The following is a 56,094-nucleotide window of genomic DNA, read 5'->3' as shown; positions in this document are numbered from 1 at the left end:
GCCCACACCGACTCCGACGATTCCTAATCCGAGGAGGATGATGACCGACGCCATCTGTGAGATGACGACGAGCGAGAGTACCACCCCGAGGATCGGTACTGCCGGATACAATACATCGGGAATCTTGAACGACGGATCGTAGTCTTCGGGATCGGCCCGACGGAAGACGACAAGGGCGACGTGGACCATCGAATACGAGACGAGGAAGCTGAAACTCGCAACCTCGGCCAAGAGCGCGACGATCGTCTCGATATTGAGCCCGGCAGCAATCAGTAACGCCGTGACGGCACCGGTTGCGATGATCGCCCGGTGTGGGGTACCGAATCTGTCGTGGGTGACGTTCAGCCAGTTGCTCATCAACTCATCGCGCCCCATCGCGAAGTTCACTCGGGCCGCTGCGAGAATCGAAGAGTTCGAACTGGAAATCGCTGCGATGGCTGCAGCGGCGACGATTGCCACAACTCCGATTGAGCCCATAAACACGACTGCGACATCCGAAACCGGAACGAGTGAGTCACCAAGTGCTTCGTATCGGATGACCCCGGTACTGACAAGCATCACTAATGCGTAGAGGATCGTGACGAGGACGACCGAGAGAATCATCGTCAGCGGGATGTTCCGGCTGGGATCTTTGACTTCCCCTGCGACAGTCGCGATGATCTCGAAGCCGAGAAATGAGACGAAAACGACGCCAGTCGTGGCGATAATCCCACTCGGTCCCGTGGGAGCAAACGGCTCGAGATTGGACGGGTCGATAAAGAACAGACCGAGAGCCACGTACGCCAGGACGACTACGGTTTCCGTCCCAATCATCACGTTTTGTAGCTGGCTCGACTCCTCTGTCCCGTAGTAATTCACCCCGACAATCAGGGCCAGTCCCGCGAGTCCCAGAAGGACAATGAACAGTCGGCCATCGAGAAATGGAATCGGCTCGACGAGGTATTGGCCGAATCCGATCATATAGAACGCGCTGGCGAACATGAGGCCACTCCACATTCCCCATCCGACGATGCTTCCGAACAGTCCACCGAGAGCACGATTCACGTAATGGTAGCTTCCGCCGGCAATGGGCATTCCTGTCGCCAGCTCGGAGAGCGACAGGGCCGCGAGCAACGCGACGAAGCCAGCGAGTATGAAGGAGATCGAACTCGCGGGGCCGGCACCTTCGGCTGCGATTCCTGGTAGGATGAAAATTCCCGCTCCAATCATCGTACCACCGCCTAGTGTCATCGCCTCGAGGAACCCGATATTCCGCTCTAGTTCCCCGCCGCTGTCGTCGGTCATGCTGGTCGCTCAGAAATAGTTGTCATGAAGAGTCTAATTGATGTCTCGAACGACGATCGCAGGTTTCTCGGTTCCATCGAGGATCGGAGTGAGAACAGTTCCCAGAATCCGGCCTCGAAGTGATGGTTCTGTTTCCCCAAGAATGATCAGATCGTGCTCCGCAGCGATGTCGATAATCGCTGACTTCGGATCCTCGGCTCCGGAAAGTTCCCAGTCGAGCCGGTCGCGATCGATTCCCTCCTCCGATAGCCGGTCAGCTGCACCCCGGAGAACAAACTCTCCTTGACTCGGATCGGTCCCCTCCTCAACAGAATGAAACAAGGTGACAGTCGCATCACTCGCTCGGACGAGATCGCCGACGAGTGAGATGATTCGCTCTAGGTTCACGTCTCCTCGAAGGGGAACGAGTATCCGTTCGACGGGTCCGGCTTCACCGGGGACAAAGACCGCGTCGCAGTCGTGTTGATCTGCGACCCGGTCGATGGAATCCTGACGGTCCTTCGTGAAGACGAGGACGCCCTCGACGTCGTGTTCAGTACTGTCAAACTGTCTAACGAGGTCGTCCAATCGCTCTGAGGCGTCGGATTCGTGGTCTTCCTTGAGATGAGCTGGGGCGGTCTGTTTTGGGACCGGATAGTAACCGAGTACCACGAGGTTAACCGGTCGAAGTAGTTCTAAAACCTCCTGATCAGGTGGTTCTGCGACGGAGACGTCGACCGGAACGAGAATCGTCGAGTCACCGGTGAGGGGCATGGGTATACTACCTTTTCCAGACGTGTCGTTTTATACCTCGTGTCGAGGGGCTCCGATCTAACCGTCTTTGAGACAGCATTCAAGCGCACATGTAGAGCGGTCACCCCTCGAGATTTCTGGATTTAACCGTTGGGCTGATACCGAAATCGCCAGTTTGCCACCAAATGTATCCTATGATCGCAAGTGCCGCCGGGAACTGGAGTACCAACGGTATAAATCCCGTCTGCCCGGTGAGCCAGGAGGGCCCGTGGACGGTCAACGAGAGCACGGCTACTGATGGATCAGCAGCTGTCGGAAAGACGTACGCAGAGACGAAATTGAAGCCAGCGTGGATGCCGATTGGGAGGGCGAGCTGTCCCGAACAGAGGTATGCGAGGCCCAGCAAAAGACCGGCACACAGGAAATGGAGACCATTGACGAGTTCAGGTGCTGGATGCGTGAGTGCGAATAGAAGGGCGGACAACCCCAATGCAGTACCGACCCTTACGGGCTGGGACAGCCATCGAAAGTTAAGCCCCTCGATGGCGTTCGAGAGTACGTACCCTCGAAAAACGAGTTCTTCAACAATCGCGATACCCACTGTAATAACGATAGCAAAGCCGAGATCTCGGAGATAGGTGGCTGTTGGAGTGTACTCCACTCCACTAACTGTCATCCAGCCACCAACCAATCCGAGTACAGTTGCTACTGTTGGGATTGCGCCTCCAATTATGAGGCCGACGAGTGCGTCAACCCCCCACCGCCCGTCAATCTCGAGTCCAAACGAGCGAATGGGGCGTTTGTCGATGTAGGTTGCTGCCCCAAACAGGAGCCCAATCACACAGACTGTGAGTATCGTGCGAAGCAAAGCAGACCGGAAGAGGCTGTCACCAGATGGCGCTACGAGGACCGGAATCGAGATGAAGATAATGGTGTAGGCTATCAAGAAGATATATATCCGAAGAAACGCCCGAGGTCGCTGCTCTCGCTTGTTCCATACGACTAAGCGAAGACGCCGGAGATATTCGCGGAGGTACGAGTGCACTCTGGATCCTTGTCCGGTGGTTGGGCTGTAGAGTATTAATCCATGGTATGGTTGCAGACGTTCTTTGAAACAACGAATGTGTATCAAACAGCGTCAACGCCTACGATTCCCATTACTACGCCACCGATAGTCACAGGAACCCAGTAAACTGCTCCCCGAAAAATAGCGACAGCGGCGAAGGCGGTACCCCCTCCAATCGCCAGTTCAGGAAGGGTAGTAAGCACGCCGACGAGTACTACCTCTATGCCACCAGCGCCACCTGGAAGCGGCGTGATCGCAGCGAGAGCCCCAACTGGGATCACGAATAACAGGACGGAGAACGGGATCGGAGAACCGATCGCCAGAAAGGCTAACCAGAGCGCGACCATCTGGAGGACCCAGCCAGCCGTCGAGGCAGCGAGTGCAACAATAATTCCCCGACGATCCCCCGCCACGCGTTCTATAGCGGCGACAAAATGCCTGACCCGAGAGCGGATAGCCTGTCGTGTGGGGGATTGCATCCGCGGGAGAATCCCACCTAGCCGTTTGAGACCTGGAGTGAGAATTCGAACGATCCACGACTGTACCCGAGTTCGCCTTCGCCACGAAAGATATCCGACGGCGGGGGCAACTATAGCAAGGATGATGATACCAGCGACGAGGAATTGCAGGCGCCGCCCGAACGACATTTTGGTGGCGTAATATCCGGCACCGATCAGAGCGAACGTCACCGATGGAATGAAGTTGAGGGTATCTACGCTTGCGATAGCTGCTAGCCCTTGCTCGTATTCCGAGTCAGTTACTTTTGAGATAAGCAGTGCGGTCACCGGTTCACCACCTGCTTGCCCAAATGGGGTGATGTTGTTCGAGAACATTGCTCCGTTGAGAATGAAAAACGATCGTATGAACGAGATCTCGATGTCCATCACCGCCAGGACTGTCCGAAGACCAATTCCCCACGCAGCGAGCCATCCGAGTGTAACTAGGAGGATAAGTGCAACGATACGACGATTAGCGTCAGCAAGTTCCTGAATGAATCCTTCTGCGCCGACAAGATATGCCAATATACCAAAGACGACAAACACGCCAAGAAATCCGAGTGCAGTCGCGCGTACTTGATTCCGGTTCATGAGCCCACCCCTGTAATCCAAATACAACTTTGACTGAGCTCATTTCCAGAACGGAACTGGTATTTCGCTTCCCTGCAAAAACATAGAATTAAACATCTCATCAATATATAACAGATGTTCGGAGTTAGAGCAACTGTCGGCCACAGGATGGACACTCTTCGTATTGTGACTTAACCGTAGTTTCGCAGTTCGGACATTCAAAGTCTGGACTGGAGAGTAATGAGATGTCACTCAATCTCCGAACCATCACTCGGAGTTTTTCCATACCGACACCTTCTTCAAAAAGGCTATGAACTTTTTGCTTCGTCGCTTCCATTCTTAGGTCCCACTAGTGTAATCTGAAACTGTGCTCACTTCGACCGTTTGAATGAATAGCCGGCTTCTTCCAGAGCCCTTTCGACGTGAGGCTCATGGAGGATGTCAAGTTCGCCTTTTGCTTGAACCATCCACTTCTCTCTTCAAACGTAAACTGATAGGTGGCAATAGCGAACTCACCACGATTATCGATGCCCATGACCTCGACGATTATCTCAGTCGTGTACTCGTAGAGTTTTTGTCGGTCACTTCCTCCATAAGCGCTCTAGAAGACTATTTCTCGGCTGGACATAAAGCCGCCAGGAGCGACGTTGAGTAGCAACTCGCCGGAAATTGCTTCAACGCACGTCATTTATCATACTCGGCCTCCCGCGATAACGTATGACGATCTATGAAACCGAAGTTCCAGGGGTCGGTCATAAATTCGAACTCGAACTGGATGGTGAGGAACGACTAATTGTACTCATTCACCACGATGGGAAGCGTGAGGTCTATCGCCGTCCTGGAGAAAACCAAGACAGCCAGAAGTTGTTCAGTCTTACTGGTAAGCGAGCGCGCCAGCTTGGCTCTATCCTTGAGGGAGCACACTTTCAGCCCATCGAAATGGACGAAATCCAAGTGCCCTTGGGCGAAGCGATCATCGAGTGGGTCGATATCGATTCATCATCACCATTAGTGGGACAGACCCTCCGGGCGGCCAATATTCGGGAGCAGACCGGCGTATCAATTATTGCAATTCAGCGGGCCGAAAAGACGATAGCGAATCCGATGCCCGATACGACTATCGAGGCTGATGATATCCTCGTCACGCTCGGGAGCCGGGACGAGCAACAGGCGTTCTCCGAACTTGTCGAAACCGGATCTACCGATACTTCGCAGGCCTAAGAATGGCGGAACTGTTGCTTGTCGAGATCGGCATCGCACTGACTGGTATCGCGCTCGCAGGTGCTTTGGCCAACCGCATCGGCCTGTCCGTAATCCCAGCATACATCATCATCGGGATCCTCATCGGACCGAATGAGCCGTCCTCAATTGGCGGAATCTCACTCACCCTCGTCGAACATCGGGAGTTTATCGATGTACTCGCTGAACTCGGTATCATATTCCTGTTGTTCTTCCTTGGTCTCGAGTTCAGCGTCTCTCAGCTGCTGGCCGATCGGAAACGCATCGCGAAAATCGGGAGTATCGACTTCCTCATCAACTTCGGTCTCGGCCTGACTCTTGGTGTCGTCTTCGGCTACACGCTCTTGGAGACGTTCTTCATCGCGGGGATCGTCTACATTTCCTCGAGTGCCGTGATCACGAAGTCACTCATCGATAACGGCTGGGTTGCGAACCCGGAGAGTAGCCCGATCTTGGGCACACTCGTCTTTGAAGATATTCTCATCGCCATCTACTTAGCACTACTATCGGCGGTCGCACTGGGTGAGGGGACAGCTCTGGATGCTGCGATGTCTGTGGGGTCGGCGTTTGCGTTTCTCGGTGTCCTCACCGTCGTTGCGTGGTACGGCTCGGAGTACGTGGAGCGAGCGTTCGACGCGGATTCAGATGAACTATTCCTGCTTCGGGTTCTGGGGATCACGACACTCATAGCCGGTGCAGCTCTCACCGCTGGACTCAGTGAAGCTGTCGCTGCGTTCTTCGTCGGGACAGCGTTCAGCGGAACCGACCATACCGAACGGATCGAGGACGTCGTCGCACCTGCCCGTGACTTCTTTGCTGCTGTGTTCTTCTTCTCGATCGGGCTCACGACAGACATTACATTACTCGCCAACGTCGTCTGGTTGCTCCTTGCAGCCATTCTCGTCACGACTGCTGGAAAGCTGGTGAGTGGCACACTGTCCGGTCAAGTCTACGGATTGGATCGAATACGTTCGGCCCGTGTCGGTTTTGGGATGGTGCCACGAGGTGAGTTTTCTCTCGTGATCGCTACACTTGCTGCCAGTGTTGGCACTGGGGCACTCGGATCCGTAATTCCCGCATTTACGGTTGGTTACGTCTTGCTGATGAGCATCTTGGGGACTGTTCTGATCCAGAACTCGGATCCGATTCTGGACCGTGTTCCACTGAGACTGCGAAAGTCAACACCCGAGTGAAGCCGGGATATCTTGAAGGGCATTCCGACCCTATTTAAGCTCGAAAGCCGTATGCGACGCGTAGGTACCCGTACTATCCCTCATCATGCCTGACCCGAATCCCGATAGCGAGTCGTCGAATGGGGATGAGCTCTCCCCTGAGGATGTCTATGAGACTATGGACCCGCTCGAACCATACACTACGGATGAGTTAGCACGCCGCCTCGAGACATCGAAAGGTCTCATTTGGTCGTTTCTGAACAAGCTCGTCGGCGAAGACAAAGTCCGGAAAAAAGAGCCCGAACCAAACCGGACGATCTGGATTCGAGAACCACCCGTCTACGAGTGTGAGAACTGTGGCTTCGAGTTTCAAGTCAAGTTTCTCCATCCAATCCTCTCTTCAGTCCGTCTGTGCCCTCGATGTGGAAAGCAGCTGGACTAGTACCGCTTCTCCACGCTTTTCACGATTGCCAGTAGGACGGCGTCAATAGCACCAGCACCGGAATGATTTCGATCCGTCCAACCCACATGAGGAACGTCATAACGAGCTTCGTCGACCGCGGGAACGGCTCGTAGCTTTCGAGTGGGCCTGCGATACCGAAGGCCGGTCCGATATTGAAGAACGTTGCTGCTGCAGCACTCATCGCCTCAAACTCAGAAACCGTTAATTGTACCCGAGAAGCGTCGAGCACGACGAAAATCGTCGCCAGGATGAAAAACACGAGACTCACGAGGGTGTACGCATAGATATCCCGAATCGTCTCTTCGTCGATGACGGATCCGCTCAGTCGGACTGGGCGAATCGCACTTGGACTAGCTGCCGTAAACAGGTCGCGCCGAAACGCCTTCACGACGACCAACCAGCGCAGCGTCTTGATCGAACAGGTCGTACTGCCAGCCATTCCACCAATGAACATACAGACGAACAGGAGGTGTTTGGGTCCCGCCGACCAGAGGTTGAAGTCCGTGCTCGCGTAGCCAGTGGTTGTGACGATTGAGACAACCTGGAAGATAGCGTGTCGAGCGATCTCTTCGAGACTCGTGTATGGCCCGCCGTTCGCGAACAGCATCCCGCCAACACCGAGGGAAAAGAACCCGAGGATCGCGACGTAGAACCGAAACTCGTCGCTGTTCCGGAGCCGGTCGAAGTTCCCTTGGAAGACGAAGTAGAGTAACACGAAACTGGTTGCACCGATTGCCATGAACGGAATAATCACCCACTGCACAGCAGGAGAGAAGGCAGCAATGCTGTCCCCCCGGGGTGAAAAGCCACTCGTCGCGATCGTCGTGAATGCGTGCGCAATCGCATTGTACAACGTCATCTCCGGTGCATATCCAACCAAGTGAAGCCCGTAGAGAACCGCCACCTGGAGCCCGGTCAGGCCGATATAGAGCTTCCAGAGAAGGGCGGCTGTTTCCGAAATCCGGGGGGTGAGTTTGTTGACGTCCTGTGTCTGGGTTTCGGTCTCCATGAGCTGTGCGCCACCGACGGACAGCTGGGAGAGGACTGCCGTCGCCAGCACGAGAATGCCGAGCCCACCGAGCCACTGAAGGACCGCTCGCCACATGAGGATGGCCCGTGAGTGGAGTTCGAAATTCACGATGACCGTCGCGCCGGTCGTCGTGATGCCGCTCATACTCTCGAAAAGCGCGTTCACAGGTTCTGCGAGAGTGCCTTCCCCAGCCAGCAGAAATGGGACGGCACCGACGAGCGCGATGCTCAACCACGTCAGCGAGACCATTAGAAACGCCTCGCGGGCACGGAGGTCACGCTCGTCGGTCAGCTGTTCGAGACCGAGTCCGAGGAGTGCTGTGCCAAGTATCGGGAGGACGAACGGGAGCAGTGCCGTTCCGTCGTAGAGAGCGATACCGAGTGGGAAGAGTAATGGCACCCACAGCCACTTGAGAATCGTTCCAACCAGTCGGCAGCTAACCCGCCAATCGACGCGAATCCTCATACGAGATCCATAACGGGAGAAAGGACATCTGTAGCCACAAAGAGAACGACGTGATCGCCGGGTTCGATGACGGTTTCGCCGCGGGGAACGATGAACTCCTGATCGCGAGTGACCGCTCCAATGACGACGTCGGATGGGAGTTCGGTAACGCTCTCGCGGATCGGTCGACCGGTGAGGACGCTTTCCTCGTCGACCTCGATCTCCAGCACCTCAGCTTGACGATCTTCGATGAGTGAGAGGTTTTCGACCTGGCCCTTCTGTGTAAAGCGGATGATCTCCTCTGCAGTCGCTTCACGTGGATTGATTGCGACGTCGATCCCGATCGCCTCAAATAAGCCGGCGTATTGCCCTTCCTCGACAACGGCGACTGTTCGTTGAACTCCAATATTCTGGGCGAGCAGCGAGACGAGGAGGTTCTTTTCGTCGCTGTCGGTCGCTGCGATGACTGCGTCCGCTCGATCGATCTGTTCCCCGACGAGGAAATCTGTATCTGTCGCATCGTGTTCCAACACGATTGTTCCGGGGAGGTCTTCGGCGAGTTCCCGACCACGGTCCGCATCTTGTTCGATTAGACGAGGTTCGATACCACGCTCTTCGAGTAGCTTAGCCGTGTGATATCCGATGTCGCTCCCACCAACGACGACAATATCGCGGGCCTCATCTGAAGATTCAGGTGAGGCAACCGTTCTCGAAAAGGATTGGACACTCTCTGGACTGCCGATGACGATCACCCTGTTCCCAGCTTCGATACGCGTCTGCCCACGAGCGATTACGACGTCGCCATCCTGAACAAGTGCAGCGAACGTGAGCGCCTCGAATTTATCCGCCTCTTCGACGGTCTGTCCCGCGATTTCACTTTCTGCTGTCACCTCGAACTCGGCCATCTGGACGAGTCCGCCAGCGAACGGGTCGACGTCGATTGCTGCTGGGAGCCCGACGACGCGGACGATATCATTCGCCGTGAGGAGATTCGTCGAGACCATGAAGTCGACGCCGAATGCATCCTCCGACTTTGTCCAAGTCTTGAAGAAGTTCGTATTTCGAGTCCTGGCAATAGTAAAGACGCCACCAACTGTTTTCGCGGTTCCACAGGTGACGAGGTTCGTCTCATCGTCGTCTGTACTGGCGATGAGCATGTCTGCTTCGGCGATGCCAGCGTTTTCGAGTGTCTCCAGCGAGGTCCCGTCACCCTCTATCGCTAAGATGTCGTTCGAATAGGTGAGTTCATCAACTTTCTCGGGGTCAACATCGATAACGATGACGTCGTGGCTCTCGGCGAGACTGACTGCGATATTGGAACCGACTTCACCAGCCCCAACTACGATTACACGCATTGGTTCTCCCTCAATGTACTCATTAGACGTGACTAAAGGGCGAACCCTACAAAAAAGTCGTTCTCGACATTCCGGGTCGAATCTTCTAAGGAAGGATGTTCTTGAAGAGTCTGAATCAACCCGAAGGACGCCACTCACCACCTAACTCATCGCGCTGATAATCGTTGTAATCCCCGTCCTCAAAGAGTGTCATACGACCGTCTTCCTCACTGAGCGTCACAGCCGCGACCACTTCTTCACGGACAGACACCTCGATTGCGCTCAAGTGCTTCGTTCCCATCCAGTCACCGTAGTCGATCGAGGTGTCTGCCGCCTCCGCTTCGTCGGAATTCGGACTTTTGATCCGGACCATCTGCTCTTGGACCGTTCCGTCCGTACTGACGACAACCGCGCCGTCGCGTGAATGGCCGACCGTTCGCGCTGCCTGGACGAATCCGTCGAGATTCTCCGTGACGACCCGACAGGTCTCGGTCGGCCAGACGTTCTCGCCCAGTGGGTCCGCATACGCGCCAGAATGCACCCCTGCCACGACCACGAAGTACAACCCCGGTCCCCGAACGTGCTCTTCGCCCCACCTCTCGAATTCGAGACTAATATCCTCGATCGCATATATGATGAAGTCAATGAGTTCACCAACTGTCGTGTACTCTACGCGCAACGGATCCGCATCCGGCTCGGACATTTATTCCTCCCCACCTTGCTCCATCGTGTTTGACTGCCCAGTCAGACGCTCGCGTAATATGTCGATCGACTGTTGAAGTCGCGACCGCACGTCTAGGTTCCGCTTGGCCATGATGACCGTGTTAGACGCTCGCATGGCGACCGTTTCCGGAATCGTGCCGAACAGGAACCGCTGGAACGCGCCTTCCCGCGTCGCGCCGATGATGGTGAGGTCGTGATCTGCACTCGCCTCAACCAAGGTCGCCACCACGTCTTCTCCTTCTAGGAGGGTTGTCTCGAATGCTCCACCGGTTTCGAACGCCTCGGTCGCCGAAGCGAGCAACGAGCGTGCCCGCTCGTATTCCGCGTCGGACGCGTCGGGGTCGATGACGTAGGCGGACGTCACTGTCGCGCCAGTTCCGCGGGCGAGCGCGGCGGCCGTTTCGGCTGCCAGTTCGGCGTGTGGGCCACCCGCCGTCGGTAACAGGATCGAATCGAGATCGCCGTCGGCTTCTATCCCGATCCGCTCGACGAAGACGTCACAGTCGGCTTCGGCGACAACACGATCGACGACAGAGCCGAGTACGACGTCACTATCGCTCGACCGGTCGCCACCCCATCCGACGAGGACGGCGTCGCTGCCGTGCTGGGCGACCGTGTTGATGATGGCGTCGGCGGCGTGGTGGCCAATCCTGATCGTCCCGCTGACGGGAACTCCCTCCTCCTCGGCGATATCCATCGCTTGGTCGAGGACGGCACGCTTCTCGCCGGTCCGTTCACGTCCACGCGAGAGCGGCGTCTGGTTGGGAACAGTGACCGCACTCATGACGAGCACTTCGCCGTCGTTTTCATTGGCGAGTGTCGTCGCAGTTCGCATTAACTGGGGTGCATTCCGTGGATTCGCAATCGGGACGACAATCTGATAGCCGTTACCAGGAGCCGTATATTCGGCGACAGCCGTCGGTGTCTCCTCCTCGAGTTGTTCGACTGACGGTGTCCGACTCTTCCAGGCGAACCAGATTCCCACGCCGATAACCTCCGCTAGAACCCCGAGTGCGACGGCGTACTGTCCGACCGTATCGGTGACGATGGTTCCGATGAGCACGAGGTTAGCGAGGACGGCAATCGCCGGGATGATCGGGACCAGCGGGACCCGGAAGCCACGGTTGATGTCAGGATACTTGCGACGGTTGACGACTAACGCGACGTTGACGACCGTGAGACCAGTGATCAACAGGAAATTAGCGAACTGTGCGAGCCCCTCGATCCCGAGGTGTATACCGAACAGCGGGCGGGAGCCACCGGTCTCGCCGAACAACACCGCGAACACGAAGATATACAGGAAGATGAGTCCCCCAGTCATGAGCACCGTCTTGTACGGCGTCCCCCAGTTCGGATGAATCGCCTCGAGGCTTCGTGGCAGGTGGTTCCGGCGACTCATTGCCAGTTTCACGCGCGACCCGGCCATGATCGTCGCATTTGCAGCCGACAGCATCGAGAACAGTGCCCCGACGATAATCACGTAGAACCCGGCGTTGTAGGGCAATCCGAGGAAGAACCGAGCCGCGTACCCCATCGATACCTCTCCATGGGTAGCGATGTATTCGGCGGCGTCCACGCCACCGAGATCAACATTCGCTGCGAGGAATTGAACGAAGGCATCACTGTTGACGGCGATGACGATCACCAGCACGACCAGCGTGTAGATGACCGTCACAATCCCCATGCTGAGATAGATCGCTTTCGGGATAGTGTCACCAGGGTCTTTGATTTCCTCGGCGTTGGTGGCGATCGCGGAGAAGCCGAAGAACGTGATGAACACGAGGGCACTGGTCAGGCCGATGTTGGCGAACTCGCTAATGTTCTCTGTGACTGACTGTTGGATGACCGCCGGATCCAGCGCCTGTAATCCACCGTAGAGAAACAACAGCAACAGCGCGACCTTCAGGCCGGTGACGATGATCTGGAACTGGTTGGATTCCTCTGTGCCGCGCATATTGACGAGCACAAGCAAAGAGAGAATGACGATTCCCGGGACCCAGAACGGAATTGCCTCGGGGATGCTCAGAGCGGGATAGATGAACCGGTAGAACCAGTCAGAGAACGCAGCGAGGTAGAAGGCGGCGCTCGCGGGATAGCCGAGAATCATCGTCCATCCCATGATGTAGGTGAGATTGTTGTCGAAGGTGTTAGCGGTGTACATGTATCCGCCCCCACTCTCCTGGTAGATGGAGGAGAATTCGGCGTAGGCGGCGGCGGTGAACGCGGCGACTATCGCAGCGATAAGAAACGAGAGGATAGCGACGGCACCGACCTTTTCGACGGCGAGGCCGGACAGAACGAAAATGCCAGCGGCAATCATCGTCCCCACGCCGATCGCCAGCGCGCCGAGGAGCCCGATTTCCGGATTGAGTTCTTCGGTTACGCTTTGCCCACCCCCTGCCTGAGTAGAAGACGAAATTGAATCATCGGCCATACTAGCGTGGCTGTATGCCAGTTATAAATAAGTAAATACTGCATCCTACGGCGACCAGAACGAGAGTCCACGCGACAATACCCCGACAACGCGACTGGCGATACTGTGATCAAGTCGGATGGCCCTATGAGAATCTCCGTAAGTCCCAGACGCATGAAGTGTCAGAGAGTGACAGAGTTCAACAACTCCTACGGCTCAGAACGAGATAGGATCACTGGCCTGGTATGCAAAGGAACTGGAGAATTGGGTTCCCACCTCGGTTGACCCGCGAAGAGAGCACTCATCGTTGCCGAGCAGCATACGGAATCGTTCTTGAGTCCCAACATAGTGCTCAAGCCAGGAGTCCAATACAGTTTGGCTGTCCAATTAGATGACTGGTAGGTCCTCCGACTTCTCCGAGAAAAGACGTTGTGGTCTGATACCAGTCAGGTCCTCACCGTCAATTGGTGAGGATACGAATTAATTCCGGATTATACTATGCTTGAGACCATTCGAAGCGCAGGAGGGAGGGTCACTCGAAGCAGTGCGCCACCGAATCCAAGACTGATGAATCCCATCAGGACTGCGAACTCTGACTTCTCGTCCTCGACCCCAACGAGGAAATGATACAGCAAGAACGAACCAGCACTCTGAACGACGAATAACCCCACAATTGCGCCTCCGATGACGAAGAATGGGTCAGATTCCAGTGATAATGGAGGATACGGTGGGTCGAACCACCCAGACATTTTTACAAATAGTCCAATAATGGTATACAGAATAAACCAGCTCCCAAAAAATATCATTCCTCGAACGCCGATATAGACGGAGAGCGCGAGATATCTCTCGAGGAGGGTTGCGATCTCAACGACTCTTGACCGGGGCGGTTCCATATCTGGTTGAGACTCCGCTTATCGAGACCGAATTCACATCCCGTGTTTAAAACAGCTTGTAACATCGAACAAGAGTATCGATGAGCGGTCCGTATGTATCTTGGACAGGATTGTGCTATTCGTCGAGAAACTCTGTCGTTAACTCGTCCATCTCGTCCATACTCTGCCGATTCAACGCCGATCGGACGAGGATTTCGCCCGCAATACTCTGCGGACTGATGACGGTGTCTGCCCCTGCCCGTTTTAGCTTCCCGATATTCTCACGGTTCGTCGCTGCAGCAACAATGTAACCCTCGGTGTTCAAATCTCGCGCGGTAAGGACGGAGAGCGCGTCTTCAGCATCGTTGTTCGTCGCGACGAGTATCGCTCGAGCTTCCTCGATATGCGCTTTCCGAAGGGTTTCCTCATCGCTGGGGTCGCCAGTCAGCACGTTGAAATCCCGCTCAGCGAGGTGTTGTGCGTTATCGCTGTCTGGCGTTATCACGAGAATCTCGGTTCCGTCTCGAATATCCTGCGAGAACTCCTCGAGGATTGCCTCGGTGAGGTCGCCATATCCGAGAATGAGGATGTGATTGCTGAGGAGTTCGAGCTGTGAGTCCGTCATTCGTCCGAGTGCACGGGATAGACGGGCTTCAATTGCAGGGCCTAGGACCGTCCCGAGTGCGAGTGCGAAGCTCGTGGTCCCGATCACGATAACCGACATCCCGAAGAGGCGGGCACTCTGGGTCGTCGGTGCAGCATCCCCGTACCCGACGGTGCTGGCAGTCACCAGCGTGTAGTAGAACGCATCAACCAGCGTGGTGATATTTGCAAATTCGTCTCGGAGTGCATAGGTCCCGACCGTCCCGTAGATCTGTGCACCGACAATCGCGGCCAAAGCCGTCAGTTGTGATATCGAAAACGAGAGTTCGCGGTCGAAGTGACGTCGGTTCGCCAGAACATTTGGAAGAGCGAGGAGTGAGAGGACAATTAGCGGGAACGACAGGGGACTGGACTGCATCAATCCCTGGAGCGCGGTGATCGGAAGCAGTACGACAGTCGAGTACCAAGCAACACGGAGCCCTCGACGCAGCCCGAACGCACTGATGAGAATGAGAAAACCAGTGAGCGCGCCCGTAAACCCCGCAGTGCGTTGAATCGCTGGTGGGATGAACTCTGCAAGTGGCCCAACGACACTCTGTGCTCCGATATTTGCGATACCTGTGAGGACTGAGAGGAGCGCTACCGCGAGTGTGAGTATAACTGTAAGCCGAGCTCCGTACTGACTCCACCGCGAGTACAGGGACATGAAGTACTGACTGATATGCAGAGACGTAATTTAAAGACTAAACTCGATGGCGTTACTCAGGGTACCACGACGAGTTCGATATCCAAATTCGCTCGGAGATAGCTCTCGATATCCACACTGACATCAAGCAGTTCGAGCAGTGAATCGACCCACTTCCTGCGGCGCGCTTCGCTAATGACTACGTGGGTAATCTCTTCACGACTCGCTTCTTCCAGGACTGCCTCTTCAATGAGAAAGCCATCACGAGTAATGTAGTCAGCCCGAACGTCTCCATACTCACGCTCAACGACAGTCCTGAGATCACGACGAGTCACGCGTTCATCGTCCGGATGCGAATTCAGATGTAGGACTGTCACCAACGCCATGGGATCGTCATCGATAAGCGAGAGTGCACGTTCCAGCGCACGCTTGTTCCGGTCGGTAAGAGGGAAACGGACCGGGATGAGGACGTTCATAGCTCCTCACTTAGCAGAGCGACGGCAAAACTATGGAGGTGCCTTCCTGACTGAGATATCGACTACTCACGATGGGGATAGAATTCTCGACCACAGCGGAGACATCGATAGTGTGAGACCCGCCAGCCTCCTCCCGTTGTATACCGTGGCCGGTACGAATCCTCGGCCCCACAGTCCGGGCAGATAGTCGGCGGTGTTCGGCGAGTACCCATACACACTCGGTGGTTCGGATAGATGCGAGAAAAGTGCTCGTATCACTGACCCGAAGGCCAATATGTATCTCCTGCGAATACCCGCTCAATGAAGGTCTTCGAAACCCAGCTTCCAGGCGTCGGTCGTCGCTATACTCTATCGTTCCCGACCGGTGGTGAGTTCGTCATCGTGGTGCATAACAACGGCCGTCGGGAGACCTACTGGCGAGAAGACGCCGATGGTGACAGTGAGCAACTGTTCGAAGCGACCGAGTCACAGGCCCGAAAAATCGCGGAGATATTCGATGGGACATATTTCCATCCGGTCGGGGAAGGCCTCGAGGACGCCTTTGAAGATGCTCGCATCAAGTGGATCGAAGTCGGGCAAACATCGCCAATTGCAAATCAGCCCATTCGCCAGACACAGCTCCGAAGTCGCACAGGAGTCTCGATTCTCGCAATCCAGCGCGGTGACCGGACAATATCGAATCCAGACCCGGACACCGACATTCAGGCCGGAGATATGCTCGTTGTGGTCGGGACTGATGAGGCATACGACGCCCTCGATGAACTCCTAACAGCGTAGCTGTCGAGCGAGCCGGCAAGAGAGACAACGCCTTTCATCTCTCCCGAAGTCAGGTAGCCCACTGTGGTCGAGTTCAATCTTCTCTTTACGGCCGGTGTCCTCCTCCTGTTGCTCGCGGGGGCAGGAGCGCTGGCACTTCGATACAAGCAGTCTGTTATTCCTGCGTACATCATCGTCGGAATTCTCATTGGTCCATACGCACCGTCGCTCGGCGGTATCTCGTTGACTCTCATAGACAGTCCAGATATCGTGAGACTGCTGGCTGACCTGGGTGTCGTCTTGCTTCTGTTTTTCGTGGGCCTCGAACTGAGCCTCGAACAGCTCTTCACGAACCGCATTAGATTCCTGCGTGCCGGTGCCGTCGATATCGGGATTAGTCTCCCACTCGGTATCGCTCTCGGGCTCGCATTCGGGTTTACCTGGCTAGAAGCAGGGTTCATCGCCCTGATCGTCTTCAACTCTTCGACGGTCATCATCGCGAAATCGCTCATCGATCTCGGGTGGATCGTAGATCCGGAGAGTCAGGCGATTCTCGGTGTTATTGTTATCGAGGATATCCTGACTGCTCTCGGATTCGCTCTTCTCTCTGTGTTCTTAGTTGGTGGCACGGATGCATCAACCGTTGTTCTCTCCATCGGTCAATCGATACTGTTTCTGCTCCTCCTGCTTGGCGCAGCGTATTACGGAGCAGGAATCCTCGAACGGCTCTTCGGCGTGGGCTCAACCGAAATCTTCGTCATCGGTGTCCTCGGTGTTGGAGCTATTGTCGCCGGTGCCGGGCTCATGGTGGGGGTCAGTGAAGCTGTTGCTGCGTTTCTCGTTGGGACTGCTTTCGGCCGAACGAGACACACAGATAGAATTGAACGGCTCATCGCGCCCACTCGGGATCTCTTCGCCGCGATGTTCTTTTTCGTGATCGGATTACAGACGAACCCGGCATTGTTGATGGCAACACTTGGATTCGTTCTCGTCGCAGTCGTTGTTACCACAAGCGGACAGCTCGTAAGTGGGTTCTTCGCTGGACGGGCGTACGGATTGGATCGTCATCGGTCAGTACGGGTTGGGTGTGCATTAGCGCCCCGCGGCGAGTTCTCGCTCGTCATCGCTGCGTTCCTCGTAACAGCAGGTACCACCTCTGCGCTTCGAGAGACGATCCCGGCGTTCACCGTTGGGTACGTTCTCCTAACGAGTATCATAGGGACGGTACTGATGCGGAACGCCGATCGCCTTTCGACAACACTTATACGCTCCCTCTTTCGTCAGTAACACCGTAGTTCTTCAACGTTTATATGCTGAACAAGATAACTCCAGGATGGAATGTCTGACCTGATCGTCAAAGCAGCTGTGAAGGATGCACTGTCGAAGCACAACGTGTCGGCAGATTTCTACGACGGCCTCAACGAAGAGGTCGCCGAACTGCTCGACGACGCCGCAGAGCGTGCTGAGGCCAACGATCGGAAGACGGTTCAGCCCCGCGACCTGTAGGCCTGCGTAACACAGCCGACCCATCACTCGAACGTAGCTTTTTGAGGTTCCTGGCAAGAGTTAGTAGACGGAGATGGCGGACGCACCGGAAACCGAACGGCAGGCGGTCGAACCCGATGCGAGAGAGGTCCTCACCGTGTCACAGCTGAACGACCGGATTGCATCTATCGTCGAGGAGATGCCTGCCCTCAACGGTGTCCGCGGTATTGGCGAAGTCACTGACCTCCACCAGAACAGTACGGCGCTCTACTTCACGCTCACCGACGGCGACGCTGAACTCCCCTGTATGATTTGGGCGAACCGCTACCGGGATATGGACGCCGAGCTCGAAGACGGCACCGAGGTCATCCTCGAGGGCGATATCGACTACTGGGTCGAAGGTGGGAAAATCGACCTCAAACCGTGGGAAGTGATCGTCGTCGGCGACGGCGACCAGGCGGCCGCAGTCGAGCGACTGCGAAGCGAACTCGAAGAGCGTGGCTGGTTCGACGACGAGCAGAAACAACAACCACCGGCGTTCCCGGAGCGGGTCGGCGTCGTCACTTCTCTCCGGGGGGACGCCCAGTACGACATCCAGAACGCGATCCACGAGCAGGACCCCACCGCCGATATCCTGGTGAAGGACGCGACTGTCCAGGGATCGGAGGCGCCGACGTCCATCGCGAACGGCATCCACCACCTCGACCGCTCCGAGGACGTCGACGCGATCATCGTCGGTCGCGGCGGCGGGAGTGATTCGAACCTCCAAGCCTTCAACACCGAGCGGGTCGCGGAGGCGATCTTCACCGCGAACACGCCGATCATCACCGCAATTGGGCACACTGATGACCAGCTAATCGCTGATCAGGTGGCGGATGTCGCGACGATCACGCCGACGGCCGCCGGCGAGTATATCGTGAGTTCTCGCGAGGAGTTCCTTGCGAGTGAGGTCGAACCGCTGGAGCAGCAACTCGAGGCTGCGTACGAAACTTTCCAGCAGGAGCACGAACACGAACAGGAACTCGTCGAAGCAGTCGACGAGGCGGCCGCACCTGAGGGGGTTCCGCCGATCTACTACAAGGCCGCAATCGCTGTGCTGCTGTTGCTGTTGTTGGTCATTACCGGACTGTGGCTGGGGGTGATCTGAGCGTGGCAAACGACCAAGAGATCCACGATCGGCTGAGCCGTGTCGAGGAAATCATTGAGCAGCTCGATGCGGACGAGTGTGACCTCGATGAAGGCACAAGGCTCCACGAGGAAGGTCAAGAGTTCTTGGCCGAGGTGCGAGAAATCCTCGACAACGGGCGTGGAGACGTCGTGGAACTCGAGTAGAGTGCCATACCAACCTTAACCAACAGTCAACCGCAGCTAACCCCATTGTTGGTTAATAGTCTCCTTGCAAGGTGAACGAGCTCTCCGATTATAATTTACTTTAGAATTTTGCGCCAGTTGGTAGCCAGAAAGCATATACCGATCTTCTAGCTATCGCACCACCATGGACCGGGGCTCAACCGGTGCATACCCACCCCGCACATATGATCACACGGGCAGTCACCATCGAAGACATCGATGATCTGTATCTGACGTGGAACAGCCATATCAACGGTTCCGCCCTCTATCGGCGCGCCCTCCGAGACGAGATGGAGCTTCGTGACGTCGACCCCGACGAGCTTCGAGATCTCTTCGAACGGGCCCGCGAACAGGGCTACACGAAAGACGAGATCGTCGACGAGACCAACCGCTACGCTGATCTGAAAGCACTCGTCGACGACGCAGAGGAGTAACCCGCTATGTCACAGGACAATACGCCCTCCGAGACGGCCCCGAATCGCGCCGAAAGTCAGCCGACAGCATCGAGTAGGCTTCCCAAGCAAGCTGTGTTCATCGTCGTCGTCCTGAGTCTGTTCGCTGTGGAACCCGCCGCCGCACAGACGAACGCCGTCTGTAGCGCAGACAACCTCCCCAGCATGATCGAGGGCTTCTTCCAGCTTACCACGGCGCTGGGTATTGTCGGCCTCGCGGTCGTGTGGCAGGCCGACTCCCTCATCGAGATGTTCACTATCACGCCCGAGCAGAAGAAGGGTCTCAAGCGTCACAAGCGGTCGGCGATGAAGTCTACGGTCGTTCTCGTCGCCCTTGGACCACTCTACACCGTTGCCGGGTCGATGATGAACCTCCCGCTGGCGCAGTGCGTCGACCTCGCCCCCTGGTAGGCGACTACCGCCCCCGTCGCAAGCCCCCATGAAACAACGAGAGCTCTCCGTGCTTATGGCCGCCCTGTTCGTGACGAGCCTAGTCACGGGTCTCGTTACTGCAAGCCCACCACGGCCAGGCACGGAGGGGAATGGACTCACTGCGAATGAATCAGCGACGCTGTGGTCTCGCGACGCGGACAACTACATCAGCCAGGAGGAGTACCAGCAGCGATACGGCGAGGACCGGTCCGCTGTTCATCAAGTAGCAAACGGGACGGATATCACGTTCAAACGGCCGCCGGAGACTGCGGCAACGTGGACGCGGAACGACTTCGAAGACCTCGACGCTGGCGGGGCAGATACGTCCATGCATCCGCCGCACGCGGACCTTGAGGACGGTGTCTTCATCGAGGATGCCCACGCCACCATCTTCGCGGTCCAACCCTCTACCCGAGGGCATCTGGAGTCCGGAGAGACACCGTTGTACATCGCGCCGAATGGGACGATGCGCGGATTCGTTGATTACCGGGTTCGCGTGCCCAACGGGAGTTCCTCCGGCAACACGACTATCTCGTGGTCGCTCACCGAGCACGAGATCGACGAGGTCCGATTGAAGAAGAACAGCGAGACCATCGCCGAGCGTGACGGGTCCCATACGCCTGCCCTCGACTACCAGATCGAGGACGACTGGAGCGCGAATCTCACGCTAGAAGCAGAGATCAGCGTTCGTCTGAAGAAGACCGTCAGGACCGACCTGGGTGACCGGACGGACGTCGACGTCACCTACCGGACGGAGTCACGCAACGTCTCCGATTCGATTGCCGTCGAGATTTACGATCTCTCGGCGTACCCCTACTACGCCGAGTACCCGAACGGCGACGCCGGCGTGGCCATCTTCCAGTCGCGGCCGTGGCAGGGGTACACCCTCACCAAGGACGGTGAGGCACGGGTTCGAGGCGTCTGGCGGTTCTACACGGCTCGGAACACCAACTGGGATACGCTCGTCCGGTCGAATCGGACCGACAGCGCCACCGTCGAGTCGGATGCGATTCCGGTCTATGTTCACGCGTACCCGTCGCGAATCGGCCCGAGGGCTGAACCAGTTCGCGATGGCCCAGAGATTATCGACACCTGGGGCACTGACCGACCGTCTCCGGTCGGCACTCTCGGCGAGAACATCAACATCGACATCGTCAACCAGTCGTACACGACGACGTACGGCGTCGCAGTTCGTGCCGAGACAGTCGACCGCGACGCGCTCCAGGTAGCGGGAATCGTGCGGGGTGTGAACGCCTCGATTGTGGCACCTGACGCTGGCTCTGAGCGGCAACTCCGGCGCAGTAATCTGACTGTTGAGGTTCTCCAGCAGAACGAAAGCCAAGCCACACTCCGCATCGAACTCCGGGACAACGATACCAGCGCACCAATCGTGCTCAGCGATCCCGACCGACGATATCCAATCGGCGGGAACACTCGCAACGGCTACATCACCGTCGCGGAGCAACGCGTCGAGACCAACGCCTCCGGGGTGGCGATCGTGACGATCGACGAGCCGGGTATCTACACGGCTCGGTACCACCCAGGCTCGTGGCTCGGGCACAACCCCGCGTATGTGAGTGCGACGGCAACTGCTCGGTGGCATCCACTCGGCACCATCGACGGTTGGTTCGCGTTCATTTTCGAGGTCGGCTGGCAGCTCATCCCGTTTATTGTGATGTTCTACGCCGGCAAGCAGCTCCTCCGAATGCTCGGTCCAGAAGACATCTTCCAACGGAACCCATAGTCCATGACTAGAAACCACCCACACATCAGTCGGCGAACTGCCCTCCAAACAGTCGCAGGTGCTGCCCTCGTGAGCGTCGCTGGCTGTCTGAACGACAATGGCGGCTCTGGAACACCTGGTGACGGAACGACCTCTCCAGATGGCAACGGCCCACTTACGCGTATCGCTGTCGAGGGGACAACACTCGTCGTCGAACTCTCCGAAGAGGCCGACGTCGACCAGGTCAACCTCATCCAACCGAACGGCGAGCTATTCGGGAAACGTGACGTAGCCGCAGGTGCTCAACAGGTCTCATTCGAGATCGGCACCGCGTATGCGCCCGGTGAGTATCGCGTACTCGCGTTGAAAGGCGAGGAGACAGTAGTTGAGACCACGACTGAACTCCGTCCAGAGATTCAGATACAGGATGTTGGACTCTATCGAAATAAACCAGATAAGCCGTGGGATGAAGTCTATGGTGAGAGCGAGACAGATAGGAAGAAAAATGGGGAGGCGTTTGTCACCGTAGAAAATACAGGTAGCGGTCCAGATGCTGCCGTCGAACTACGATTCTCTGGAGATGTCCCCAATCCAATTGAGAATCCGAGAGGCAGTGGAATATACGAAACTGAACAAGTTGTAATCGGCCCCGGGGAGACGACCGACCTGTTCAGTAGTTCGTTTCCGTTCGGCACAGAAACTGAGGACGGGATGGGCTGTTCCCCAGACGGGAATAGTGGCCAGTTTACTGTTATCGTTGAGACACGAGTCGGTGGAAATCAGGTCTCAAACACCTACAACGTTCAGTACACTGGTTCCGACGATATGACTGATTGTGAGGTCACTATCACTGAGGCATAGCGATGGTCGATCTCATTGATGTCGTCCTTGAGGGGATAAAGGGCGTCGTTGAGTGGTTCATCGGGCTGTTCATGGATGGTCTCAGATCAGGGTATGAGACTCTGACAGAGGGAATGTTCGGGACACCCACGCCAGAGACGAACGGGGCCTTTGTCTTCGGTGAACCGACCAATGCACCCTGGCCAGCGATTCACGATGCTCTCATCGGCGGCGAAATCATGCTGGTCGCCCTTTTGCTCCTCGTGATGAGCGTCCAGGGGCGTCACACGGTTCGAATCTTCAATATCGGAAGTGCCTACGAAGCCCGAAAAACGAAGAAGACGGCCTGGGTCGGAGCCTTTCTGATCATCACATGGTACTGGATTGGGACTCTCGCGCTCTATCTCGTCGACGGATTCACTATCGCCCTGATGCCGGAGCTTTCCTCGGTTACGGAGGCGATGCTTGGATTCTTGGAAGTATCTATCACAAACCCGGGACTGGGGCTATTGTTCGCCGTGATTGGTGGAATCTCGATGTGGGCGCTGGAGGCGCTGTTCTACATCCGGATGATTCTGCTCTATGTCTACCTGTACGGAATGCCGGTTGCATTTGCACTGGCCTACGGAAATATTCCGGTCGTATCCGATATCGCGATGGGGTTCTGCAAACGGTTTGTCCCGTTGGCTGTCCTCCCGCTCCCAGCAGCGATGGTCCTCAAGGGATACGATTTGATCTACGGCGGTGGAACGCTCACACCAGGAACAGCGTTCCTCAAATATCTCGTCGCGGCGTCCCTCCCGCTGGTCGCCCTCTACATCACGTGGAAGACGTTCAAATACGCGACCCCGTTGACGGCCAAAGTCGTCGGCGGTGCGACAAAAGGCGCAGCACTTGTCGGCGGTGTCGCCGCCGGTGGATACCTCGCTGGCGCCGGCGTCGCGACGACCGCCGCTCGGTGGGGGCCGAAGGCCGCCGCTGGCCACGCCGTCGCGCAAAAAGCGGCTGCCCGCGGTGGGCATGGAGGAAACGATGGCGGCACGCCGTCGTACCGTCGAACAGAGAATGACCCTGGTGGAGCGACAACGGAATCGGCGAGTGACGACCGTGGGATGGAGTTTGATCGAGGAATCCACTAACAATGTCAGCAGATCAAGACGCGGCCGCACGGCGCATCATGGATCAGTTCGGGGAGGAGAGTCGCATCCCGTATCTCAATATCGAGGAAGGTGACGTCGGTATGCTCATCGCCTTCCCCATTATTGGGCTGTTTATCGCGGGCCTCACCGGGATCGAATCACTAGCCCTCCCGTTCGTTGCTGGCGGGCTTGGCTTTGGCGTCGCCGTCATCTACGTCTCACCAACCCACCTGAATGCCTGGACGTGGACGAAAGATGTCTATCGGTACCTCAAACGGCCCCGGGTCACGTTCAGTGCGCCCGCCGAAGCCGACACGAGTACCAACGAGTCAGAGCGCAACGGGGGCGGACTCGCGAACTACACGCCGTTCAAGCCGGACGAGCGAACGCAGGACCTCACGAACATCAAGCGAGCGTGGCCGGGCGCTGGTGCCATCCAGCGTGAAGACGGCGCGATGGAGGCATTCATCGAGATCGATCCAGCCAACATGGACTTCGCGATGTCCGACGACTGGGCGCAACTCCAAGAGGCAGGCGAAGAATTCGCTAACAAAGAGCTGGACTCGAAGCTCAAACTCCACGCGACAACCCGTTCATTTCCGGTGGAGCAGATCACCGAGACCATCGAGGACCGACTCACTGACGAAGACGTCACGGAGAACCCGATCTTCCGGGAACTCCTCGAAGAATACCGGGAGACCCGTCCGAAGGAGATGCGTGACCGGGGCATCCAGCAGGTCCGGTACTACATCGGCGTTGAAGTCAGCCCGATAGAGGTGTACGACCGCTTCCGCGACGAGGGAACGCCTGCCGAGAAGCTGACCCAGTTCCCCGTCATCGGGTTCCTGTTCAACCCGTTCGTCACCCGCCGCGAGGACCTCACCGACGTCGAGCGCCGTGCCCAGATGTTCGAGAAACTCGACAGTCGCGTCAACGACGTTCGCTCCGAGTTCATACAGCAGGCGTCGGGGTGGTCCGCACGCCGGCTCAGCACGGTTGAGCTGTTCGTCCTGAATATGGACTTCTGGAACGGACGCGAACACGACTACGACGAGGCAGAACGTGTTGTTCGCGACCAATCGATCATCGGCCACTCGCGCCGGGAGGACCCACACGATGCGTAACGTGATCCTCCAGACAGGTGGTGGCGCGCTTGGCCCCGCCGCCGGGTGGCTCCAGAACCTGACACCAGCAGAGGGTGCAGTACTTGCCCTCGTAGTGGGTCTCGTCCTCGGCGTCGGCAGCAAACATCTCTGGGACCGCTTCACTGCGGATGATGAACCAGACGTGGACTTTACGGATGTCCTCGACGAGGAGACACTCAAAGAAGGCGAGGCTGAACGCCAACTCCTCGATGATATCTCCGAGTCGCACAAGACCGTCACCGCGCCCGGAGCTGTCGAGTGGGAAACACGAGCTGCACGGGTCGGCGAGCAGTGGACGACGACGCTGTACATCGCTAACTATGCCGACTATCCCAACGACGGGTATCTGAGCGACCTCTTCGAGCTGACTGATGTCGAGTTCGACCTCACCGCCCACATCACGCCGAAAAATCAGGAGCGAGCCCGGAACGAACTGCAGGACATCGCTGACGACCTCCAGGTCGACGCTGATCTCGAACAGAGTATCCGGAGCGCCTATCTCCAAGAGCGCGCCAACGATGCCGCAGCGACGTACAAGGCCGTCGAGAACGGCGCGAACGTCTTCGACCAAGGGATGTTCGTCACGGTTCGCGCTGACGACAAGGACGACCTCAGGGACTCCGTCCAGACGGTCAAGAGTGCTCTCCGCGATGATCCAGCGAACCTCACGCCGAAGACCGCGATCTGTCGCCAGGACCTTGCCCTCCAGTCCGCCGCACCCATCGGCGACAACGAATTCGGTCGCGAATCCATCGCCCTCGGTGGAGCCGTTGGCGCACTGCTCGCGTCGCCGCATAACGCGACTATCCTCGAGGAGGGCGGCGTCGAGTTCGGGATTCACAAGGACAACCAGAGCCCCGTCGTCATCGATCCCTTCTCCCGAGACAACGGCTACGCGATGTTCACCGTCGGCGACACGGGCTCCGGAAAATCGTTCAGCTCCAAACAAAACTTCATCCGCTCCATCGAGCAGAGCAAGGACCGCATCGGCATCATCCTCGAACCGCTGAACAACTGGGCTGGCGTCGCGGAAGCCCTCGACGCCAAGCGGATCACGGTTGGCGGGACACTCGGACTCAATCCGCTGGAGATTCGGGAAACGCCCGAACACGTCCAGCGGGCGATGGGTGAGGACGCGAGCCCGTTCAACGAGAAGCTCGACGACGCGATGAGCTTCCTTACGAACTTCTTCGCGCTCCGTGGTATCTCACTGGGAGACCGCCGCACCACGCTCGAACTCGCCCTCAAACGTGCCTACCAGCGCAAGGGTATCACCGACGACATCTCTACGCACGACAACCCGAGTCCGACCATCCGGGACATGATGGACGTCTTCGAGGACATGGTCGACGAGCCCGAGGAGTTCGTCGTCCGGTCCGACGAGGAGGCAGGGAAGATCAAGGACGACGCGACGTGGTTGCTCGATCAGCTCCGTCCCTTCGAAGATGAAGGGCGGCACGCCAATCTTGGTCAGGCGTCGGACTTCGACATCCGGGACGAGAAGGTCATTTACCTCGATCTCGCCCAGCAGGAGGGGAGCGTCGACAGCAGCACGGCGCTGACGATGCAGCTGCTGATCTCGCTGGTGTACGAGCGAGCGAAGGTCTCAGACAAGGAGGTCGTGTTCTACATCGACGAGGCACGGTACATCATGCAGGACGCCGCCAGTCTGGCGTTCCTCGAAACGGTGTTCCGGCATCACCGCCACCACGATCTCTCGATCCGCCTGGTCACCCAGACCGTCGACGAGTTCTTCGAACACGCCGAATCCGAGGCGATCCTCGACCAGTGTGCGGTCAAGCAGTTCCACCGCCTCGACGGGATGGACAAAGAGTGGGCCGACGAGTTCGGGCTGAACTACGCGCAGATGCGGTTCGTCCAAGATGCCGTCCCCGGAAACGAAGATGCGGGCTTCTCCGAGGCACTGGTCGGCGTCGACGGCGAGTGGCGCGGCATCAAGGTCAAAGCGATGCCCAAGGAGAAGGAGGTTATCGACTTCGAGCCAACCGAGCAACGGCGAGCCTCGCTCCCCGGTACTGGCGAGAATGCTGTGGACGCGGACGTGCAGGCGTTCCAGGACGATATTGAAAGCCGAGCGACCGACAACGGACAACTCACACCTGAGCGGACGCCAACAGAGACAGATGGTGGCGCTGCGGGAGGTGGCGACGATGCGTGAGTACCTTCGCGTGACGCCAACCTCCGAACGCCTCAATCCGGAGCGTCTACCGCAGGCACTGGAAAGTCTTCACAAACTGACCTCAGCGGACTCGGCAGGGCTAGTTGACAAACTCAATCCTCTGCATAGCGAAACACCGCTACGATTCGAATTCCTCGCGCTGAGCGAGGGTGCAGACGACCCCGTCGAATTCTACTACGGTGCCGACGACCATCTGGATACCCTGGAGAAACGACTCCGGTCGATCTATCCAGAGACGTTCGACATCGAGCGTTCCGAGATCGACATCGCATCCCGACTCGTACAGCCTGTCGAATTCGACCGAGAGACATTCGTCGATCACTATGAATCGGACGAGCTCACGTACGAGTTCGGTTCTGACGAGCTATACGAACGTGGCACTGACGACAACAGTCAAGCGGAGCCAGCAGACGCCGAATCAGTCGCGGATGGAGGGACGGTCGACGATCAGTCTGCCGACCATATCATCGAGTTCGGCGATACTGCCCTCGAACTCGCTTCACCAGATGCGATTCCCGAGGATGAGCCACTCACGACGCTTGCCAAACCAACGGTAACATCAGGTGGGACGATACTTGCCCGGCCAGCGACCGAGACCGTCTCCCCACTCGGCGTGCGGTGGCAGGGGTCGGCCGCTCGAAAGCAGGACTGGATGACCTCACTCTCGCCATTCACCGCCGACGACGAAGCTGAACTCTCAGCCGTCGATCAGCCAGGTGGTGCGCTCGCGTCGCTCGTCGACCATCTGATGGAGGCGACAGCACCAGTGGCGTTCCAAGTCGTCTTCCAGCGACGCGAGAGCTGGCAGTCCGATGCCGATCTTCGCAAGGAGGACGTCATCGACGGTCGAGACACACTCGCCCAGGAGATTATTGGCTCCCTCTTCGAACTCGACGATCAGTCGGAGAGCCGGGATAGAAACCAGCTTAGCGACGCGGTTGCAAAACGTGTCGCGGCAATCGAGGCGAAAAATCCGAAGCGGTCGTTCACCGCGAACATCCGAGCAATCGGGATTCCATCCGGTGACGACGGTCACGATGATCTCGATGAGCGAATGCAATCACTTGTCCCGGTATTCGACCCGCTTGACGGGCCGTACTACCAGGTTGCGGCCGAACGGTTACGCGACAGCGGCTTCCGGGCAGCCACGAAAGAACGGAACGCACGAGCGGCGCTTCAGCGGCTCTTGGATCGTGAGATCACGACCGGCCGTGGGACGACCCGACCGGAGTTCGTCCTGAGTGGCCGAGAACTCGCGAACTTCGTACTCGTCCCCTCCTCGGAACAGCTTACTGTCGAGGGGACACGTGGGACGCGTGCGGAACAGCAGAGTCGGAATCCGTTGCCCCGTCCTCACCAGGACCTCATGAGTGAGTTCCGAGACGGAATGGCAATCGGGTATGCCCTCGACGACACCGGCGAGGCCGAAGACGTGCCGACACACATTCCACCCGGACTGCTGCCCACTCATTACGGCCGGTTCGGAACAACCGGCTCTGGGAAGTCGAAAGCCCTCATCAACGATCTGCTGTCGCTGTACGACAACACCGAGGGGCCGACGATCCTCATCATCCCAAAGAACGACGATATGGCCCAGAATTATATGCGAGCTCACGCGCGTCGGTTCGGAATGACCGACCTCGAAGAGAACGTCGTCCACTTCCCGATCCCGGACGTACTCCCCGGGTTCTCGTTTTTCGATCTCGAACCGTCGATGGAGAGCGGACGGCGCCGCGAAGACGCCGTCCAACGGAAGGCCGACCACTACGAAGAGATTTTGAAGCTCGTGATGGGAACCGACCGCTACGAGCGGGCGACTGTGGCCCCGACTCTCATCAAGACACTCATCAAGACACTATTCGACGAGGAATACGGGCGTGAAAACGGGCTGTACCGAGCGTCGACGGACTACTTCGCCCACCGACAGCTCGAACACGTCGTCGACCAGCTCTGGGAGGCCGGGCCACCGAACGAGAACATCGGCGACGCCCCACGGTCGAGCGACGAGGAAGTCACGCGGACGATTCGACGGCAGCTCCAGTTAGATTCGAACACCTTCGCGAACGTGATGGGCGGTGTCGGAAACCGCCTTGCATACATCTCACAGGATACGCACCTACGGCAGATCTTCAATAATACCGAGAACCAGTTCGACTTTCGGGATGTCCTCGACGAGGATACGGTCATCCTCTTCGACCTCGGAGACCTCCGCGATGACGCCGCCCGGATTATGACCGGTGTGATCCTGACCAATCTCGATGCAGCCCTCAAGGACCGCAAACAAGCGCTCTCCGAGCACCCGGACGACTATGTCGTGAACTTGCTCGTCGACGAGGCAGCGTCAGTCGTGGTCTCCGACATCATGAACGATCTCCTCGAGAAAGGGCGGGGCTTTCGCCTCTCTGTTGGTCTGTCGATGCAGTTCCCCGAACAGATGGAGGCCGAAGGCGGACGGAAGATCTACCTGAACGCTCTGAACAACATCGGCAGTTCGCTCATCGGGAAAATCAACGTCGACCGGGAACTGGCGCGAGCGATGGCCCACGAAGAAATGGACCCCGCGGATTTCGCCAATCGGATTCGTTCGTTACCGCGCGGAGAGTGGATCGCTAGCCTGCCAAGCCCGACGTTCGGTGAAACTGGGCCGTATCCGTTCAGTCTCGAACCACTCCCGATTCCACCGGGCCACCCCGAGAGCGAATCCCCACTCACTGAGCGTGAAGAGGAGCAGTTCACTGAGACGCTCTCCTCGATGCACGAGCACATCAGTGACGAACACGGCGTGCCGGCTGCAACAGACGCCTCAACAACGAGACCACCTACCGACGGACACGAGGTGCTCGATATCGGGAGTGACGATCTGGACGTCGCGATTGCGAAGGTGGTTCGGAGTCTTCAGCTTCGAGAGGGCTGCCGTGAAGAGAACGGCTGGGTGGCTGTCGAAGCAGTTGACGACGAACTCAGACGGCTCTTCGACGACGTCGACGCCGAGCCGCCATCGTATGATGCACTCGCGGACATTCGAGAACGATCACGATACCTCGATACGACCGTCGATATCGACGCCGACGAGCTCCGCATCCGGCTCACTGAAGCCGGAGAAGAGGTCTCGACACCCGATACTGGTAGCGTGCAGGCCGCCGGTGGGAGTGCCCACGACGCAGCACTCCTCCAGATCGAAGAAGAGCTCACCGCACTCGGCTTCACTGTCTCGATCCTCGCACAGGATGGCAGCGAGAAACCTGACGCGAGGGCGAGCCACCCCGACGTTGCCGATCGATTCGCCATCGAAGTCGAAACGACAACACCCGAAAATCCCGCAAAGGTACTCACGAACCTCCGGAAGGCCCAAGAGGCAGGGGATATCCCGCTGTTTGTCGTTCGACCAGGAAACGACGAAACTGAGTGGGCCGAGCGTGTCAACGGCATTCTCACACCACCCGTTCGCACCCTCCAGAATAGCGAGACGCGGTTCTACACGACTGACTCGAATCTCACGTTCAACGGCGGAGCAATCGAAGAAGGTGGGGTGACGGCCGTGCGACCGGCGACCGACGACGAGAACGGGACCCAGAACATCTGGCAGCGTGATGGCGACGAGATTGTCCTTCGTGATGCCAGCGGGACGGAACACATCCGCCTCCCGTCGCTTGGAAAACTCTCGAAAGATCGTGTTCCAGCCATCTACAGCTACGATCACGCTGCCGACGAGTACGTCGTATATGAGCACGGTGAGCAACACATCTACGAGACGAAATCGGCGTTCGAGGACGACTGGGTGCGTGTCAAGAAGCCATTCGTCCCCGAAGCCGAACTCCAGACACCCGATTATAGCCCCACGTCGTACGCTATCGTCATTCTCCCTGAGGAAGGCAACCCGATCGTGTACGATACTGACGGTACGTACTCGATGGACACCTTACTCGATATCGTCACCACAAGTGAGTGCGAAGAAACGACAGGAGAACAGGCTGACCATATCCAGCAGGCACCTCAGCCATCGATTGATAATATTGCTGATGATCCAGAGGCGGTTGTTGAGCGATTCGCAGAGACACACCTCGTCGAAGACCCGCAAAGCAGAGTAGCCGCCGGAGATGTCTACGAAATTTACGAACAGTGGGCTGAAGCTCACGGGATTGATACAGATAGCAAACCCTGGTTCGGTCGTCGCCTCGGGAACTATGTCACGTTCGAGCGGAACACAGACAGTGAGAACGGCGACTCTGTTCGATACTACGAGGGGCTTGCACTCAAATCAGAATAGAGCTGGAGGTGAATACAATGCAATCCACACTCAGCGCCAAATATATCGTAAATGCAAATTTGAGTTTGCATAACAGGAAATACATCCCCCATTACGGGAACACCGAGGCATATCGTCTCCGCAGCACCGAAATCAGCAGACGGCAAGGGGTTACGGCAATCAACCGAAATGCCGTAACACAAGCATTCTGGAGAGATTTTGCCGTATGCACGCATCGGGAGCCTCAAACCCAGGATTTCGCGGATTTAGATGATCTGTTACGGCAAAAACCAACTAGTATAGAACGGAGGGTCCCCGTTGGGACCAAGGGATTGGATCGAGCATCGATGTGGAGTGGTTTCTGTCGGGGCTCATCAGCGGTGCGAGCCATGCGAGGTGACATGAGATCATGAGTAATGGTTTGGTCGGCGATCAAGGGGTTATTCCAGAGGACTTACGAGAGCGCGAGCAGTGGGTCTGCTGGCGAGAAGAAGAGCGAGACGGGAAAGCGACGAAGATCCCGGTGACGCCGGGGGCTGGCGGGTTCGCGTCGTCGACGGAATCCGCCACATGGAGTGATTTCGAGACGGCACACGAGTACACCGAGACGGAGTACGCGGATGGCGTCGGGTTCGTGTTTACCGACGACGATCCCATCGTCGGCGTCGATCTGGACGACTGCCGCGACCCAGAAACTGGCGACGTCGACGACGCAGCGTTGGACATCATCGAGCGACTCGACTCCTATACGGAGGTGTCACCGTCCGGTACCGGCTATCACGTCCTGATTACCGGCACACTCCCCGAAGGACGGAACCGTCGCGGGAGCGTCGAACTGTACGACACGGCACGCTTTTTCACCGTCACTGGCAACCACGTCAAGCGGACACCCACTCGCGTTGCACGCCGGCAGGACGCGCTCACAGCAATTCACCGTGAGTACGTCCAGGACACCGAGCGTGACACAGCCTCCGAGTCCGAGCAGCATGATGGCACTGACGACGAGTCACCGACGACCGGTGCAGCCGGCGTCGATGTCGACCTCGAAGACGAGGACCTCCTCGAGAAAGCGCGAAACGCATCGAACGGCGAGAAGTTCGAGCGGCTCTGGAACGGGAATACGGTCGGCTACGACAGTCAGTCCGAGGCCGACATGGCGCTGTGCTGTTTGCTGGCGTTCTGGACCGGTGGTGACCAGACACAGATGGAGCAGCTGTTCCGCCAGTCGGGATTGATGCGGGAGAAATGGGACGAGATCCACTACGCTGACGGGTCGACGTACGGCGAGAAGACCATCGAGCGAGCGATTGCGACCACGTCGGAGTTCTACGACCCGGACGCCGGCGACGATACCGCAGATCCCCACGGCACATCTGACGAGGTCACAACTGGCGGGACGCCTGATGACGCAGACCGGAGTCGTGCGTATCTGGCTGAGAAAAATCGCTTGTTGAGCGAGCGCGTCGACGAGCTCGAAGCAACACTCGAACAGAAGACGGAGCGGATCGAGACTCTCGAAGCAGAGGTCGAGCGGCTCACCGACGAACTCGAAGCCAGTGACCGAGAGACTAAGCAGTCTCACGAGGAAGACTCCGGTACTGCGAGAGAGACCGATGACGATTCAGAGTCACCCTCTATGTTGAGTCGATTCTTCGGTGGCCAGTCCGAGTAGTAGCGTCGCGTCACCTTCATCCGAGAAGTCCTCCCTCGAGCCTTCTGATTCCGTGAGCCGAGAAGGTTAACCAACAGGCTCGCTATACCACGCTGCTTGTTGGTTAACTACGCTGAGTCTCACCGCAAAACGGAGTCTACCACAGGATGCTGATTCAGGAAACTATTCCTCGAAGTAAGAACTATATCCTTCGCCCAGCAATTCCGAGTATGTCCGAGACAGATGCCGCCGATGGGCCGCCCCCCTTCGAGGATGCGTTCGCCAGCGACGATGTCGAACAACGCATCTACGGCACCATTCTGCAAACCCGCGAGCCGACGACGGCGAGCGCGATCGCCGACAGCGCCGACTGTGACCCCAAGACCGCCCGGAAGTATCTGGGCTGGTTCGACGATTTGGGGATCGTCACCCGGCACGATGGCCATCCGGCTACCTACGAACGGAATGACGCATATTTCGAGTGGCGACGCATCAACCAGCTCGCAGCCGACCACTCCGTTGAGGAACTGCAGGAACGTGTTCGTGAACTCACGATGCGCATCACCGAGTATGAGGAGGCGTATGACGCCGCGTCACCGGCCGCCGTCGACGCCGTTGCCGCTGCGGAGGGCAGCGAGGAGCGGACCATCGACAACGTGTACAGCGACCTCGCCGACTGGGCGACCGCCCGCGAGGAGCGTGACCGCTACGAACGCGCACGCCAGCAACGCACGGGTGGCGAGCGCGAACAAGCGTCCGGGTAGCCCGCTCGATGGTGCCACCGACAGGCGATGGCGGGAGCCTTGCCCCCATCGATCGTCCCATCCTCGAGTTCCTTCAGACACGGCTCCAAGCCACCGGACAGGTCTCCCACGCGGCCATCACGGATGCAAGCGCCCATCTCGAGCTTCAGGTCGTCTTTTCATCGTCATACTACCCAGCGTCCGTCGCCGAAGCAACCCTGACTGTCCGCTGGTACACGAACGACGACTTCACAATCCACTATCGAGAGGTACATTCGGAGCACACCTGGGAATGCCGATGGGATCGGCATCCGAACCCCCACAATACGCGCGACCACTTCCATCCCCCGCCCACCGCCCCGACGCCCGGTGACGATGACTCTTGGCCGATCGACCATCGTGATGTCCTGCGACTCGTCCTCGACGAGGTCGAAGAGCGGATCGCAGCACTGTGGGACGAATAGGTAACTGACCCGCAGAGACGTTTTTGTGCGCCGGCCAAGGGTGACGGCACTCAGCACGATGGGCACCACCACGAGAGCCGTCGTGGTGTCCAGCCTGGTGTCAGCTGAGTGCAGTCACAGGTGAATCCATGTCTACGTTCAGTAACTCCGAGACAGCGAGTGCATCGCCGTCAGAAAACCACACGAGTCCACCCAGAGATACCGAGGACACAGATTCGCAGCCATCATGGCCAGACGATGCAAGCAGCGAGGGTGGAACGCCAACGCTCAGAATGAACCAATGTCCGGAGTGCGGGGCCCGTCGCTTCGTCTCAAAACTTCTCGTGTACGAGGTTACAGGCTACGACGAGAACGGCGAGCAAGAATTCCGCCGCCAGCACGTCCGGGCAGAGTTCGAATACACCTGCAGCGGGTGTCAGACGACACTTCGGACGCTTCCCGCCGATCGGCGCGATTACTACGACGAGGTAGAGGTCCTGGAAGCAGAACGGCGTGCAGCCCTCCGCGATCAGCTCCGACTGCTGTGTCGACGGGTCGGACGACGTCTCTGGGCCACGAAGTCGTGGATTGCGCTCGTCCTCCTCACAGTCGCAGTCGCGTTAGTCTGGCTGTAACGGACGGCGAGAAACGGCAGCCGTCTCCTCGCGTCAGGGTCGCGGTGGAATCCGTAGTTCGTCATCGACTTCGTAGAGATAGCCCTTCAGGAGCAGTTGCTCGATGTGGGCTCGCGCGTCGGGACGTTCGATGCCCTCGTCCATGAGATGGGCGACGGCCTCTTCTCGGGTGAGGGTCACGTCCTCTCCCGCTGCGTCGAGGTACTGCTCGAGGTGGTCGAGCGCGGCTTCCTCGCGGGAGTTGATCGGCGTCCGCGAATTCTCCATTACATGAAACATGAGCCTCCTCAGATTAGACGGTTGGGGTGATTCCGCAGCTTCGCTGTGTTCCAGCGACAGTCGTCGAGTTTGTCGACGCCGAAAGGCGTGAGGCGCGCCTGCGAGCGTGCCGGAGACTGAATTCCATGACTGGTCCAGACATACGTGACGACACAACAGACGATCACGAGCGATTCGAAACCGAACTCGTCGCCCAGGACCGGGATGCAGCCCGGTATTTGACCGCGGACATCAGCGAGAGAACCGCGCGACAACTCGTCAGTGACCTCGTCGACGACGGTGTCGTGAGGCCGGTTCCCGACCAGCGAGTCCTGGTACACGAGCCAAGTGGCGAGGCGTTCGACTCGATTAGACAGCTGGCTGTCTTCCATCGCGGGTGGACGGCCGCTTGCGACGCCGACGAGGAGGACGCGTAAATGCAACAGACACTTTCCGGGTGTGCGTTCTGCGATGCGCTCCCCGGCGCGGAACTAGGCGACGCCCGCACCTGGGGGAAAGACGAACTCGTCACACACCCGATTTGCGTCGACTGCGCAATTCAGGAGCGTCCTGATCCCGACGAACTCGACCACCACGCCTGCGACGGCTGTGGACGCATCGTCGATACGTTGCCGGCACTCACGACCTTCCGCGTCGAACTCGGCCACCTCGACGGAACACTACACCTCTGTGTCCGCTGTAGTCCCAACGGGCCAGCGACGTACTGGACGCGAGACCTCGACGAGCATCTCGTTGCCCGCTCCCAGTCCGGATAGATTGACCGCAACACTCTTTACTGATTCGCTGTAAACTGTAAATACCGGATTGCCCATGTCACGCACCTCAAACCGAGCCAACGGCGACATCATCCGCGACTTCCTCTCAGTCGCGGACCTCCTCGAGGAGCCAGCCCTCGCCCAGCTGTACGCGCATATCGCCCGAGAGGGGGAAGCAACCGTTCAGGAACTCATGGACGCCCTCGACCTCGCGCAGGGCACGGCCTACACCTACGTGAACCGGCTGGTCGACGCCGGCGTCATCGAGGCGACGAATGACGAGCAACCCCGGACGTACGTCGCTCGCGAGATTGACCTGACTGTCACGGCCGCTGACGGCGCTCGCGAGTACACGATCACGCCCGCACTCATCGACGCCGTCGGGCGGCGCGCGACCGACGACGACATCGATACCTACATCGACCGGCACGGGATCGCCGGTCTCGCGACAGCGCTCACCTACACCGTCGACCGAGAACGGGGCGAGGTTACCCACCGATTGATGGCCCGTGATCTCGATATCTCGCCGCTCGCCGCCGAGATCATCCTCCAGGCGCTCGAACCCGTCGTCCACGAGCACTTCGATATCGAGGAGTCGGGCGCGTCGATCGCGGATATCGAGGGTGTCGACCGAGACGCCGTCGACGACGACGCGTGAGCGCCATCCACATCGCTGATACCGGCCTCTTCGTCGCGATGGGGCAACCGTCGAACCGTCGGTATCGAGTGGTTAGAGCGTTCGCCCGCCAGAACGACATCACCTTCGTTCTCCCCAAACGCGTCTACGATGAACTGACCGTCAACGACCCCGATGTCAACAACCCGCCGATCGACACGGCAATCGACGAGGAGTGGGCCCGAGTCGCAGACCCGTTGAAATACACGAATGCACTGGTATCGCGGGCAATGGATGGCGTCCAGCGATACATCGCGAACGCTGATGATCGCCGTGCCGACGAGATCGAACGCGCAGATCCAGCGCTCGCTGGGGTCGCCGCTCAGGCGTTCGTCGAGGGGACCGCAGACCATGCCTACATCTACACAACCGATATTCCTGCTGGTGAAGGAGCTGAAACCGTTTTCGCCAGTGAGGGCTACGGCGATTCAGTCACGTACGTGAACGGCTTTCGCTTCGTCGAAGATCTTCTCGAGTAGTCCCCTCTCGGCGACGCCTCGAACCGGTCACGTGGGCATAGCATTCGATATCAGCTCGCCAGCGATGGTCGTCATCGTCTCGAAAGCCCGCGGCCGCTCGGCATCCCGCGACCCACGCTGCGCTCCTCGTTCCTGCGGTGCTTGGCGGGGTCGGGGGACGACCGAGACGGCCTCGCCCTTTCTAAGTCCACCAGGATGTCGGCTGTGTCACTGAGCGTCGAATCCGGTTGAACGGTGTTTCTCTATGGCTCGCCCCGCTCGCCGCTGCCGCCCTCCGCGTCGCTCGCGACCGACCATTCCGGGCGTGCGGGCGCTCTCCGCACCGCCCGCGCCCGTTCCGGGCTAAAGTGCATGTGCCCTCGGCGCCAGCGGGTATCCCCGTCGGTTGCGCCCCTTGCGGGCTTTCGCGTTCCAGCGCTTGGTGCCGCTGCGCGCGGCGAGCCACCCCGCGGGCTCGCCGTGCTCCCGACAGTCGCCCTGGACACGAACCCGCACATCGGGCCGGACACGAGCGGGCATATCCCGCTGGACGCTTGCTCCGGGCGGGTCGCCGCGCGGTGCTGGATGGGTGTCCTCCTGAGGCGCGCTCTCGCTCGCGCCCAGGGGTCGCTCGCGAAGGCGCGAGCGAGAGCGCGCAGACGAGTCTGTCGGTCGGTGTCGTTGAGAAATCCGCGATGTAGTAGCATCGCGGTGTCGGGCGCTGAGCGCCTTCAGGAACCAGTGAAAGTTCCAATGTCAAGTAAGAACGTCACCAGTGATGTAGTTTCGGTCGATGAACAGGCATTTGAAAAACACGATGAATCAGAAGTCGACGAGGATGGCTTCGAGGTCGTCGATGAGACCCCGGAGTTCCAGGCGACGGTGCAGATGGAGGTGCAGGCGAAAGTCGATTCAAACCATCCGGACGCGCGAGTCGAAGCGGGGCCGGATCACATGTTCGGGAAGACCCTCGAACAAGAAGAGCGCATCCAGGCGCGGGAGGCTGAGCTGGAGCGCATCAGTGCCCAGGCCGAACTCGGGACGCAGGAGGGTCGGGAGAAGCGGACGCGAGATATCGCGGCAAAACGAAGTGCGAAGCGGCGGATTGAGTTCCAGAAGCGGAGAGCGAGCGTGGATCCGATGGCAGACCCGGATCGGCCGGACCCACGTGCAGAGCTCGAACAGGAGCAGTTGGCGGCTGTGAACGAAGAGTCGATGCGGCTGGCCGAGAAGCTGGATGGCTGGTCGCGGGCGTCGATCAGTCGGCGGCTGGCTGAGGCGGTCGTCACGGGGAAAGACATGATGAGTGCGGTCGTCGGGGTGTTCGAGGAGCTCCAGACGGCGCCGGGCCAGGTGATCCCGATTGGGAAAGTCGAGGATGTGAACCGAAAGGAGGTGAGCATCGAAGGAACGATTACACAGCTGTGGGAGCCGTCGAGTCCAGCCATTGCCCAAGTTGGACTCATCGAGGACGAGAGCGGGCGCACGAAATTCACGAGTTGGAAAGCGTCGGACGCACCGTGGATGGAGGAAGGAGAGCGTGTGCGGATTCACGGGGCGGCGAAGAACTGGTATCAGGGGCGCGTCTCAGTGGCCCTGACCGGGTGGAGCACCGTGCTGTTCCCCGAGCGCGGTCGGTGGTGGGAGTAGCCAGCGTACGCGGCCTTCTTTTTTTGGGTGATGCCCGTTCACCCACTTCCCGCCGCCCCACCCAACCTCCACGTTCCGGGCGGCTCACAGAGCCGCCGGGCTTTCGCCACAGCACAGCACTACGCCGGCTCCGCGCCGCTGAGTGTTTATGTGCCCCTGATGGGTGAGGGGCATTCCGAGAGACGCGATTCATTGTAATGTCCCTCGTGAGTATCATGGCAACAAGAGAAATCTACGAGACATCGTTCGACGAAGACGTACAGACTGACTCCAGCGCGAACCAGTGTCCCGAATGCGACGGCCGGGTCACCACCAATGCGGTCGAAACCGTCTGCGAGGACTGTGGCCTCGTCGTCGACGAGCAGCGAATCGATCACGGGCCAGAGTGGCGAGCGTTCGACAAGGACAAGCGCGGACGGACGGGTGCACCGCTCACGGCGGCGCGGCACGACCGAGGGCTATCGACCGAGATCGGCCGTGGAACTGACGCGAACGGGAACACACTCTCCGGACGGAAGCGGCGGCAGGTGGCCCGGATGCGCCGGGAACAGACCCGGGGACGGTTTCAGTCGAAAGCCGAGCGCAACCTCGCACATGGCCTCGGTGAGATCCGCCGGATCGTGAGCGCACTCGAGCTGTCCGAGACGATTCGTGACCAGGCGTGTCGACTCTTCCGGAGCGCCCAGAACGAAGACCTCCTCCGAGGACGGTCGATTGAAGCGATGGCCACCGCGAGCGTCTACGGCGCCTGTCGGTGCAACGGACTCTCGCGAACCCTCGACGACGTCACCGACCCGGCGCACGTCGAGCAGTCGCGGGTGAGGAACGCGTACAAGACGCTGAATACGGAACTCGGCCTCCCAGCCAAGCCCGTGACGCCCAGTGCGTTCGTTCCGCGGCTCGCATCAGAACTCGACGTCCCAGATCGGATCCGGCAACGGGCCAGGAAGTTGGCGGAAGATTCCGAATCGACGGGAGTTACCACGGGCGTTTGCCCGTCAGGATTCGCCGCGGCCTGCCTGTACAAAGCGGGGCACGAACAGGGACAGTTGCTCACACAGTCAGCGGTCGCAGCGGTCGCGAACGTTTCAATAGTAACCGTCCGGACTCACCGAGACGCACTGGACGAACTAGCTGTCTAACGACGCTCTTTCGGTTGATTTGCATGCCCATAGAGGAATTGATATGAGTACAACCCTTTAAAAACGAAGACGAAGCATGTGGCTATCAGACGACTCTATGACCGGACGTTACTCTGACTACGAAGAGCTCCGACCGCTTGGCGAAGCAACGCATCTTCCCGACGATGAACTTACCAGCAGTGGCAACGGAGAGCCCCGACGGCAACGAGCGGGTAGAGCCAACGCAGGCTATCCAGACGCCACGACAGCAACGTCGGCCGAGTGTACCTCCTGTGGGACGTCGATTCCCGCTGGCCAGACGAAATGCCGGTTCTGTCTCACGAATCATCTCGATGCACCCACCGATGGACAGGACACCCCTGATTCGGAGTGTGATATCCTCCATGTCATCCACGCTCTCGTCGAGTCGCGGACGTTCTACGGCGCCATCGCGAAGGGATCTGCTGCGGCCTCTCTCCTCGCGAAATCGGAGTCCGACCCAGCGGTCGACGATTGCCAGCTCATCTACGACCTCGAGGAGGAGCCTGCAACGCAGTTTGCCGACCGATGGCCTTCACTCCCCTCCGCGGCACGGATAACAGCAGAGGGCGGCGCACAGTTGCTCGCGGCGGCGCGTGAGCGGACTGCGTGGCGAGGCCCGACGCAGTCGCCTCACGACGGCGAGCACGCGACGTTCCTCTACGACGAAACGGGAAGCGGGATTCGCGACGAGGAGCGTCTCGTGACCCTCCTCAAAAACGCAGACGGCGATATCTGGCTGGTGCCGGCAATTGCACTCCAGCGATCCGTCACCGACACCAGTACCGAGAGTCTGCGACACGCGAGCCCGAACAGAGATCACCTCGAGTGTCGGGAGTGCAATCGAGAGACTGAGCATCGATTCAACGAACTCGAAGCCGTCCCTGACGACGAGTGGGCCGGACAGCCGATGTGGGAGTGTCAGGTGTGCGGAACTCCTCGATACGGGCCGGAGCCTGAAGGAGATCGGTAGGCTGGAAGTCGAGATTAACCAACGAAAGAGTGGAGTTCTGGAATCGTTGGTTAACCGAAGACAAGTCAAGAACCATCTTGGAGATGTCTTGCTATCCGCCCCTGGCGTTTTTCCGCGCCGAAAATCGGCGGAGGCGTACACATGGACCCACGAGACACACCTGGTTACCGAATGCACCGCGCGCTCAGCAATCTCAACGATATCGATGTCGATCAATTGGATCCCGCCGACCGAGAACGAATCGACACAGCGCTCACGCTCCTAGAGCAGGTGAGTCTCCTCACTCGACCACCTGCCACGGAGGACGACGGCGTCCACGTAGAATCCTGATACACGATCCTCGAGTAGCGGATCTTCCTGGTTCGTCTCAGAATGCGTTTGTTATTCCCCTGAAAGGGGTGCGGGGCAGAAGAACGCCCCCGAGTACAACCCATGGCAACGCTCCAAGCAGCGACGACATCGACCGGCGCCATCGTATCGGATCCACAGGCAGTCCGCCAGCTCTGTGAGAATCATTGCTTCGGAACCCTCACCTGGGAAGTGGCCGAGGAGAGCGAACTCACCATCTGGGGCTACGATAGCTTCGAAGTGTACGAAGCCCGTGGCGATGGTCTCCCCGACTACGAGGGTGGGATCGTGACCCACGAGTTCCTCAGACAACTCGCCGAGTACATCGATGGCGACCAAGAGCTCGACATCCAGACGGCCGGGTACACGAAGTGTCGATTCCCGGTGCTCGCCTCACGGTACGTCGTTCGCGACGGAGAGGTCCTTCACGCCGATCTCAGCGGACTCGACCCGATTGACGAGTGACTGGTGAGGAACCCTTGGCGGGTGCAGAGGAGTCGTTTATCGGGGGCTAACGGGCTGAGCCCCACACTGGGGTTCGTGATTCCATGTCTGAACAACCACCCGACGACCCGTTCGAGGACTGTGAGCGAGGCCCCGATGCAATCCTCGGCACACAAATCTACGAAGATGTCCTGTTCACCGAGGAGACCGAAACGCCAGTGAACGTACTGACCGGCGAGACGCCCGAGCATGCGCAAGCGACCGTCGACGAGGCTCGAGCCTTTGCCGCTGGAATCGACAGTGATACCCCGCAGATCGCGCTGCAAGCGTCAGTCGAGGCACAGATCGAAACCGCCAGCAAACCGTACACCGCAGCGGCGTTCTTCCACTTCAAGGCAACCGGGTCACTCCAACGGCATCGCGCCTACCACGCGGCTTACGAGTCAGAGGCGTTTGCGGTCGATTTCGAGGCCGACTACGAATCCGGTGACCTGACGATTACCGTCGAGGAGGTCACACAGTCAGGGCAAGACACGTCCTAACGACCGCGTTCTCCGGTGGCGTTTGTTTTGCGCCGGCGATGAGTGCCGGCGCACCAAGCGGTGTAGCGGAGTACAGTCGCGTGCGTCGGCAGATAGAGGAGAACACCGATGCACATGGTCATTTACACGCTCGTAGAGGCATCGACACGAGACGACGCCCTCGCCACCGGAAAGACGGTGTTCGATCGACTCGTCGGCGCCGTCCCCCACGCAGGCGCTGTCTTCGACTACTACGTCTGCTTCGACGAAGACGAGACGACAGTCGCTGGAACAGCCCGCTGGGGCGAACTCCCGGTTGCAGCCACTGTGGAATCCGATGAGGGCGAAGAGCTGCTCGAACGCGGCTGGGACGCCACGAAGGAGGAGTTCCAGCGGAATCTCGACCGCGTGAAGGAGGCGCTCGACGAACGTAGCGACGAGGAGATCATGCGCGATGAAGACCTCGCCCGACACGCCTTCCACCAGATCGGCGCGTACGACGGGCCATCAGTCTTCCTGTACGACGAACATGGAAGCGGTATCCGACACCGAGGCCAGTTGGATCGGATTCTCGACGAGAGTGACGATCTCTGGATTGTGCCGGCGGACGTCCACTTCTGAGTGACCAAACCGGCCAGCTGATCCGTGACGCAGTGACCGCAGAGCGTTTTTTCGCCCCCTGAGGGGTGCGGGGGTGCTCGAACGAGTACCTTCGAACAGACCCATGAGTGGAACTATCGACTCACGATCGCTCGAACAGACACGCCCGAGGGATGACCGCGACGTCGTCTACGTCGGCTACCGACAGCGCGGACGCGCCGTCGTGGAGAAGCTACCTGGACAAGAACAGCTCACTCTAGAGCGGAGTCTCGAGATGGCGAACCACAGCCCCTCGGGCTTCGAGTGGGGATACGGTGGCAGTGGCCCGGCGCAACTCGCGCTCGCGCTTCTGCTGGATTATACCGACGACGAGCAAGTTGCGCTAGCGCAATACACCGAGTTCAAAAACGAGGTCGTGAGCCAGTTGGACTGCACTGGTCGCGACGGGCGCTGGCGACTCACCGGCAGTGACATCGACGCAGCCCTTCGCGAAATCTCCGATGGAGCCGTCGCACCGTCTATCTGAGCACCGATCACCGAGAGTCTCACATGTCGGAACACACCCAGCCGTCTCGTGCGGATGTCGAATCGTCAGGGAACAGTGAGCAGCCGTCACAAACGGAGCACGTCGAGCGCACTGACGTCGGTGTCTCGCTGACCGTGAAGCTCAAACGCGGAACCGGGACACGAGATGAAGACCAGATCAAGGCCAAGGTGAAAGCGAAAACGCTGGAAGATGCCCGGGAGGACATGGAGACGCTTCGAGCGTACATCCACGACCTCGCCGAGGACGTCCGCCAGATCCAGCCAGCAGACCCACACGAAGAGTAAATCTTTTGGTTGTTGCACAGAATTGTGTAGCTATAGGATGTACGAAGCGTGTGGCGAGAAGGAATTCAAGGTGCTCCTCGCGCTCGATACGGGGGACTCCATCTCGGGCGTCGCGCGGAAGATCGACGAGAACCGGGAGACGATCCGTCGCGTCGTGAACCGCATCGAGGAGGCCGGGTACGTCGCGTACGATGACGGCCTCCAGCTCGTCGATCAGACGCTCCGTGACGTCGGTCTCGAGTTCCTGGCCGTGGCAGCAGACACCTCGCCGCCATCGATCCCGGAGGCGTACGTCCTCCCACAGTTCGCTGGCATGGACTACGCATTCACCGCTATCGATGCCGTCTACGTCTGGACACGCGGTGGCTACCAGGTCGCCCGCGACCCGGAGGACTATCCGCTGTTCATCGCTGTTCGCGAGCAGGACGTCGACGCCTGGACAGCGTTCTTCGACCGATTCGGGATTCCGGTCGCACAGGAACGACAACCGGCCGACGACCTCGATGGTGCGATACAGGTTGTTCTCGAGCCGCGGTCACAGATCGAGGCCGAGATGGTCGACGGCCGGCCCGTCATCCCGCTCCAAGAGACCGTGGCGTTCGCAAACGAGTACTACGCGACCTTCGAGTCGGCACTCGACATGCTCGGCCGAATGTACGACGACGTCGACACTGATGCGACCTACCGCATGGAGCCAGCCTAAGTATGAGCCAGGAAGACCGAAGTGAGGCACTCATCGAAGTGCTCGAAGAACTAGAGCAGTCAGAAATTGGGTTCGTCCTCGTTGGCGGATACGCGATCAGTCAGTTCGAACCACGGTTCTCGACCGATCTCGATCTCGTCATCGCACCGGACGACTACGACGAAGTCGTTGCATTCCTCCAACAGCATGGCTTCGAACGGACAGCGGAGTTCGACGTCCCAGCAGAGGAAACCATCTACAACCGGGAAATCGAATGCTTCGAGCGAACCGAAGGACTACCCCACCCGGTCGGCGTGGACATCCTTGTGAACGGCCTCGGCTGCCGACAGACCGAAGCAGAGTGGTCGTTCGACTATCTGCGCACGCACAGTTCCCCGACGACGATTTCAGGCGGTACTCGGTCAACGACTGCACGAGCAGCTGCCGGCGAGGTCCTCGTCGCCGCGAAACTCCACAGTGGCCGGAAAACAGATCTCGCAGATGTCCTTGCTGCGATTCCCTCGATCGATTTAGATCGAGTCGAGACACATCTGCATCGCGGAGATGCTGATGCCCTTCGGCAACAGCTCAGTGACGCACACGCGTTCATCGAAGAGGGTGGGCTCGATCACCGGTTCAAGAGTCTGTTCGGCCAATCATCGGCCTCGGCCGAAGACATCGAGACGCTTCTCGAATTCCTCGATCAACAGCAGTAGTGGGGCAACCCTCACCGCGAGTCCTGCATCGGACAGTGTCTGTCCGTGTCTGTCGCTGAGAAAGTACGCGAAACGGAGAGCGAACTGGCGCTGTTTTTTCGTCGCCGAAGCAGGGGCGGAGGCGACAGTCAGTGAGCAACTCTTCAGAGCAATCCACGGTATCGAGCGGTCTATCACCGGAACATCGTCTCGAACCACCGAATGCGCGACTCATCAACGCTGGCATCGTGACGATCAACAACATGGAGATGCTGCGAGCCTGCGTCGCCTACGAGAACGCGAATCAGAAGCGAGTCCAGATCCTTCGGCGGCTCGAACATCGGGCCAGCGAGCTCCGGTCTCAAGAGGATTGAGACGGCGCTCGTGGGCAGTTTTTCGGAGCCTCCAGTGGGTGGAGGCTCGATTCACATGAGCGACCGACCAAAGATTGAAATTCAGCAACAGACCGCTTTCGGCGAGGATGGCCAGCTCGAAGTGACTGAGACGAGCGTCGAAACCTCGCTCGAGGACTTCGGTGCGGACGTAGATCACCGCGATCGTGATTCGCGGCTCGACCGGCCGGAGGCGAGTGAGTTCGGCGTCGACGACCGTCCGGGAGTAGAGCACTCGTCCGAGGGTGATCAGTCTAACCTCTTCGCCGATACTGCCGAGGATCAGCAGACACTTGCTGGCGACGATGCAGCCGATCGCTGTCTCTTCGAGGAGTAACCAACAGTCAGTTCGTTCGACTGGCTGTGTTGGGTAATCGTTGGTGAGGACGCGATATCGACTCACGAGACCAATCAATACCCGAATCAAGCGACTGCGAGCCTCCCAAACGCGGAGGCACCAGTACCCATGCCACGAATTACAAATTGGGTGCGTGAGAGCCGTACCCCGAAACTAGCGTATCGGAACACAGAGACCAACGCACATGCGGTGCTTCACCGAGCGCCGGACACGTACATCCACAAGTGGCGGGCTGCGATTCTCGTCGATGGCTATCCGGTGTGGACGCGCGGATTCGCGACGAAGGAAGCCACATCGCTTCGCGATGAACTCCGAAAACGGCCCCAGCCTGAACTACCCTGTCCAGAGTGTCCGAACGACGACGTCGTCGTCGGCCAGAAGAGTGCCGACGGCGCGAAGGTCCAACGGTGGTTCGAGTGTCGAGAGTGTGGCTACGAAAGCCGCTCAGCGATCATCTACGGCCCCGAGCGCTGACTCTCAACGGTTAGAGCAGATAACGGCGGAGCACTCAGTGGAATCGAATTGACCGGTGGGTTCAAGTCGCTGCGTAAGGAATTCTTACGTAGAACTGCCAATGAGTACTGACGACCCTGAAGTCACGACGGTTACCTCGAAGGGACAGATCACGATCCCGAGTCGGCTTCGCGAGCAGTTCGGCCTCGAAAAAGGGACGAAGCTGATGGTCGTCCCGACAGACTACGGTCTGGTCTTGAAGAAACTCGAACTCCCCTCGGTCGAAGAGTTCCAGCACCGAGTCGAAGAGCGATCGGAAGAGGTCGATCTCTCCATGGATGAGGTCACTCAGTTGGTCCACGACGCGCGGAGCGCCGATGAATGAGAGCCGTTCTCGATACGAACGTCCTCATTTCAAGCGTCATCGCAACTGGTGTCCCCCACGACGTGGTCGTCAGGGGGTTCAATAGCGAGTATGAGATTATCGTGTCCGTCGCGACGCTGACTGAGTTTCGAGAAACGCTGTTGAAATACCCAGAGAAGTTCCACATGGACGAAGAAGACGTCCAGCAGGAGGTCGAAACAATCCGGTATTACGCAGAGTTCGTCGACCCAGACGAGGACATCACAGCGGTTGATGATGATCCCGATGACGACAAATTTCTTGAGGCCGCCGTGGCGGGTCACGTGGACTATCTCGTTTCTGGCGATCGGCATCTACTCGATCTCGACTCCTTCCAAGGGATCGACATTGTCGACCCGAGAACGTTCTACGAGTATCTGACCGCCCGCTAGTCAACGTGTACTGGTGTCGGCGACCCACGTCGTCAGAGATCAATCACGTAATCCATGTACTCTGATACAGCGGGTAGAATACAGGTGGTGGCCACTCTATCGCTGAACCCACCGAAAAGTGGTATATTGCCGTCTTATGTAGCGACGCTGAATTCGTCGAACAGCGCGATGACCCGCTGTTCGATTTCGTCACGGATTTCGCGCACTCGCTCCAAGTCCGCTCCATCGGGATCGTCGAGCGCCCAGTCGCGCACCTCGACAGCACTCCCAACCTCGCCGACATCCAGCGTGGAACAGCCCATCGTCGCAACGTAATCACACGATTGGAGTTCGTCAATCGTGATTTCACGCGGTGTTCGATCAGAGAGGGCGAACCCCGCTTCGTCCATCACCTCGATTACTTCCTCATGGACGTGGTCGGCCGGATGCGTCCCGCCAGTCAGGATTTCGACGCGGTCGTCGAGACCACGGCGGTCGCGTTCTCGCTCTGCGAACGCCGTGGACATCTGGGAGCGGCCAGCGTTCTGGACGCACATGAAGGCGATACGAATCGGCTCAGCCGAATCAGTATTCGTGGACATTGGCTTGTGTGGTGATTAGTCGTCGTTCGTGGTCGGTTCAGGAGCGGATGGTCCGGGACTTCCAGTCTCGGAGTCAGTCCAGTCGAGTTTCCGCTGGAAATAGAGGGCGACGTTGACCAGCGCGAGTAAAACCGGCACCTCGATGAGCGGACCAATGACGGTCGTGAAGGCAACACCGGAGCCGACGCCGAACACCGCGACCGCGACTGCTATCGCCAGCTCGAAATTGTTCGAGGCAGCCGTGAAGCCAATCGCTGTCGTCGTCGAGTAGTCCGCACCGATGCCCCGGCCCATGCCGAAGCTCACGAAGAACATCACCACGAAGTAGATCGTCAGCGGCACTGCAATCAACAGGACGTCTGCAGGCGCGGCGATGATGTTCTCGCCCTGCGTGGCGAACATCACGATGATGGTGAACAGCAGCGCGACCAGCGTCAGGGGGTCGATCTTCGGGATGAACACCTCGTCGTACCACTCCTCGCCCTTGGTCCGTGTCCCGATATAGCGAGTGAGGAACCCTGCCGCGAAGGGAATACCGAGGAAGACGACGATCGCCTCGAACACCTGCATCGGCGTGATGTCGAAGGTGGTGATGCCAGCGACGAGTGTCTCCATCCCCAGTAGTGGGGGCAGGAACAGCGCGAAGAACCAGACGTACACCCCGTAGGTAATGATCTGGAACAGGCTGTTGAACGCGACCAGCCCGGTCACGTATTCGGTCGAACCCTCGGCGAGTTCGTTCCAGACCAAGACCATCGCGATACACCGGGCCATCCCGATGAAGATGAGGCCAAGGAAGAATTCGGGGCGAGCCGGCAGGCCGGGAACGAGCCCGCTGAAGAAGACGACTGCGAGCGTGAACATCAGCGTCGGGCCGATGAGCCAGTTCTGGATGAGACTCAGCCCGAGCACCCGCCAGTTGCTGAACACTGTCGCGAGCTGTGAGTAGTCCGCCTTCGCCAGCGGTGGGTACATCATCACAACGAGGCCGATTCCCACGAGGTGGAGATTCTGGATTGGCTCGGTCACTGACGGGGCGACGTAGCCCAGTCCCACGCCAATCGCCATCGCACCGAAGATCCAGACGGTGAGATACTTGTCGAGGAAGTCCATCGACCGCGGGTCACCACAGCTCTCACAGTCGCAGTTCGGCCCGTGCTCGTGGGCGTCGACGTTACTCATCGCTCACGCTCCCTTCGAGGACGGTCACGAGGGCGACTGCGCGGTTGGTCGCCCGGTACTTCTTCCAGCGACCGTCCTTTCGCCCGTCGACGAGGCCCGCGTCGACGAGTGCCGAGAGAGCATGACTTAGCCCGCTCTCACTCACGTCGACGACCGCGTGCAACTCGCAGACGCAGAGTTCCTCCTGGGCCGCCACGAGCACACGAACGAGCGTGTAGCGCGTCTCATTGGCGAGTGCCGAAAGGACGTCGAGTTCAGCATTCACCTGCGGTGCTCCGAGTGCTGCTTCGAGGGTGCCGAGTTCGTCGAGCCGACGCTCGACGTCCTCGCTGCGACACTCCCCGAGTTCGTCATCGAGATAGCGTCGTAATCGATCTGTGGCTTGTGCCATTAGCATCTAGTTGAGAGACGACTCAATTAGTGCTTTCGCTTACGAGCGAACACATCCGAACAACGAGCCTCACATAACCATATATAGGCGTATGATTGAAGACCGGTCGAACTAAGTTAGTTGAACAACGAGACAACTAACAGATGTCGAGCGAATCAACCACCCGAACCCGTGTTGTCTCGCGTGCAAGTGAAGCTACTCGCAAACAACGTGACGGAACTGAGTTTACGGGCGCATTCGGCCAGCGAACCGGTGATTCGGATCTCCTCTTTGTCGAGGGGCAGCTCCCGGAACGGGATGGAACAGTGGAAAGCGATGACTCTGCGTCGAAGCAGCTGGAACTCTGCCTGGAGAACCTCGAATCCGTCCTCGCTCAGCACGGGCGGACCGTTGAGAACGTGCTCCAGGTCACGCTCTACCTCGCGGACATGGACGCGTACGAGCAGGTGAACGAGACGTACGAGCAGTACTTCGAGGAGACGTATCCCGCGCGGACAACGGTCGGCGTCTGTGAACTGCTCGGCGGTGCCGCAGTCACCGTCGACGCCGTCGTCGCCGTCGAATAACGACAACAGACGGCTGCGAATACCATACGAGGGCTGTTTCTACCAATGAAGAGTGTCGTCAGAGTGCCGGGATCGACGACGTCCCGGTATTGGTCGAGGGCGATGAAGGCGTGAGTCACGCATTCTAATGTAGGGACTCAGACGATGAAGACGTTGAACACGACACCAACGACGACTCCAATCGTGACGACAGTACCAGCGTAGACGAATAACAGCCGGCGCTCGAAGAGCTTATTCAGTAGAATCAGGTTCGGAATGCTCACGCCCGCGCCACCGACGACGAACGCGAGGACAGTCCCGATAGCAATCCCCTGTTCACTCAGGGACGCCGCGATGGGGAGCATCCCGCTGAGGCTGATGTAGACCGGCGCACCGGCCACCGCCGCCAGTGGCACGGCCAGCGGATTCTCCGACCCGAGGACGGCGTGGAGCACGTCGACGGGAACGACACCATGAATCAGCGCCCCGAGCGTCATCCCCAGAATCAAGTACGGGAGCGTATCGACGAAGAACGACCACGCTTCACGTGCGGCCGTCTCGACGTGCTGTCTGTGCGTCTGGTTCGCCGTAACTGGACTACCTGCACAGCAGTCAGCCGTCCCACCGTCCGTTGCGACGGCCTGGTTCGTCTCTTCGACGACACGGACATCTTTGACGTGCTCGACCAATCCGAGCCGTCCGATGACGATGCCACCGATGACAGCGGCAACGAACGTGATGAGGACGTAGTAGACAGTGACTTCAATTCCGAAGAGGCCGATAAGCAGGAGGATAGCGATCTCATTGACGAGGGGCGATGCGAGCAGGAACGAGAACGCGAGTCCGAGCGGTGCCCCTGCTTGGAGCAACCCGGCGAGGACGGGAACCGTCGAACACGAACAGAACGGCGTGACAGCTCCTAATCCAGCGGCAGCGACGTTGCCGGTTCCTTCATCGTGGCCGCGGAGCTTGCGCTCGACTTTCTCCGGGGGTAGGTACTCTTGCGCGAGGCCCACGAGGAACGAAGCCCCGATGAATAGCGGGACGAGAATGACGGCGAGGTGGAGGAAGTAGTCCCAGGAATCCAAGAGTGCCTCGCCAAGACCTGGTGGAAGCATCTTAGGCGTCCTCCTGGATCGCGTGAGCGAGGTCGAGTAGTTCGAAGACCGCGGTGTCGGCGATACGGTAGTAGCTCCACTTCCCCTTCTTCCGCGATTTCACCAGGCCTGCCTCTTTCAGCTTCCGGAGGTGCGTGGCGACGGTCGATTGTGGGGCGTCGAGGACGACCTGTAATTCACAGCCACAGCACTCTGAATCACGGAGCGCCTCGAGAACGCGGAGTCGATCTTCATTTCCGAGGGCTTTGAAGACAGTCTCCTGACCGGCGACATCCTGTTCAGATGGCCGGACGTCTTGTAAGGCGGCAATCCGGGCCGCTGGATCATCGTAGAGCCGTTCGAGTGCATCCTGGGCATCCTCCGGCGGTGACTCTGTTTCAGACATATTGGAATTGTACGGTTTGGTTTATTCGCAGCAGGGTTCCGACTCGGATTCTGCGGAGTCAGATTGGTCTTCTTCGATAGTGGGGCCGCAGCAATCTGCCTCATCATCCTGGTTGTAGCGGTCTACGAGCCGATTCCAGATGCGATCGAGAGTGCTCTGAGCCATCACCATCATATTGTATTTTCTCGATTCGTCTTAAAGATTGGGACTCATTCCCCGAGCGGGGTCCGACGAACACGCAAGTCTGTCGTGACAGTCGAAGGGGTGTTAGTTGAATTAACCAACAAGAGGCCGTTTCACTGCTGCTGTTGGTTAACACTGGGTGCGACTGGTGGTTTTTGAGCGCCCGAGAGGGGCGCGGGCGCGAGCAGACGTGCCCCCAGAGGTGACCAGAATGGAAGATGCAGACCAGACGACAGCGTACCGGCTAACGATTACCGTCGACGGCGTCGATCTCCCCGTCGACGAGGACGTGCGCCATGCACTCCTCGACGATATTCGCGTAGCGGTCCGAGACCGGCTCGGGGAGCGTCACGGCGTCGAGGTCGACCAGGACGATATCACCGTCGCGACGGGCTATCGGTATGTACAGGTTCCGGCAGAGTGTCCGCTCTGTAGCGAGCGTCTCGACCTCCTGAGCGTCCACCTTGATAACGAGAACGGCGCGTACGCAAGTGCGATGTGTTCCAGTGTCCACTGCGAGTGGAGCGGTGACGCCGTCTATCGAATCGTCGATCTCGAGGGCAGTGAAAGCGACGCCGTCGAGAGCAGTGTCCTGACCGGCGATATCACGCCGAATTACTCTCCCTACTGATGAATTCGATGGAAGACACATCCACGTTCACGCGTATCGAGCCGATCTGCCCCCGTGACGACTGCGAATCTCACCTTGGCATCGGGAAACCCATCTACGCTGGTGAGCAGACCGACATTGCCTACGCCGATGTGTGGTGTCTCGACGAGGAATGCTCGTTCACTGCCTGCGCGCAGTTCGCACTCGTCGATCTTCTTCACGAAGAGGCAGACTCACAGACGAGTCTCGTCCACGCCGGAGAGATCGAACCACTTGAGGCACGATATCAGCTGTGAATTAACCAACATCAGGAGCGGCAAAGCTGCTATTGTTGGTTAACGTGGTGTTGTTTTTGCGCCCGGGAGAGGGGCGCGAGACGACGCAGTCGCGGATCGATGAGCGTTCTTGATTCGAGGTGACCGAAATGAAAGACCCAAAGTCCAGAACCATCTTCGCTGGCGTCGACGGACGTACCGACACCGAACTCCCTGAGTGGTATCGGGAGCGTCGCGGAGGCGTAGAGTCCGTGACGTTCGCGGAGGCGATCCGAGACCTCCCCCAGGCCGTCGAGACCACCGTGGCGTACCAGAACCCATTCACCGACGAGTGGGTCGAGACGGAGCGCTTCAACGCGCTCGTCGAGCCGAGTCGAGCTCGTGAACAGGCGACCGCAGGGGAGGCTGAAATGGATTCTCTCTTCCATATCCCGACCGACTCGTACTCGATCATCAACCCGGTCGACGTGTACGGCCCGCTGGAAGAGATCCTTCGCGAGGAGACCATCGATGGGACGCCGCTGGGCGACGTGATGTTCGGGGAAATTCGGCGCTACCGAGGTGGGGGCGAAGTCCACATGGACATTATGTTCGATGGCCTCGAGGTGCGCCTCCCCGGCCGATCAGACCCGATCACGATGGGCGTCACGTCGGGCTACGACTTCTTCGGCGAGCACGCCGTCTACGTGGAGGGGTTCGCCCAGGACGGCTACTGCTCGAACACGATGCGCTCGCTCACCGACAAGGAGGTCATCAAGCACGTCGGCGGCGTCCGGAACTTCCGGATCTGGTGGGAGGAGATCCTCGCACAGGTCGAACTCGTCGCCGACGACCTCTTCGAGTTCATTCGTGACGCTCAGGAGATCGACCTCGACTTCTCGGAACTCCCGTTCACCGTCACAGAGTTCTACAGCCTGCTGGGCTTCCCGGACTACCTGGCCGAGCGCGCTGCAGGCGATGCAGAAGCAAATGCGGCATCATCCTTCGAGATCGATGTGTGGACGCTACATTCCGGCGACACGTACGCGCTGACGCATTTCTTCCAGGGCAAGGAGGGAGCGTCCCTCGATCAGTACGTCGGCATCGTCAACGACATCCTGTTCAACCCCGAAGGCACCATCGAGCGCGTCAGTGACGACCTGCAAGAGAGGGTCGACCAGTTCGAGGAACGCGAGGATGCGCTCCGCGGGTGGTTCTAGGACGCGATGAGCTGACCCTACAGCTTCTCGGTCTATCACATTACTCAACACGCTAACTCGAGAATATCCACCACATGAAATGAATCGTCACCCCGGTACTACTCTGTGATCCCCCGGGTGAGCGCAGACGCCAGCATCATTCAACGAGCGAGTGAGTCGGACCGAACTTCCGGTCAGGAGTGTTACAGCACTGACGAAGAAGAGTGCGCCGAGTGGCGATGACGGAGCTACAAACGACCAATAGAGTGGGCTGGCCGACACCCCCAGAATTGCGCTCGCGATGGCATACACAGCGGGACCACAGCAACAGCACGCGGTTGCACCAGTGGTCGCCACCGCCCCGCCACCACCGACCGTCGAGGAGAGTTCGATATCGCGTTGCCAGACCGTCGTCATGAGGGCCGTATTGACGCCGATGAGGACAGCGAGTAGCCCGATGACCAGCGCCGTTCCGATCGAGAGTCCACCGAAGAGTGGAATCGATGGAATGTAGAACTCGATGGCTGGCCAGATGACAAGCGGATTCGCGAACGAAGCTGTCGTCACGAACGACTCCGTCGGCGCGTTCACGCCCTCGTCGGGATTGACTGTGAACAACCCGGCCGAAAACAGAAAGAAGACGGTGAACAGCGCAGCGACGATTCCGCCGACGCGTCGAGAGAACTGGTCGACCACGGCGGTGGAGAGGGCCGGGGAGACATCGCGCCAGAAGATATAGCCGATGACGAGCGGGACGACGGCGACGAGCAGATAGCCTAGCGGATGCGTGTATCCCGCCCTCGGCATGACGGCAGGGTAGAGCACCCAGAGGCCGAGCAGCGTTCCGAGCAGTGTATATCGCGGGCGCTCCGGCCAGCGGACAATCCCCACGACGAGACTCGCAATCAGGATGCTGACCCCGACGATGCCAGCGAGGATCGGGTACCACTCGAGGGCGGTCGGCGTCGTCCCGATCGGTTCGATCTGGATCTGTATCACTGCGGTCGAGCCGATCATTGCGACCACCGTCCCGAGGAGGAGACTTTTGATCGTTCGCCGCGGGGCACCCGCCCAGCGCGTCCGTCCGAAGTGGATGCTAATCCCGACGATACCCACACCGAGCAGTGTGATTCCCAGAAAGATCCAGTGTGGGGTTCCGGCGTGAGTGCTCCCACCGTGCGCTGCCGCGGTCGGGGCCATCGACAGGCTAGCGAGGGTGAGGAGGGTGGTCGCCAGCACACGCCGCGGAGTTAGACAGAGCACTCTGTCACCCCGTTTGCGTTCTGCGTCGCTGCGTACACCAGTACGAGCGTGGCCCCGGTCAGAATCTCCACCTCGTATGTCGCCATAACGCCCTGGATGAAGCCACTCACGCCGAAGGCCGCGGGAAATACGCCGACGACGGACGCAGCGAGTATAGGGAGTAGCGGCGAACAGCAGAGTAGCGGTGGCAAGACGCTGCCGACGAACCCTGTCGTGGTCGTCGCTGAACTGGCTGAGCCACCGAGGCGTATCGTGTACGCCGTGAACGACACGATAACGGCTACCAACCCGGCCATGATGACGGAGAACGTCGCGAGCGTCGGCGTCAGCAATCTCAGCGACACCAGGCCGACCCGTCCCCCTGTGTACGTGGCAGGGAGCGTGAAGAGGTAGAGCGTGGCGAAGACCACGAACGTCGCCGCCCCGATGGCCCGGTATTTGCGCTGCGAGAAGACGATACTGGACGCCCTGCTCCAGGACTCGATTTGGTTTCGAAGGGTGTCGTCTATCTGGTGTTGACTCACGTCATTCACCCGCGATTGGTTCCGGGGAGCGATTCCGGTTCTGTTCGATGAACTCGACAATCCGTTCTCGGTCGAACGACTGGAGTTTCATGAGCTGACCCCAGGAGGCGACGGCGAGTGGCGCATCGTTCTCGCTGCGTTGCGTGATAACGACGCTCTTTGGATAGTCCGTGGCGAGTTGCTGTAACTGCGAGAGGGTGCTGTCACTCACGTTCTTGTGCGTGATCCAGATGCCGCCGTGTTCCAGATTGTGTACCACGCGTTCGTCAGGGAGCGCCTGGTCGTAGAACCCCCACTCCGCCGGTCTGGAATAGTGCCAGCCCGAGGTTGGCGGGTTCGAGTTGTACTCGGGATGGTTGGCACCCTGCTGGATATGCTCGGCAGGTTGAATCTCGATCGATTCCCCGGGTCGGTCACCGCCCGGATTTTCGGCTTGTGCGAACTGGATGATTCGGTCTATCCTCGCGGCCGGCGCCGCGGTCTTCGCCTGGATCGTTCCCTCTGCATCGATGAGCCAGAAGATGTCCGGTCGGTCCTGTGGATTCCAGACGCGGGTCGATTCTGCCGAGAGGTCCCCCCACACCCAGTTGTCTGCATCGACGAGTTCCGGTGCGTTCTGCTGGGCGAACTCGGAGACCGACGGGCCGTCGTAACCCGCGTTCCCGTCGGTCTTTAGCCCGAGGAAGGTCACGTCTTGTAACTTGTCCTTGTTCGCCTGGAGTGCTCGTGCGCCCTCTTTACACGACGGACACCACGTGGCGAAGACCCAGAACATCACTTTCTGGCCCCGGTAGTCGGCCAGTTGTTTCTCCTCGCCGTCGACGGTGGTGAACGTGGCAGGGGCCGCGGTCGCCCCGGGACTCGTCCCCCCACGCTCCGGCGATACAGAACTGGCAGACGATCCGAGCAAGCTATCTGCAGCGACGCCGCCGAGTCCGGCGGTGGC

At 58.8% G+C, this 56,094-nt stretch carries 63 protein-coding genes (2 of these 63 running past the window's edge); 43 read left to right on the top strand and 20 right to left on the bottom strand.

Annotated elements, in window-relative coordinates; genetic code table 11:
• The 4 genes from NGM07_RS24230 to NGM07_RS24215 all read right to left on the bottom strand — a co-directional run.
• Positions 1–1,284: the 5' portion of an amino acid permease gene (locus tag NGM07_RS24230; RefSeq protein ID WP_248653080.1), read on the bottom strand. The gene continues 948 nt to the left of window position 1, outside the view; only the first 1,284 of its 2,232 coding nucleotides appear in the window; it begins with the start codon at positions 1,282–1,284; its stop codon lies off the left edge, out of view.
• A gap of 33 nt (positions 1,285–1,317) precedes the next feature.
• Positions 1,318–2,037, bottom strand: coding sequence for a universal stress protein (locus tag NGM07_RS24225; protein WP_248653081.1), 720 nt, complete (start codon positions 2,035–2,037; stop codon positions 1,318–1,320).
• 100 nt (positions 2,038–2,137) lie between these two features.
• Positions 2,138–2,962, bottom strand: coding sequence for a CPBP family intramembrane glutamic endopeptidase (locus tag NGM07_RS24220; RefSeq protein ID WP_248653082.1), 825 nt, complete (start codon positions 2,960–2,962; stop codon positions 2,138–2,140).
• A 182-nt stretch (positions 2,963–3,144) separates the two neighbouring features.
• Positions 3,145–4,170 (bottom strand): lysylphosphatidylglycerol synthase transmembrane domain-containing protein, encoded by a 1,026-nt coding sequence (locus NGM07_RS24215; protein ID WP_248653083.1) that lies wholly within the window; start codon positions 4,168–4,170, stop codon positions 3,145–3,147.
• Between the two features lie 696 nt (positions 4,171–4,866).
• Here NGM07_RS24215 and NGM07_RS24210 point away from each other — a divergent pair.
• Both NGM07_RS24210 and NGM07_RS24205 read left to right on the top strand, forming a co-directional pair.
• Entirely contained in the window at positions 4,867–5,370 is a 504-nt protein-coding gene (locus NGM07_RS24210; RefSeq protein WP_248653084.1) for a cation:proton antiporter regulatory subunit, read from the top strand.
• A gap of 2 nt (positions 5,371–5,372) precedes the next feature.
• Entirely contained in the window at positions 5,373–6,581 is a 1,209-nt protein-coding gene (locus NGM07_RS24205) for a cation:proton antiporter (RefSeq protein WP_248653085.1), read from the top strand.
• 440 nt (positions 6,582–7,021) lie between these two features.
• On the opposite strand, the gene NGM07_RS24200 is transcribed toward NGM07_RS24205, so the two are convergent.
• From NGM07_RS24200 to NGM07_RS24170, 7 genes are all read right to left on the bottom strand, one after another.
• The gene (locus tag NGM07_RS24200) at positions 7,022–8,518 is read right to left on the bottom strand and encodes a TrkH family potassium uptake protein (protein WP_253521655.1); all 1,497 of its coding nucleotides are present in this window, start codon (positions 8,516–8,518) and stop codon (positions 7,022–7,024) included.
• On the bottom strand, positions 8,515–9,852 hold the full coding sequence (trkA, locus tag NGM07_RS24195; RefSeq protein WP_253521654.1) for a Trk system potassium transporter TrkA: 1,338 nt from the start codon (positions 9,850–9,852) through the stop codon (positions 8,515–8,517). The genes NGM07_RS24200 and trkA overlap by 4 nt, the downstream gene beginning before the upstream one ends.
• Positions 9,853–9,967: 115 nt before the next feature.
• Complete coding sequence (locus NGM07_RS24190) at positions 9,968–10,534, bottom strand: diadenylate cyclase (RefSeq protein WP_253521651.1); 567 nt, start codon at positions 10,532–10,534, stop codon at positions 9,968–9,970.
• Positions 10,535–12,988: an amino acid permease gene (locus tag NGM07_RS24185; protein WP_248653090.1), complete on the bottom strand. Its 2,454-nt coding sequence runs from the start codon at positions 12,986–12,988 to the stop codon at positions 10,535–10,537.
• Positions 12,989–13,458: 470 nt separating this feature from the next.
• On the bottom strand, positions 13,459–13,860 hold the full coding sequence (locus NGM07_RS24180; RefSeq protein WP_248653091.1) for a hypothetical protein: 402 nt from the start codon (positions 13,858–13,860) through the stop codon (positions 13,459–13,461).
• 115 nt (positions 13,861–13,975) lie between these two features.
• Positions 13,976–15,148 (bottom strand): NAD-binding protein, encoded by a 1,173-nt coding sequence (locus tag NGM07_RS24175; protein WP_248653092.1) that lies wholly within the window; start codon positions 15,146–15,148, stop codon positions 13,976–13,978.
• Between the two features lie 56 nt (positions 15,149–15,204).
• Positions 15,205–15,603 (bottom strand): universal stress protein, encoded by a 399-nt coding sequence (locus NGM07_RS24170; protein ID WP_253521648.1) that lies wholly within the window; start codon positions 15,601–15,603, stop codon positions 15,205–15,207.
• A 300-nt stretch (positions 15,604–15,903) separates the two neighbouring features.
• Here NGM07_RS24170 and NGM07_RS24165 point away from each other — a divergent pair, with 300 nt between their 5' ends.
• The 17 genes from NGM07_RS24165 (at position 15,904) to NGM07_RS24085 (ending at position 34,843) form a co-directional block, all read left to right on the top strand.
• The gene (locus NGM07_RS24165) at positions 15,904–16,380 is read left to right on the top strand and encodes a cation:proton antiporter regulatory subunit (RefSeq protein ID WP_248653094.1); all 477 of its coding nucleotides are present in this window, start codon (positions 15,904–15,906) and stop codon (positions 16,378–16,380) included.
• A 63-nt stretch (positions 16,381–16,443) separates the two neighbouring features.
• Positions 16,444–17,646 carry a cation:proton antiporter gene (locus NGM07_RS24160; protein WP_248653095.1) on the top strand — a complete coding sequence of 401 codons (1,203 nt, stop codon included), beginning with the start codon at positions 16,444–16,446 and terminating at the stop codon, positions 17,644–17,646.
• Positions 17,647–17,697: 51 nt separating this feature from the next.
• Entirely contained in the window at positions 17,698–17,865 is a 168-nt protein-coding gene (locus NGM07_RS24155) for a DUF1931 domain-containing protein (protein WP_248653096.1), read from the top strand.
• A gap of 73 nt (positions 17,866–17,938) precedes the next feature.
• Positions 17,939–18,991: an exodeoxyribonuclease VII large subunit gene (gene xseA, locus NGM07_RS24150; protein ID WP_248653097.1), complete on the top strand. Its 1,053-nt coding sequence runs from the start codon at positions 17,939–17,941 to the stop codon at positions 18,989–18,991.
• Between the two features lie 2 nt (positions 18,992–18,993).
• On the top strand, positions 18,994–19,176 hold the full coding sequence (gene xseB, locus NGM07_RS24145; RefSeq protein WP_248653098.1) for an exodeoxyribonuclease VII small subunit: 183 nt from the start codon (positions 18,994–18,996) through the stop codon (positions 19,174–19,176).
• A 203-nt stretch (positions 19,177–19,379) separates the two neighbouring features.
• Positions 19,380–19,628, top strand: coding sequence for a hypothetical protein (locus tag NGM07_RS24140; RefSeq protein ID WP_049987855.1), 249 nt, complete (start codon positions 19,380–19,382; stop codon positions 19,626–19,628).
• 6 nt (positions 19,629–19,634) lie between these two features.
• Positions 19,635–20,057 carry a DUF7985 family protein gene (locus tag NGM07_RS24135; RefSeq protein ID WP_253521645.1) on the top strand — a complete coding sequence of 141 codons (423 nt, stop codon included), beginning with the start codon at positions 19,635–19,637 and terminating at the stop codon, positions 20,055–20,057.
• Positions 20,058–20,085: 28 nt separating this feature from the next.
• Complete coding sequence (locus NGM07_RS24130; RefSeq protein ID WP_253521642.1) at positions 20,086–21,822, top strand: DUF8186 domain-containing protein; 1,737 nt, start codon at positions 20,086–20,088, stop codon at positions 21,820–21,822.
• 3 nt (positions 21,823–21,825) lie between these two features.
• Complete coding sequence (locus tag NGM07_RS24125) at positions 21,826–22,662, top strand: hypothetical protein (protein WP_253521639.1); 837 nt, start codon at positions 21,826–21,828, stop codon at positions 22,660–22,662.
• Positions 22,663–22,664: 2 nt separating this feature from the next.
• Positions 22,665–23,780, top strand: a complete 1,116-nt coding sequence (locus tag NGM07_RS24120) for a TrbL/VirB6 family protein (protein WP_253521636.1) — start codon at positions 22,665–22,667, stop codon at positions 23,778–23,780.
• A gap of 2 nt (positions 23,781–23,782) precedes the next feature.
• On the top strand, positions 23,783–24,904 hold the full coding sequence (locus NGM07_RS24115) for a TraC-like domain-containing protein (protein WP_253521634.1): 1,122 nt from the start codon (positions 23,783–23,785) through the stop codon (positions 24,902–24,904).
• Positions 24,897–27,104: a VirB4 family type IV secretion system protein gene (locus tag NGM07_RS24110; RefSeq protein WP_253521745.1), complete on the top strand. Its 2,208-nt coding sequence runs from the start codon at positions 24,897–24,899 to the stop codon at positions 27,102–27,104. The genes NGM07_RS24115 and NGM07_RS24110 overlap by 8 nt, the downstream gene beginning before the upstream one ends.
• Positions 27,070–31,392 (top strand): type IV secretory system conjugative DNA transfer family protein, encoded by a 4,323-nt coding sequence (locus tag NGM07_RS24105; RefSeq protein WP_253521739.1) that lies wholly within the window; start codon positions 27,070–27,072, stop codon positions 31,390–31,392. The genes NGM07_RS24110 and NGM07_RS24105 overlap by 35 nt, the downstream gene beginning before the upstream one ends.
• 388 nt (positions 31,393–31,780) lie before the next feature.
• A complete protein-coding gene (locus NGM07_RS24100; RefSeq protein ID WP_253521738.1) occupies positions 31,781–33,043 on the top strand; it encodes a phage NrS-1 polymerase family protein in 1,263 nt (420 codons plus the stop codon).
• Between the two features lie 209 nt (positions 33,044–33,252).
• Positions 33,253–33,786, top strand: coding sequence for a DUF7342 family protein (locus NGM07_RS24095; protein ID WP_253521735.1), 534 nt, complete (start codon positions 33,253–33,255; stop codon positions 33,784–33,786).
• Between the two features lie 8 nt (positions 33,787–33,794).
• Positions 33,795–34,229: a toxin-antitoxin system TumE family protein gene (locus NGM07_RS24090; RefSeq protein WP_232688989.1), complete on the top strand. Its 435-nt coding sequence runs from the start codon at positions 33,795–33,797 to the stop codon at positions 34,227–34,229.
• A 272-nt stretch (positions 34,230–34,501) separates the two neighbouring features.
• A complete protein-coding gene (locus tag NGM07_RS24085; protein WP_253521732.1) occupies positions 34,502–34,843 on the top strand; it encodes a hypothetical protein in 342 nt (113 codons plus the stop codon).
• Between the two features lie 33 nt (positions 34,844–34,876).
• Here NGM07_RS24085 and NGM07_RS24080 read toward each other — a convergent pair whose 3' ends face one another.
• Entirely contained in the window at positions 34,877–35,110 is a 234-nt protein-coding gene (locus tag NGM07_RS24080) for a hypothetical protein (RefSeq protein ID WP_232688990.1), read from the bottom strand.
• Positions 35,111–35,247: 137 nt separating this feature from the next.
• Between NGM07_RS24080 and NGM07_RS24075 the strand changes: the two genes are divergently transcribed.
• From NGM07_RS24075 to NGM07_RS23980, 20 genes are all read left to right on the top strand, one after another.
• A complete protein-coding gene (locus NGM07_RS24075; RefSeq protein ID WP_232688991.1) occupies positions 35,248–35,538 on the top strand; it encodes a DUF8069 family protein in 291 nt (96 codons plus the stop codon).
• Entirely contained in the window at positions 35,539–35,877 is a 339-nt protein-coding gene (locus NGM07_RS24070; RefSeq protein ID WP_232688992.1) for a DUF7558 family protein, read from the top strand.
• A gap of 55 nt (positions 35,878–35,932) precedes the next feature.
• Entirely contained in the window at positions 35,933–36,535 is a 603-nt protein-coding gene (locus NGM07_RS24065; RefSeq protein ID WP_232688993.1) for a winged helix-turn-helix domain-containing protein, read from the top strand.
• Entirely contained in the window at positions 36,532–37,032 is a 501-nt protein-coding gene (locus NGM07_RS24060; RefSeq protein ID WP_232688994.1) for a PIN domain-containing protein, read from the top strand. Before NGM07_RS24065 ends, NGM07_RS24060 begins: the two co-directional genes overlap by 4 nt.
• Positions 37,033–37,764: 732 nt before the next feature.
• Positions 37,765–38,661: a DNA-binding protein gene (locus NGM07_RS24055; RefSeq protein WP_232688995.1), complete on the top strand. Its 897-nt coding sequence runs from the start codon at positions 37,765–37,767 to the stop codon at positions 38,659–38,661.
• A 215-nt stretch (positions 38,662–38,876) separates the two neighbouring features.
• A complete protein-coding gene (locus NGM07_RS24050; protein WP_232688996.1) occupies positions 38,877–39,803 on the top strand; it encodes a transcription initiation factor IIB in 927 nt (308 codons plus the stop codon).
• 97 nt (positions 39,804–39,900) lie between these two features.
• On the top strand, positions 39,901–40,794 hold the full coding sequence (locus tag NGM07_RS24045) for a biosurfactant protein 1 (protein WP_232688997.1): 894 nt from the start codon (positions 39,901–39,903) through the stop codon (positions 40,792–40,794).
• A 141-nt stretch (positions 40,795–40,935) separates the two neighbouring features.
• A complete protein-coding gene (locus tag NGM07_RS24040) occupies positions 40,936–41,124 on the top strand; it encodes a DUF8012 family protein (RefSeq protein ID WP_232688998.1) in 189 nt (62 codons plus the stop codon).
• Positions 41,125–41,226: 102 nt separating this feature from the next.
• A complete protein-coding gene (locus NGM07_RS24035) occupies positions 41,227–41,607 on the top strand; it encodes a hypothetical protein (RefSeq protein WP_232688885.1) in 381 nt (126 codons plus the stop codon).
• Between the two features lie 83 nt (positions 41,608–41,690).
• Positions 41,691–42,128 carry a DUF8025 family protein gene (locus NGM07_RS24030; protein ID WP_232688886.1) on the top strand — a complete coding sequence of 146 codons (438 nt, stop codon included), beginning with the start codon at positions 41,691–41,693 and terminating at the stop codon, positions 42,126–42,128.
• A gap of 108 nt (positions 42,129–42,236) precedes the next feature.
• The gene (locus NGM07_RS24025; RefSeq protein ID WP_232688887.1) at positions 42,237–42,728 is read left to right on the top strand and encodes a DUF7995 family protein; all 492 of its coding nucleotides are present in this window, start codon (positions 42,237–42,239) and stop codon (positions 42,726–42,728) included.
• Positions 42,729–42,831: 103 nt separating this feature from the next.
• Positions 42,832–43,233, top strand: coding sequence for a DUF6166 domain-containing protein (locus NGM07_RS24020; protein WP_232688888.1), 402 nt, complete (start codon positions 42,832–42,834; stop codon positions 43,231–43,233).
• 23 nt (positions 43,234–43,256) lie between these two features.
• A complete protein-coding gene (locus NGM07_RS24015) occupies positions 43,257–43,538 on the top strand; it encodes a DUF7389 domain-containing protein (RefSeq protein WP_232688889.1) in 282 nt (93 codons plus the stop codon).
• Between the two features lie 37 nt (positions 43,539–43,575).
• Positions 43,576–44,241, top strand: coding sequence for a helix-turn-helix domain-containing protein (locus NGM07_RS24010; RefSeq protein WP_232688890.1), 666 nt, complete (start codon positions 43,576–43,578; stop codon positions 44,239–44,241).
• Positions 44,242–44,243: 2 nt separating this feature from the next.
• Positions 44,244–44,936: a nucleotidyltransferase domain-containing protein gene (locus NGM07_RS24005; protein WP_232688891.1), complete on the top strand. Its 693-nt coding sequence runs from the start codon at positions 44,244–44,246 to the stop codon at positions 44,934–44,936.
• Between the two features lie 131 nt (positions 44,937–45,067).
• Positions 45,068–45,289, top strand: coding sequence for a DUF8129 domain-containing protein (locus NGM07_RS24000; RefSeq protein WP_232688892.1), 222 nt, complete (start codon positions 45,068–45,070; stop codon positions 45,287–45,289).
• Between the two features lie 55 nt (positions 45,290–45,344).
• The gene (locus tag NGM07_RS23995) at positions 45,345–45,644 is read left to right on the top strand and encodes a hypothetical protein (protein WP_232688893.1); all 300 of its coding nucleotides are present in this window, start codon (positions 45,345–45,347) and stop codon (positions 45,642–45,644) included.
• Positions 45,645–45,773: 129 nt separating this feature from the next.
• Positions 45,774–46,139 (top strand): DUF7568 family protein, encoded by a 366-nt coding sequence (locus tag NGM07_RS23990; protein ID WP_232688894.1) that lies wholly within the window; start codon positions 45,774–45,776, stop codon positions 46,137–46,139.
• A gap of 100 nt (positions 46,140–46,239) precedes the next feature.
• Positions 46,240–46,503, top strand: coding sequence for an AbrB/MazE/SpoVT family DNA-binding domain-containing protein (locus tag NGM07_RS23985; RefSeq protein WP_232688895.1), 264 nt, complete (start codon positions 46,240–46,242; stop codon positions 46,501–46,503).
• A complete protein-coding gene (locus tag NGM07_RS23980) occupies positions 46,500–46,913 on the top strand; it encodes a putative toxin-antitoxin system toxin component, PIN family (protein ID WP_232688896.1) in 414 nt (137 codons plus the stop codon). Before NGM07_RS23985 ends, NGM07_RS23980 begins: the two co-directional genes overlap by 4 nt.
• A 134-nt stretch (positions 46,914–47,047) precedes the next feature.
• On the opposite strand, the gene NGM07_RS23975 is transcribed toward NGM07_RS23980, so the two are convergent.
• Genes NGM07_RS23975 through NGM07_RS23965 form a run of 3 tightly spaced genes read right to left on the bottom strand, consistent with a single transcriptional unit; the run spans position 47,048 to position 49,067 of the window.
• Positions 47,048–47,494 carry a low molecular weight phosphatase family protein gene (locus NGM07_RS23975; RefSeq protein ID WP_232688897.1) on the bottom strand — a complete coding sequence of 149 codons (447 nt, stop codon included), beginning with the start codon at positions 47,492–47,494 and terminating at the stop codon, positions 47,048–47,050.
• Between the two features lie 15 nt (positions 47,495–47,509).
• Positions 47,510–48,676, bottom strand: coding sequence for an ACR3 family arsenite efflux transporter (arsB, locus tag NGM07_RS23970; RefSeq protein ID WP_269785484.1), 1,167 nt, complete (start codon positions 48,674–48,676; stop codon positions 47,510–47,512).
• A complete protein-coding gene (locus NGM07_RS23965) occupies positions 48,669–49,067 on the bottom strand; it encodes an ArsR/SmtB family transcription factor (RefSeq protein WP_232688898.1) in 399 nt (132 codons plus the stop codon). Before NGM07_RS23965 ends, arsB begins: the two co-directional genes overlap by 8 nt.
• 143 nt (positions 49,068–49,210) lie before the next feature.
• Here NGM07_RS23965 and NGM07_RS23960 point away from each other — a divergent pair, with 143 nt between their 5' ends.
• A complete protein-coding gene (locus NGM07_RS23960; RefSeq protein WP_232688899.1) occupies positions 49,211–49,633 on the top strand; it encodes a RidA family protein in 423 nt (140 codons plus the stop codon).
• A gap of 137 nt (positions 49,634–49,770) precedes the next feature.
• Here NGM07_RS23960 and NGM07_RS23955 read toward each other — a convergent pair whose 3' ends face one another.
• On the bottom strand, positions 49,771–50,730 hold the full coding sequence (locus tag NGM07_RS23955; protein WP_232688900.1) for a permease: 960 nt from the start codon (positions 50,728–50,730) through the stop codon (positions 49,771–49,773).
• A 1-nt stretch (position 50,731) separates the two neighbouring features.
• The gene (locus NGM07_RS23950; protein WP_232688901.1) at positions 50,732–51,115 is read right to left on the bottom strand and encodes an ArsR/SmtB family transcription factor; all 384 of its coding nucleotides are present in this window, start codon (positions 51,113–51,115) and stop codon (positions 50,732–50,734) included.
• Between the two features lie 394 nt (positions 51,116–51,509).
• Here NGM07_RS23950 and NGM07_RS23945 point away from each other — a divergent pair, with 394 nt between their 5' ends.
• From NGM07_RS23945 to NGM07_RS23935, 3 genes are all read left to right on the top strand, one after another.
• Positions 51,510–51,929: a hypothetical protein gene (locus NGM07_RS23945; RefSeq protein ID WP_232688902.1), complete on the top strand. Its 420-nt coding sequence runs from the start codon at positions 51,510–51,512 to the stop codon at positions 51,927–51,929.
• A gap of 8 nt (positions 51,930–51,937) precedes the next feature.
• Entirely contained in the window at positions 51,938–52,204 is a 267-nt protein-coding gene (locus NGM07_RS23940; RefSeq protein WP_232688903.1) for a hypothetical protein, read from the top strand.
• A 128-nt stretch (positions 52,205–52,332) separates the two neighbouring features.
• Positions 52,333–53,382, top strand: coding sequence for a hypothetical protein (locus tag NGM07_RS23935; RefSeq protein ID WP_232688904.1), 1,050 nt, complete (start codon positions 52,333–52,335; stop codon positions 53,380–53,382).
• An 87-nt stretch (positions 53,383–53,469) separates the two neighbouring features.
• Here the strand turns inward: NGM07_RS23935 and NGM07_RS23930 are convergent, their stop codons facing one another.
• The 3 genes from NGM07_RS23930 to NGM07_RS23920 form a co-directional block, all read right to left on the bottom strand.
• Complete coding sequence (locus NGM07_RS23930) at positions 53,470–54,378, bottom strand: hypothetical protein (RefSeq protein WP_253521730.1); 909 nt, start codon at positions 54,376–54,378, stop codon at positions 53,470–53,472.
• 233 nt (positions 54,379–54,611) lie between these two features.
• Positions 54,612–55,148, bottom strand: a complete 537-nt coding sequence (locus NGM07_RS23925) for a hypothetical protein (RefSeq protein ID WP_232688906.1) — start codon at positions 55,146–55,148, stop codon at positions 54,612–54,614.
• Between the two features lies 1 nt (position 55,149).
• Positions 55,150–56,094 carry the 3' portion of a DUF3105 domain-containing protein gene (locus NGM07_RS23920; protein WP_253521729.1) on the bottom strand. 507 nt of this gene lie beyond the right edge of the window, so the window shows 945 of its 1,452 coding nt (coding positions 508–1,452); the start codon falls outside the window, past its right edge; it ends in the stop codon at positions 55,150–55,152.

Origin of the sequence: Halorussus vallis (assembly GCF_024138165.1) — an archaeon.
Classification (GTDB): Archaea; Halobacteriota; Halobacteria; order Halobacteriales; family Haladaptataceae; genus Halorussus; species Halorussus vallis.
Note: the sequence above shows the minus strand (reverse complement) of the source record. Positions and strands in the feature narration are given on the sequence as shown.

What these genes read in the sequence shown, in the direction of transcription:
- NGM07_RS23940 (WP_232688903.1), top strand. Translation starts at nt 51,938, where the DNA reads ATGGAAGACACATCCACGTTCACGCGTATCGAGCCGATCTGCCCCCGT.
- NGM07_RS24125 (WP_253521639.1), top strand. Translation starts at nt 21,826, where the DNA reads ATGACTAGAAACCACCCACACATCAGTCGGCGAACTGCCCTCCAAACA.
- NGM07_RS24155 (WP_248653096.1), top strand. Translation starts at nt 17,698, where the DNA reads ATGTCTGACCTGATCGTCAAAGCAGCTGTGAAGGATGCACTGTCGAAG.
- NGM07_RS24005 (WP_232688891.1), top strand. Translation starts at nt 44,244, where the DNA reads ATGAGCCAGGAAGACCGAAGTGAGGCACTCATCGAAGTGCTCGAAGAA.
- NGM07_RS24130 (WP_253521642.1), top strand. Translation starts at nt 20,086, where the DNA reads ATGAAACAACGAGAGCTCTCCGTGCTTATGGCCGCCCTGTTCGTGACG.
- NGM07_RS23985 (WP_232688895.1), top strand. Translation starts at nt 46,240, where the DNA reads ATGAGTACTGACGACCCTGAAGTCACGACGGTTACCTCGAAGGGACAG.
- NGM07_RS23980 (WP_232688896.1), top strand. Translation starts at nt 46,500, where the DNA reads ATGAGAGCCGTTCTCGATACGAACGTCCTCATTTCAAGCGTCATCGCA.
- NGM07_RS24085 (WP_253521732.1), top strand. Translation starts at nt 34,502, where the DNA reads ATGAACCAATGTCCGGAGTGCGGGGCCCGTCGCTTCGTCTCAAAACTT.
- NGM07_RS23950 (WP_232688901.1), bottom strand. Translation starts at nt 51,115, where the DNA reads ATGTCTGAAACAGAGTCACCGCCGGAGGATGCCCAGGATGCACTCGAA.
- NGM07_RS24040 (WP_232688998.1), top strand. Translation starts at nt 40,936, where the DNA reads ATGGACCCACGAGACACACCTGGTTACCGAATGCACCGCGCGCTCAGC.
- NGM07_RS24100 (WP_253521738.1), top strand. Translation starts at nt 31,781, where the DNA reads ATGAGTAATGGTTTGGTCGGCGATCAAGGGGTTATTCCAGAGGACTTA.
- NGM07_RS24080 (WP_232688990.1), bottom strand. Translation starts at nt 35,110, where the DNA reads ATGGAGAATTCGCGGACGCCGATCAACTCCCGCGAGGAAGCCGCGCTC.
- NGM07_RS24120 (WP_253521636.1), top strand. Translation starts at nt 22,665, where the DNA reads ATGGTCGATCTCATTGATGTCGTCCTTGAGGGGATAAAGGGCGTCGTT.
- NGM07_RS24050 (WP_232688996.1), top strand. Translation starts at nt 38,877, where the DNA reads ATGGCAACAAGAGAAATCTACGAGACATCGTTCGACGAAGACGTACAG.
- NGM07_RS24135 (WP_253521645.1), top strand. Translation starts at nt 19,635, where the DNA reads ATGTCACAGGACAATACGCCCTCCGAGACGGCCCCGAATCGCGCCGAA.
- NGM07_RS24065 (WP_232688993.1), top strand. Translation starts at nt 35,933, where the DNA reads ATGTCACGCACCTCAAACCGAGCCAACGGCGACATCATCCGCGACTTC.
- NGM07_RS23945 (WP_232688902.1), top strand. Translation starts at nt 51,510, where the DNA reads ATGGAAGATGCAGACCAGACGACAGCGTACCGGCTAACGATTACCGTC.
- NGM07_RS24225 (WP_248653081.1), bottom strand. Translation starts at nt 2,037, where the DNA reads ATGCCCCTCACCGGTGACTCGACGATTCTCGTTCCGGTCGACGTCTCC.
- NGM07_RS24165 (WP_248653094.1), top strand. Translation starts at nt 15,904, where the DNA reads ATGAAGGTCTTCGAAACCCAGCTTCCAGGCGTCGGTCGTCGCTATACT.
- NGM07_RS24215 (WP_248653083.1), bottom strand. Translation starts at nt 4,170, where the DNA reads ATGAACCGGAATCAAGTACGCGCGACTGCACTCGGATTTCTTGGCGTG.
- NGM07_RS24095 (WP_253521735.1), top strand. Translation starts at nt 33,253, where the DNA reads ATGTCCGAGACAGATGCCGCCGATGGGCCGCCCCCCTTCGAGGATGCG.
- NGM07_RS24200 (WP_253521655.1), bottom strand. Translation starts at nt 8,518, where the DNA reads ATGAGGATTCGCGTCGATTGGCGGGTTAGCTGCCGACTGGTTGGAACG.
- NGM07_RS24055 (WP_232688995.1), top strand. Translation starts at nt 37,765, where the DNA reads ATGTCAAGTAAGAACGTCACCAGTGATGTAGTTTCGGTCGATGAACAG.
- NGM07_RS24020 (WP_232688888.1), top strand. Translation starts at nt 42,832, where the DNA reads ATGAGTGGAACTATCGACTCACGATCGCTCGAACAGACACGCCCGAGG.
- NGM07_RS24190 (WP_253521651.1), bottom strand. Translation starts at nt 10,534, where the DNA reads ATGTCCGAGCCGGATGCGGATCCGTTGCGCGTAGAGTACACGACAGTT.
- xseA (WP_248653097.1), top strand. Translation starts at nt 17,939, where the DNA reads ATGGCGGACGCACCGGAAACCGAACGGCAGGCGGTCGAACCCGATGCG.
- NGM07_RS24140 (WP_049987855.1), top strand. Translation starts at nt 19,380, where the DNA reads ATGATCACACGGGCAGTCACCATCGAAGACATCGATGATCTGTATCTG.
- NGM07_RS24015 (WP_232688889.1), top strand. Translation starts at nt 43,257, where the DNA reads ATGTCGGAACACACCCAGCCGTCTCGTGCGGATGTCGAATCGTCAGGG.
- NGM07_RS24175 (WP_248653092.1), bottom strand. Translation starts at nt 15,148, where the DNA reads ATGTCCCTGTACTCGCGGTGGAGTCAGTACGGAGCTCGGCTTACAGTT.
- arsB (WP_269785484.1), bottom strand. Translation starts at nt 48,676, where the DNA reads ATGAGTAACGTCGACGCCCACGAGCACGGGCCGAACTGCGACTGTGAG.
- NGM07_RS24115 (WP_253521634.1), top strand. Translation starts at nt 23,783, where the DNA reads ATGTCAGCAGATCAAGACGCGGCCGCACGGCGCATCATGGATCAGTTC.
- NGM07_RS24010 (WP_232688890.1), top strand. Translation starts at nt 43,576, where the DNA reads ATGTACGAAGCGTGTGGCGAGAAGGAATTCAAGGTGCTCCTCGCGCTC.
- NGM07_RS24180 (WP_248653091.1), bottom strand. Translation starts at nt 13,860, where the DNA reads ATGGAACCGCCCCGGTCAAGAGTCGTTGAGATCGCAACCCTCCTCGAG.
- NGM07_RS23930 (WP_253521730.1), bottom strand. Translation starts at nt 54,378, where the DNA reads ATGATCGGCTCGACCGCAGTGATACAGATCCAGATCGAACCGATCGGG.
- NGM07_RS24045 (WP_232688997.1), top strand. Translation starts at nt 39,901, where the DNA reads ATGACCGGACGTTACTCTGACTACGAAGAGCTCCGACCGCTTGGCGAA.
- NGM07_RS24210 (WP_248653084.1), top strand. Translation starts at nt 4,867, where the DNA reads ATGACGATCTATGAAACCGAAGTTCCAGGGGTCGGTCATAAATTCGAA.
- NGM07_RS24025 (WP_232688887.1), top strand. Translation starts at nt 42,237, where the DNA reads ATGCACATGGTCATTTACACGCTCGTAGAGGCATCGACACGAGACGAC.
- NGM07_RS23995 (WP_232688893.1), top strand. Translation starts at nt 45,345, where the DNA reads ATGAGCGACCGACCAAAGATTGAAATTCAGCAACAGACCGCTTTCGGC.
- NGM07_RS24170 (WP_253521648.1), bottom strand. Translation starts at nt 15,603, where the DNA reads ATGAACGTCCTCATCCCGGTCCGTTTCCCTCTTACCGACCGGAACAAG.
- NGM07_RS24110 (WP_253521745.1), top strand. Translation starts at nt 24,897, where the DNA reads ATGCGTAACGTGATCCTCCAGACAGGTGGTGGCGCGCTTGGCCCCGCC.
- NGM07_RS24035 (WP_232688885.1), top strand. Translation starts at nt 41,227, where the DNA reads ATGGCAACGCTCCAAGCAGCGACGACATCGACCGGCGCCATCGTATCG.
- trkA (WP_253521654.1), bottom strand. Translation starts at nt 9,852, where the DNA reads ATGCGTGTAATCGTAGTTGGGGCTGGTGAAGTCGGTTCCAATATCGCA.
- NGM07_RS24105 (WP_253521739.1), top strand. Translation starts at nt 27,070, where the DNA reads ATGGTGGCGCTGCGGGAGGTGGCGACGATGCGTGAGTACCTTCGCGTG.
- NGM07_RS24070 (WP_232688992.1), top strand. Translation starts at nt 35,539, where the DNA reads ATGCAACAGACACTTTCCGGGTGTGCGTTCTGCGATGCGCTCCCCGGC.
- NGM07_RS23975 (WP_232688897.1), bottom strand. Translation starts at nt 47,494, where the DNA reads ATGTCCACGAATACTGATTCGGCTGAGCCGATTCGTATCGCCTTCATG.
- NGM07_RS23935 (WP_232688904.1), top strand. Translation starts at nt 52,333, where the DNA reads ATGAAAGACCCAAAGTCCAGAACCATCTTCGCTGGCGTCGACGGACGT.
- NGM07_RS23955 (WP_232688900.1), bottom strand. Translation starts at nt 50,730, where the DNA reads ATGCTTCCACCAGGTCTTGGCGAGGCACTCTTGGATTCCTGGGACTAC.
- NGM07_RS24030 (WP_232688886.1), top strand. Translation starts at nt 41,691, where the DNA reads ATGTCTGAACAACCACCCGACGACCCGTTCGAGGACTGTGAGCGAGGC.
- NGM07_RS23965 (WP_232688898.1), bottom strand. Translation starts at nt 49,067, where the DNA reads ATGGCACAAGCCACAGATCGATTACGACGCTATCTCGATGACGAACTC.
- NGM07_RS24205 (WP_248653085.1), top strand. Translation starts at nt 5,373, where the DNA reads ATGGCGGAACTGTTGCTTGTCGAGATCGGCATCGCACTGACTGGTATC.
- NGM07_RS23990 (WP_232688894.1), top strand. Translation starts at nt 45,774, where the DNA reads ATGCCACGAATTACAAATTGGGTGCGTGAGAGCCGTACCCCGAAACTA.
- NGM07_RS24090 (WP_232688989.1), top strand. Translation starts at nt 33,795, where the DNA reads ATGGTGCCACCGACAGGCGATGGCGGGAGCCTTGCCCCCATCGATCGT.
- NGM07_RS24185 (WP_248653090.1), bottom strand. Translation starts at nt 12,988, where the DNA reads ATGGCCGATGATTCAATTTCGTCTTCTACTCAGGCAGGGGGTGGGCAA.
- NGM07_RS24075 (WP_232688991.1), top strand. Translation starts at nt 35,248, where the DNA reads ATGACTGGTCCAGACATACGTGACGACACAACAGACGATCACGAGCGA.
- NGM07_RS23960 (WP_232688899.1), top strand. Translation starts at nt 49,211, where the DNA reads ATGTCGAGCGAATCAACCACCCGAACCCGTGTTGTCTCGCGTGCAAGT.